The sequence below is a fragment of the Limobrevibacterium gyesilva genome, from assembly GCF_025989185.1.
Taxonomy (GTDB): domain Bacteria; phylum Pseudomonadota; class Alphaproteobacteria; order Acetobacterales; family Acetobacteraceae; genus Limobrevibacterium; species Limobrevibacterium gyesilva.
The window spans coordinates 1-57,671 of record NZ_JAPDNT010000009.1 but is presented as its reverse complement, the minus strand read 5'-3'; the positions used below and the strand labels follow the sequence as shown (position 1 = coordinate 57,671).

Annotated in this window: 44 protein-coding genes (1 of these 44 running past the window's edge); 16 read left to right on the top strand and 28 right to left on the bottom strand. The window is 68.1% G+C overall.

The features are described 5' to 3' along the window. The 3 genes in view from OL599_RS13090 to OL599_RS13080 are tightly spaced (at most 58 nt apart) and all read right to left on the bottom strand, a layout consistent with a single transcriptional unit that may run on beyond the window. Positions 1-112, bottom strand: partial view of a class I adenylate-forming enzyme family protein gene (locus OL599_RS13090; protein ID WP_264714228.1) — the 5' portion only. 1,505 nt of this gene lie to the left of the window's left edge; 112 of the gene's 1,617 nt are visible here — the first part of the coding sequence; the start codon lies at positions 110-112; its stop codon lies beyond the left edge, outside the window. Between the two features lie 58 nt (positions 113-170). Continuing rightward, a complete protein-coding gene (locus OL599_RS13085) occupies positions 171-1,748 on the bottom strand; it encodes an ABC transporter substrate-binding protein (protein WP_264714227.1) in 1,578 nt (525 codons plus the stop codon). A 23-nt stretch (positions 1,749-1,771) separates the two neighbouring features. Next, positions 1,772-2,914 (bottom strand): mandelate racemase/muconate lactonizing enzyme family protein, encoded by a 1,143-nt coding sequence (locus tag OL599_RS13080; RefSeq protein ID WP_264714226.1) that lies wholly within the window; start codon positions 2,912-2,914, stop codon positions 1,772-1,774. A 153-nt stretch (positions 2,915-3,067) separates the two neighbouring features. Here OL599_RS13080 and OL599_RS13075 point away from each other — a divergent pair, with 153 nt between their 5' ends. Continuing rightward, a complete protein-coding gene (locus OL599_RS13075; RefSeq protein WP_264714225.1) occupies positions 3,068-3,991 on the top strand; it encodes a LysR substrate-binding domain-containing protein in 924 nt (307 codons plus the stop codon). Between the two features lie 502 nt (positions 3,992-4,493). Here the strand turns inward: OL599_RS13075 and OL599_RS13070 are convergent. After that, positions 4,494-4,769, bottom strand: a complete 276-nt coding sequence (locus OL599_RS13070; RefSeq protein WP_264714224.1) for a hypothetical protein — start codon at positions 4,767-4,769, stop codon at positions 4,494-4,496. Between OL599_RS13070 and OL599_RS13065 the strand changes: the two genes are divergently transcribed. Then, positions 4,762-15,519 carry a beta strand repeat-containing protein gene (locus tag OL599_RS13065; protein WP_264714223.1) on the top strand — a complete coding sequence of 3,586 codons (10,758 nt, stop codon included), beginning with the start codon at positions 4,762-4,764 and terminating at the stop codon, positions 15,517-15,519. The genes OL599_RS13070 and OL599_RS13065 overlap by 8 nt on opposite strands. A 129-nt stretch (positions 15,520-15,648) precedes the next feature. Here the strand turns inward: OL599_RS13065 and OL599_RS13060 are convergent, their stop codons facing one another. From OL599_RS13060 to OL599_RS13035, 6 genes are all read right to left on the bottom strand, one after another. Next, on the bottom strand, positions 15,649-16,902 hold the full coding sequence (locus OL599_RS13060; RefSeq protein ID WP_264714222.1) for an NAD(P)/FAD-dependent oxidoreductase: 1,254 nt from the start codon (positions 16,900-16,902) through the stop codon (positions 15,649-15,651). Next, the gene (locus OL599_RS13055; RefSeq protein WP_264714221.1) at positions 16,899-17,537 is read right to left on the bottom strand and encodes an amino acid ABC transporter permease; all 639 of its coding nucleotides are present in this window, start codon (positions 17,535-17,537) and stop codon (positions 16,899-16,901) included. The genes OL599_RS13060 and OL599_RS13055 overlap by 4 nt, the downstream gene beginning before the upstream one ends. Before the next feature lie 23 nt (positions 17,538-17,560). Then, entirely contained in the window at positions 17,561-18,217 is a 657-nt protein-coding gene (locus tag OL599_RS13050) for an amino acid ABC transporter permease (RefSeq protein ID WP_264714220.1), read from the bottom strand. Beyond that, a complete protein-coding gene (locus tag OL599_RS13045) occupies positions 18,214-19,035 on the bottom strand; it encodes an amino acid ABC transporter ATP-binding protein (protein WP_283949697.1) in 822 nt (273 codons plus the stop codon). Before OL599_RS13045 ends, OL599_RS13050 begins: the two co-directional genes overlap by 4 nt. 3 nt (positions 19,036-19,038) lie before the next feature. Continuing rightward, on the bottom strand, positions 19,039-19,848 hold the full coding sequence (locus tag OL599_RS13040; protein WP_264714219.1) for a substrate-binding periplasmic protein: 810 nt from the start codon (positions 19,846-19,848) through the stop codon (positions 19,039-19,041). 359 nt (positions 19,849-20,207) lie between these two features. Beyond that, a complete protein-coding gene (locus OL599_RS13035; RefSeq protein ID WP_264714218.1) occupies positions 20,208-20,858 on the bottom strand; it encodes an AAA family ATPase in 651 nt (216 codons plus the stop codon). A gap of 242 nt (positions 20,859-21,100) precedes the next feature. On the opposite strand from OL599_RS13035, the gene OL599_RS13030 reads away from it, so the two are divergent. Then, a complete protein-coding gene (locus tag OL599_RS13030) occupies positions 21,101-21,808 on the top strand; it encodes a polyamine aminopropyltransferase (protein WP_264714217.1) in 708 nt (235 codons plus the stop codon). A 70-nt stretch (positions 21,809-21,878) separates the two neighbouring features. Here the strand turns inward: OL599_RS13030 and OL599_RS13025 are convergent, their stop codons facing one another. After that, positions 21,879-22,856, bottom strand: a complete 978-nt coding sequence (locus OL599_RS13025; RefSeq protein WP_264714216.1) for a catalase family peroxidase — start codon at positions 22,854-22,856, stop codon at positions 21,879-21,881. Between the two features lie 432 nt (positions 22,857-23,288). On the opposite strand from OL599_RS13025, the gene OL599_RS13020 reads away from it, so the two are divergent. Further along, the gene (locus tag OL599_RS13020) at positions 23,289-24,878 is read left to right on the top strand and encodes an ABC transporter substrate-binding protein (protein ID WP_264714215.1); all 1,590 of its coding nucleotides are present in this window, start codon (positions 23,289-23,291) and stop codon (positions 24,876-24,878) included. Between the two features lie 114 nt (positions 24,879-24,992). Here the strand turns inward: OL599_RS13020 and OL599_RS13015 are convergent, their stop codons facing one another. Next, complete coding sequence (locus OL599_RS13015) at positions 24,993-25,448, bottom strand: RrF2 family transcriptional regulator (RefSeq protein ID WP_264714214.1); 456 nt, start codon at positions 25,446-25,448, stop codon at positions 24,993-24,995. A 297-nt stretch (positions 25,449-25,745) separates the two neighbouring features. Between OL599_RS13015 and OL599_RS13010 the strand changes: the two genes are divergently transcribed. The 4 genes from OL599_RS13010 to OL599_RS12995 are packed head-to-tail and all read left to right on the top strand — an operon-like array spanning position 25,746 to position 29,704. Continuing rightward, the gene (locus tag OL599_RS13010; protein ID WP_264714213.1) at positions 25,746-26,783 is read left to right on the top strand and encodes a sulfate ABC transporter substrate-binding protein; all 1,038 of its coding nucleotides are present in this window, start codon (positions 25,746-25,748) and stop codon (positions 26,781-26,783) included. A 20-nt stretch (positions 26,784-26,803) separates the two neighbouring features. After that, entirely contained in the window at positions 26,804-27,652 is an 849-nt protein-coding gene (gene cysT, locus OL599_RS13005) for a sulfate ABC transporter permease subunit CysT (protein ID WP_264714212.1), read from the top strand. 43 nt (positions 27,653-27,695) lie between these two features. Further along, complete coding sequence (cysW, locus tag OL599_RS13000; RefSeq protein WP_264714305.1) at positions 27,696-28,544, top strand: sulfate ABC transporter permease subunit CysW; 849 nt, start codon at positions 27,696-27,698, stop codon at positions 28,542-28,544. A gap of 11 nt (positions 28,545-28,555) precedes the next feature. After that, positions 28,556-29,704 carry a sulfate/molybdate ABC transporter ATP-binding protein gene (locus tag OL599_RS12995; protein ID WP_264714211.1) on the top strand — a complete coding sequence of 383 codons (1,149 nt, stop codon included), beginning with the start codon at positions 28,556-28,558 and terminating at the stop codon, positions 29,702-29,704. Between the two features lie 122 nt (positions 29,705-29,826). Here the strand turns inward: OL599_RS12995 and OL599_RS12990 are convergent, their stop codons facing one another. The 7 genes from OL599_RS12990 to OL599_RS26055 all read right to left on the bottom strand — a co-directional run bounded on the left by OL599_RS12990 (position 29,827) and on the right by OL599_RS26055 (position 36,785). After that, on the bottom strand, positions 29,827-31,035 hold the full coding sequence (locus OL599_RS12990) for an ABC transporter substrate-binding protein (protein ID WP_264714210.1): 1,209 nt from the start codon (positions 31,033-31,035) through the stop codon (positions 29,827-29,829). A gap of 75 nt (positions 31,036-31,110) precedes the next feature. Further along, positions 31,111-32,100 (bottom strand): branched-chain amino acid ABC transporter permease, encoded by a 990-nt coding sequence (locus OL599_RS12985; protein ID WP_264714209.1) that lies wholly within the window; start codon positions 32,098-32,100, stop codon positions 31,111-31,113. A gap of 3 nt (positions 32,101-32,103) precedes the next feature. Next, entirely contained in the window at positions 32,104-32,976 is an 873-nt protein-coding gene (locus tag OL599_RS12980; RefSeq protein WP_264714208.1) for a branched-chain amino acid ABC transporter permease, read from the bottom strand. A 10-nt stretch (positions 32,977-32,986) separates the two neighbouring features. After that, positions 32,987-33,715 carry an ABC transporter ATP-binding protein gene (locus OL599_RS12975; protein ID WP_264714207.1) on the bottom strand — a complete coding sequence of 243 codons (729 nt, stop codon included), beginning with the start codon at positions 33,713-33,715 and terminating at the stop codon, positions 32,987-32,989. Then, a complete protein-coding gene (locus OL599_RS12970) occupies positions 33,702-34,448 on the bottom strand; it encodes an ABC transporter ATP-binding protein (RefSeq protein WP_264714206.1) in 747 nt (248 codons plus the stop codon). Before OL599_RS12970 ends, OL599_RS12975 begins: the two co-directional genes overlap by 14 nt. A gap of 274 nt (positions 34,449-34,722) precedes the next feature. After that, a complete protein-coding gene (locus OL599_RS12965) occupies positions 34,723-35,700 on the bottom strand; it encodes a 3-hydroxybutyryl-CoA dehydrogenase (protein ID WP_264714205.1) in 978 nt (325 codons plus the stop codon). Next, a complete protein-coding gene (locus OL599_RS26055; RefSeq protein WP_264714204.1) occupies positions 35,697-36,785 on the bottom strand; it encodes an NAD/NADP-dependent octopine/nopaline dehydrogenase family protein in 1,089 nt (362 codons plus the stop codon). The genes OL599_RS12965 and OL599_RS26055 overlap by 4 nt, the downstream gene beginning before the upstream one ends. 129 nt (positions 36,786-36,914) lie before the next feature. Here OL599_RS26055 and OL599_RS12955 point away from each other — a divergent pair, with 129 nt between their 5' ends. From OL599_RS12955 to OL599_RS12930, 6 genes are read left to right on the top strand one after another with little or no spacing between them, the layout of a single operon-like run. After that, complete coding sequence (locus OL599_RS12955; protein WP_264714203.1) at positions 36,915-37,901, top strand: ABC transporter substrate-binding protein; 987 nt, start codon at positions 36,915-36,917, stop codon at positions 37,899-37,901. Then, entirely contained in the window at positions 37,902-38,663 is a 762-nt protein-coding gene (locus OL599_RS12950) for an ABC transporter ATP-binding protein (protein WP_264714201.1), read from the top strand. Next, positions 38,660-39,424, top strand: coding sequence for an ABC transporter permease (locus OL599_RS12945; protein ID WP_264714200.1), 765 nt, complete (start codon positions 38,660-38,662; stop codon positions 39,422-39,424). Before OL599_RS12950 ends, OL599_RS12945 begins: the two co-directional genes overlap by 4 nt. Further along, positions 39,421-40,167 carry an ABC transporter permease gene (locus tag OL599_RS12940; protein WP_264714199.1) on the top strand — a complete coding sequence of 249 codons (747 nt, stop codon included), beginning with the start codon at positions 39,421-39,423 and terminating at the stop codon, positions 40,165-40,167. The genes OL599_RS12945 and OL599_RS12940 overlap by 4 nt, the downstream gene beginning before the upstream one ends. A 19-nt stretch (positions 40,168-40,186) precedes the next feature. Further along, positions 40,187-41,887 carry a dihydroxy-acid dehydratase gene (gene ilvD, locus OL599_RS12935; RefSeq protein ID WP_264714197.1) on the top strand — a complete coding sequence of 567 codons (1,701 nt, stop codon included), beginning with the start codon at positions 40,187-40,189 and terminating at the stop codon, positions 41,885-41,887. Further along, positions 41,887-43,407: an oligosaccharide flippase family protein gene (locus OL599_RS12930; protein ID WP_264714196.1), complete on the top strand. Its 1,521-nt coding sequence runs from the start codon at positions 41,887-41,889 to the stop codon at positions 43,405-43,407. The genes ilvD and OL599_RS12930 overlap by 1 nt, the downstream gene beginning before the upstream one ends. On the opposite strand, the gene OL599_RS12925 is transcribed toward OL599_RS12930, so the two are convergent. The 6 genes from OL599_RS12925 to wbaP form a co-directional block, all read right to left on the bottom strand. Beyond that, the gene (locus OL599_RS12925; RefSeq protein WP_264714195.1) at positions 43,383-44,234 is read right to left on the bottom strand and encodes a glycosyltransferase family 2 protein; all 852 of its coding nucleotides are present in this window, start codon (positions 44,232-44,234) and stop codon (positions 43,383-43,385) included. The genes OL599_RS12930 and OL599_RS12925 overlap by 25 nt on opposite strands. Then, on the bottom strand, positions 44,227-45,351 hold the full coding sequence (locus tag OL599_RS12920; RefSeq protein ID WP_264714194.1) for a glycosyltransferase: 1,125 nt from the start codon (positions 45,349-45,351) through the stop codon (positions 44,227-44,229). Before OL599_RS12920 ends, OL599_RS12925 begins: the two co-directional genes overlap by 8 nt. Next, entirely contained in the window at positions 45,348-46,421 is a 1,074-nt protein-coding gene (locus OL599_RS12915; protein ID WP_264714193.1) for a glycosyltransferase family 4 protein, read from the bottom strand. Before OL599_RS12915 ends, OL599_RS12920 begins: the two co-directional genes overlap by 4 nt. Next, a complete protein-coding gene (locus OL599_RS12910; RefSeq protein WP_264714192.1) occupies positions 46,418-47,845 on the bottom strand; it encodes a hypothetical protein in 1,428 nt (475 codons plus the stop codon). The genes OL599_RS12915 and OL599_RS12910 overlap by 4 nt, the downstream gene beginning before the upstream one ends. 124 nt (positions 47,846-47,969) lie before the next feature. Beyond that, the gene (locus OL599_RS12905) at positions 47,970-50,234 is read right to left on the bottom strand and encodes a Wzz/FepE/Etk N-terminal domain-containing protein (protein WP_264714191.1); all 2,265 of its coding nucleotides are present in this window, start codon (positions 50,232-50,234) and stop codon (positions 47,970-47,972) included. A 14-nt stretch (positions 50,235-50,248) separates the two neighbouring features. Then, entirely contained in the window at positions 50,249-51,757 is a 1,509-nt protein-coding gene (gene wbaP, locus OL599_RS12900) for an undecaprenyl-phosphate galactose phosphotransferase WbaP (protein WP_264714190.1), read from the bottom strand. A gap of 302 nt (positions 51,758-52,059) precedes the next feature. Here wbaP and OL599_RS12895 point away from each other — a divergent pair, with 302 nt between their 5' ends. Continuing rightward, entirely contained in the window at positions 52,060-53,445 is a 1,386-nt protein-coding gene (locus tag OL599_RS12895) for an outer membrane beta-barrel protein (protein ID WP_264714189.1), read from the top strand. 47 nt (positions 53,446-53,492) lie between these two features. Further along, the gene (locus OL599_RS12890; RefSeq protein WP_264714188.1) at positions 53,493-54,083 is read left to right on the top strand and encodes a polysaccharide biosynthesis/export family protein; all 591 of its coding nucleotides are present in this window, start codon (positions 53,493-53,495) and stop codon (positions 54,081-54,083) included. Here the strand turns inward: OL599_RS12890 and OL599_RS12885 are convergent. The 3 genes from OL599_RS12885 to OL599_RS12875 form a co-directional block, all read right to left on the bottom strand. Then, positions 54,058-55,896 (bottom strand): ABC transporter ATP-binding protein, encoded by a 1,839-nt coding sequence (locus OL599_RS12885; protein ID WP_408886938.1) that lies wholly within the window; start codon positions 55,894-55,896, stop codon positions 54,058-54,060. The two genes, OL599_RS12890 and OL599_RS12885, sit on opposite strands and share 26 nt — an antisense overlap. A gap of 363 nt (positions 55,897-56,259) precedes the next feature. Further along, positions 56,260-56,682: a DUF4399 domain-containing protein gene (locus OL599_RS12880; protein ID WP_264714187.1), complete on the bottom strand. Its 423-nt coding sequence runs from the start codon at positions 56,680-56,682 to the stop codon at positions 56,260-56,262. A 17-nt stretch (positions 56,683-56,699) separates the two neighbouring features. After that, positions 56,700-57,671: formylglycine-generating enzyme family protein (locus OL599_RS12875; RefSeq protein ID WP_264714186.1), on the bottom strand; the 972-nt coding region annotated here is incomplete at its 5' end.

The following is a 57,671-nucleotide window of genomic DNA, read 5'->3' as shown; positions in this document are numbered from 1 at the left end:
GCGCGGCGTCGGCCGCGGCATCGAGCAACGCGTCGATGTTCCGGGGCAAAGGCTCGCTCTCGATCTGATTCACGCGCGCGAAATAGGGCAGCAGGCAGGGTGCTGTGCTCATCAGGGGTTTCCAGTGCAGCGCCCCCTCCCCGCCGGGGAGGGGGTCGTCCCGGGAAGGCTCATCCGGCGAGGATGCGTGCCTTGGTCGAGAACATGTAGAAGGACATGTTGCCCGGCTGCGTCTGCAGATCGAGCAGCGGCGAGCGGGCGATGACGGCATTCTGGTTGAACAGCGGCAGGGCGACCGCGTCGCGGGCAATCCGCTGCTGGGCTTCCTCCCACAGCTTGAGCTGCACGGCGCTGTCTGTGCTGGCGCGCGCCTTCTCGATCAGGTCGTCGACGCCCGGCATGGCATCGCCGTAATTGCTGAAATTGGTGATCGTGGTCTTTTTCCCGACCGCGGCGTCCTTGGCGTAGAACTGCTCAAGATAGATTTGCGCGGTCTTCGGATAGCGCGTCGCCTGGTACATCACGATGGCGTTCAGGTCCTCGCGGATCAGCCGGTGATAGGTCGGATGATCGACCACGCGGAAGCTGAGGGCAACGCCGACCTTCTTCCACTGCGCCTGGATCACCTGCATGTAGGGCAGATAGGTCGGCGCGTTGCTCATCGCGATGTTGACCGCGAAGCCGTCGGGATGACCCGCCTCGGCCAACAGCGCCTTGGCCTTGGCGATGTCGAAGGGGTATTTTTCGATCTGATCGATGTGCCCGAGATAGCCGTCGGGGATTGCCGAGTATTCCGCGTCGGCGATGTCCTTGCCCAGGAACGACACGAGCTCGTCGCGATCGGTCGCATGGGCCAGCGCCCGGCGCACGCGGATGTCGTCGAACGGCTTTTTCCTGACATTGAAGAACAGCCAATAGGGCGTGCCGCTCTTGGGGATGTCGACCACGAGACGTTGCGCGCGCACCCGGTTGACGATGTCCTGGCGTGCCTGGAGGTCGATCGCATGCACCTCCCCGGTGCGAAGCGCCAACTCACGCGAGGCGTCGTCCGGCATGAAATACCAGGTGATCGAGGTCAGGGTCGGCTTGCCGCCCCAATAGGCGTCGTTGCGCTTCAGCACGAGTTTCTCGCGCGCCTTGTAGGAATCGAACTGGAACGGTCCTGTGCCGATGGGCTGGGTGCGGATGTCGACGCCGCTCTCGATCGCCTTTTTGCACACGATGAAGCCGGCCTGGAAATTGACCATCCGGAGAGCGAACAGTGGATCCACGTCGCGCAGCACGACGCGCAAGGTATAGGGGTCGTCGGCATGCACCGCCTCGACATTCTCAAGCGTCTGCCGGAAGGGCGAGGCGAAGGTCGTGCCGGCGACCCGCTCGATCGAAAATTTGGCGTCGGCCGACGTGAACTCCCCGAAGCCGGCATGCCACTGCACGCCGCGGCGGAGATGGAATATCCAGGTCTTCTTGTCGGCGGAGCTTTCCCAGTTCTCGGCGAGGGCGGGGATGACCTCGGAGGCGCCGAGAAAGCCGGGCGGATAGGCCAGCAATGCCTCGTAGACCGTGCGGACGATGGGGACGTTGATCGAGGTGACGGACGTATGCGGGTCGACGCTCGCCATGTCGTCGAAACCGAGAGCCACGCGCAGGTCTTGCGTGGCCCCCAGCGACTGCCCGAACGCCGAGGTGCTGCAGGAGAGCGCCGCCAAGGTGAGCGCCGAATTGGTGAATATGCGACGGGTGATCATGCCGGTTCCTCCTGATTGGCCAGTCAACGATGCGACGTGGCGACAGACGCGCGCCGGCGCAGCACCGTTTCATTCATCCTGACGCCGAGCCCTGGTGAGGTGGGCAGGGCGAAGCCGTCACCATCGATCGACAGCGTCACGTCCATGATCTCGCGGCGTATCGGCGGGGAGTCATCATCATAGGTTTCCATGATGACGAAATTCGGCAGGCTCGCCGAAACATGGACGGTCGCCGCCGTGCCGACCGGCCCGACCGGGTTATAAGGCGCCACGCCGATATTATAGATTTCGGCCATCGCCGCGATCTTGCGCATCTCGGTGATGCCGCCGGCGCGACAGACCCCGGGCTGCACCAACCCGACCGCCTGGGTTTCAATCAGGTCCTTGAAATCCCACCTGCTGTAGCGGCGCTCGCCCGCTGCAAGCCGCGCAGACACCTTGGCCGAAAGGGTCTTCAGCAGGGCCGGGTTCTCCGGCGGCGCCACCTCCTCGACAAACAGCAGGTCGCACCCGGCGATCGCCTCACAGAATTGCACGATCGTATGGGCGTCGGCCACGCCGCTGAGATCGACCATCAGTTCGACCTCGGGGCCAACCGCGGCCCGGACCGCCGCCACCTCGCCGACGGCGCCGTCGAACTCCGCCTTGCTGAAGCGATAGGCCTGGCGGGACAGCGGAACAAAACGGAACGGATACCATTTCAGACCGCGTATGCCCGTCGCGACCGCGGCCTGGGCCTTCTCGGTCAGGTCGGCGACGGACCGTGCACCGCGGAACCACTGGTTCAGATAGACCTTGACCCGATCGTGGCAGGCTCCACCAAGCAGCCGGTAGAGGGGAAGCCCCACGGCCTGGCCGGCGATATCCCACAAGGCCTGGTCGATTGCGGCCAGCGCGCTCATCTGGATGGCGCCGCCGCGCCAGTGGAACATGCGGTACAGCGTCGACCAATGCCGCTCGATCTCGCCTGGGTCCTTGCCGACGAGATACGCAGCCATATCGCCGATCGCCGAGGCCACCGGAGCGGCGCAATTGGTGATCGTTCCCTCGCCGACACCGATCGACCCGTCGTCGCACTCGACCAGGACGAAGACCAACTCCTTCCACTCGGCGGGAACGACATAGCAGCGGACGTCTACGACGCGCATCGAGGCGGCATTCTCCATCAATCCGGCCACGATAGGCGGAAGGCCGGGCCGCCGGACAATGCTTTCGGCGGCGCCGAGTATGTGTGAATGTTATGCTCATGCCAACGGCCGTGAACGACGGAAGAGCGTCTGCGACCATCGGCATCAACATCGAGCAGGGATCGCGCCACGATGACCACCAGGCCCAGCCTCCGCCAGATCGAGGCATTCCGCGCGGTCGTTCTGATCGGCTCCATATCGGGTGGCGCCGCCCATCTCGGCCTCACCCAGCCTGCGGTCAGCCGGCTCATCCGCGATCTCGAATACCGGATCGGGCTTACGCTGTTCGAGCGCCGCGGGAATGCCGTCCAGGCCAATGCCGAAGCGTTGCTGCTCTACAAGGAGGTCGAGCAGCAATTCCTTGGCCTCGACCGGATCGAGGTCGCCGTCCGACATATTCGCGAGGCGCAGCTCGGGTCGATCCGTATTGCAGCGTTCACGGGGGCGGCGATCCGTTTTCTGCCGCACGTGACCGCCCGCTACCTGGACACCCATCCCGGCGCGCGCGTCACTCTGCAGAGCACGACCTCGCCGGGCGTTCTGGATGGCGTGTCATTGCGTCGCTTCGAGCTCGGCATGGCCCATTCGCCGGCCGCCTATCTCGGCATCGAGGCCGAGGCGATGGAGGGATTGAGCGCGGTCTGCGCCGTGCCGGCGAACCATCCACTGGCGGCCCGGCCGGAGATCGGGCTCGACGACCTGCACGGCGTACCGTTGCTGTCGCTGGGTCAGTCGAGCCCGATCTGGTCGCGGCTGACCGCGCTGCTACAGAGCAGGTCGGTCGAGCCAATGGTGCTGGTCGAGGCGAACGCGTCGGAGTCCCTCTGCACGCTGGCGGCCATGGGCAAGGGGATCGCGATCATCGATCCGTTCACGGCGGCCCATCTCGACCGCCCGGAGGTTGCGTTGAAGCCGCTCGTGCCGGCCATAAATTATCCGGTGTCGCTGATCTTCAACAAGGGCCTGCCCCGCTCACGCATGGTGGAGGAGTTCGCCGGCCTCATCCGCACGGAAGCGGCGCTGCTCGCAGAGCGCTGGCGGCCGCAGAAGGGATAGCGGAGGTCATTTCTATCCAGTCACATACGCTGTCCCGCCGGAGCCGTTGCCAGGCATCATGGGCCGGACCGGTACCGGACAAACATTTGTGACGGAACCGCCACGTCTCAATCACGACCGGAGTCTCGCTTATCGGGCTTACTGAAGCCACGTCACGTTCGTTGCCCGGAGCAACGATCACGGCGTCCGTAGAAGAACGCCGTCGATACGATCGATGAGCCGTGCAACCGCACCGCGGCCGTCCCGGCTGATCCCGGGTTGGATGCTGCGCCCCGCAGCACGTCCATTGAGCATTAGGACTAGGCCGAAGGATGGTACTAGGCCGAAGGAGATGTTTTCGGCCATTGCGGTGTCAGGTAATGAAGGACACTCGGCCATCGTCTCGCTCTCGGCACTTGCGGGAGCATTCGATGATTGCGCTGACGGCCAGTGCTGCGAGTGGGGACGCCGAGATAGTAATAGGTGGGTAAGGCGACACCACCTTACGGCGCGCATCGATCGTCTACTCGGAAATTCCGAACATCGGGAAGAACGAGGTCCTGGTCATGGCACGGACGATCAGCAGCACCACGGTTGGGCCGGTCGTCCTTGGCGCGGCGGACAACCCGCTGACCATCACCAGTACGGGTATGGTCACATCGACCGGCACGGTTGACGGCGTCGATGGCGCGGCCGGCACCACCTGGAACATAACCAACAGCGGCACGATCAGCGCTGCCACCGGTTTCGGCATTTCTCTGGCGGGCGCGGGAATCATCAGCTCCAGCGGAGTGATCACCGGCAAGGACGGAGTGCTTGTCCGTGGTGGCGGCAGCGTTGCAAACACCGGGTCGATCGGAGCGGTGGGCGCCATCGGCTCCGGCCCGTCCGTTGGTGCCGGGGTGTACATAACGGGCGCGCCCGGGACCGTCACCAACGGCGGCACGATCAATGGTCAGGCTTATGGCGTGGCCCTGGGCGCCGGCGGCACGGTCACCAACACCAGCAGCATCATCGGCGGTCATAATGGGGTCCGGATCGTCGGCGCAATCGGGACGTTGATAAATTCGGGCAGCATCGTTGCCACCGCGGGGGATGTGATCGCGTTTCACAGCGGCGGCAGCGTGTCAAACGCAGCAGGGGCTTCGATCACCGGCCAGGGCACCCAGGGCGCCGGCATCTACATCTCCGGCGGAGCCAGCACCGTCACCAATTCCGGCACCATCTCGGGGATCGACTATGCAGTCGATCTCGCGGCCGGCGGCAATGTCGTGAACAATGCGGGCGCGACCATCACCAGCCATCGCGGGGTGAACATCCTCGGCGGCACCGGCACCGTCAACAACAGCGGCAGCATCGCCGGGACCACGTCGTTCGGGGTCCGGCTGCAGGCCGGTGGGCAGGTCACCAATGCGGCCGGCGGGTCGATTTCGGGGCCACTGGGGGTCGCGATCTACGCCGCCGCCGGGACGGTCACCAACAGCGGCACCATCACCGGTACCAGCCATGCCGTCACCTTTGCCGGCACCGGTTCCAACCGCCTGGTGGTGGGCGCCACCGGCGTGTTCATCGGCGACGTCGTCGGCAGCACCATAGCCGGCAGCAGCAACACATTGGAACTGGCCGGCGGCACGGGATCCCTGAGCGGGCTCTCGGCCGGTGCCGGCAGCGTCACGGAGAACGCCCACACCTGGGCGTTCAGGAATTTCGCCGCGCTCGCGGTGGATGCCGGCGGCGCCTGGACGCTGAACGGCACCAACACCATCGCCACGATCGCCGATAGCGGCAGCCTGACCATCGCCAGCGCCGGCCGCCTGACCGTCACCACCGCCGTCGATCCCGCGAGCACGGGCCTGTTCAGCCTGGCCGGCAACGCCGTGCTGGACTTCGCCGCCGATGTCGGGTCGGGCGTGCAGGTCGCGTTCCAGGGCCCGACCGGCGTGCTCGAACTCGCGGACATCGTCGGCGGGGTGGTGCGGCAGTTCGGTGGCACGATCGCCGGACTCAACGCCGGAGCCAGCATCACGATCCCGACCAACGCCATCAATATCCAGACCACGGTCACCGGCGCCGTGCTGTCGGGCAACACGATCACCGTCTCGAACAACGCAACGACGGTGGCAACTCTGGTGCTGAGCGCCGCCCCCGTGGCAGGCAGCACCGTCGTCACCCGGGCGGATGCCACGCTCGGCGGCTTCGACGTGTTCCTCACCAACACCGGCAACACGCTGCCGACGGTGACGTGGTCGCCGGGAACGGAGACCGGCGTCGAGGGAGGTGCCATCGCGCTCGGCACGATCGCTCCCACCGGCACCGGGTTGACCTCGGTGCTGGTCACGGGCATCCCGGCCGGCGCCACGCTGAGCGACCCGACGCATTCGTTCATCGCCTCGGCCGGCACCACCTCAGTCAACGTGCTCGGCTGGACCTACGCCGGACTGACGATCAAGCCGGTCAACGACGCCAACTTCTCCCTGTCGGTGCAGGCCACCGACGCGGCGGCCAATGTGAGTGCCGCGGCCAGCGAAGCCGTCACCGTCAATCCGCTGGCGCCGACCGTCGCGCCCGTGACGGTGTCGGGGATCGTCGGCCAGGCGATTGCGCTGAACCTGGGGCTCTCGGCCAACGGCCTGGCCGGCGACAGCAACAGTCTGGCATCGGTGACGCTCGGCGGCATCCCAGCCGGTGCGACGCTGAGCAATACCAACGGCAACGTGCTGACCGTTACCGGCGGCAGCATTGCGTTCACGGCGAGCCAGCTTGCCGCCGGCGTCATGAACGGCCTGGCGATCACCCCGGCAAGTTCGGGCAGCTTCTTGCTGAGCGTATCCGCCACCGAACAGGACGCCCAGGGCGACCCCAGCACCGCCACGAACGGCACCGAGGCGCTGAGCGTGGGCGGCCTGCCGACGGTGACGTGGTCGCCGGGTACGGAGACCGGGGTGGAGGCAAATGCCATCGCCCTCGGCACCATCGCGCCCACCGGCACCGGGTTGACCTCGGTGCTGGTCACGGGCATCCCGGTCGGCGCCACGCTGGGCGACGGGGCGCACAGCTTCGTCGCCACGGCCGGCACCACCTCGGTCAACGTGCTCGGCTGGAGCTATACCGGACTGACGATCAAGCCGGTCAACGACGCCAACTTTACCCTGTCGGTGCAGGCCACCGACGCGGCGGCCAATGTGAGTGCCGCGGCCGGCGAAGCCGTCACCGTCAATCCGCTGGCGCCGACCGTCGCGCCCGTGACGGTGTCGGGGATCGTCGGCCAGGCGATTGCACTGAACCTGGGGCTCGCGGCCAACGGCCTGGCCGGCGACAGCAACAGTCTGGCATCGGTGACGCTCGGCGGCATCCCAGCCGGTGCGACGCTGAGCAATACCAACGGCAACGTGCTGACCGTTACCGGCGGCAGCATTGCGTTCACGGCGAGCCAGCTTGCCGCCGGCGTCCTGAACGGCCTGGCGATCACCCCGGCAAGTTCGGGCAGCTTCTTGCTGAGCGTATCCGCCACCGAACAGGACGCCCAGGGTGATCCCAGCACCGCCACCACTGCCACCGAAACCCTGAGCGTGGGAGGCCTGCCGACGGTGACGTGGTCGCCGGGTACGGAGACCGGGGTGGAGGCAAATGCCATCGCCCTCGGCACCATCGCGCCCACCGGCACCGGGTTGACCTCGGTGCTGGTCACGGGCATCCCGGTCGGCGCCACGCTGGGCGACGGGACGCACAGCTTCGTCGCCACGGCCGGCACTACCTCGGTCAACGTGCTCGGCTGGAACTACGCCGGACTGACGATCACGCCGGTCAGCGACGCCAACTTCTCCCTGTCGGTGCAGGCCACCGATGCGGCGGCCAATGTGAGCGCCGCGGCCAGCGAAGCCGTCACCGTCAATCCGCTGCGGCCGACCGTTGCACCTCCGTCGTCGTCGGGGATCGTGGGTCAGGCGATCCCGCTGAGCCTCGGGATCACCGCCAACGGTCTGGCCGGCGACAGCAACAGGCTGGCGTCGGTGACGCTCGGCGGCATCCCCGCCGGTGCGACGCTGAGCAACGCCAACAACGACGTGCTGGCCATCACTGGCGGCAGCATTGCGTTCACGACGAGCCAACTTGCCGCCGGCGTCCTGAACGGCCTGGCGATCACGTCGACCAGCGCAGGGAGCTTCTCACTAAGCGTCACCGCCACCGAACAAGACGCCCAGGGCAACCTCAGCGGCACCGCGACCGGCACCGATTCGCTGACCGTCAGCACGTCGCCGAACCCCAGCGTTCCCGCCTATTCTCATATCGTCGTCGTGATGATGGAGAACCACAACTACGACCAGATCATCGGCAATGCCCAGGCACCGTATATCAACGCATTGGCGAACGGCGGCGCCCTGCTGACGAACTACGACGCGCTCGTCCATCCGAGCCAGCCCAATTACTTCGCGCTCTACGCCGGCGACACATTCGGCGTCGTCGACGATAATCCCCACACCGAAAGCGGCCCGACCATCGCGACCATTCTGCAAGGTGCGGGCAAGACATTCATCGGGTACGTGGAACACCCCAACACATCGTTCGACCACAACCCCTGGGAATCTTTCCCCGAGGGCTTCTCCGTGGAGAGCGATTTCAGCACGTTTCCGACCGGCAACTACGCGGCTTTGCCGACGGTGGCCTTCGTCAGTCCGAACACCAACGACGACATGCATAACGGGACGATCCAGCAGGGCGACACGTGGCTGCAGGCGAACATCAACGGCTACGCGCAATGGGCGAAAGCCAACAACTCGCTGCTGATCCTGACGTGGGATGAGAATGACGACGCGAGCGGCGGGGTGGGCGAACCATCCAACCAGGTGGCGACGATCTTCTATGGAGCCAACGTCGTCACCGGCACCAACAACACCGCTTACAACCACTACAACACGCTGAGCACGATCCTGGCATCGTCCGGCCTGGCCGCGCCGGCCAACGCCGCCGGCGCCGCGACGATCAATGTGTTCGCCAGCAACCCCACGGTGACCTGGTCGCCGGTGACACAGACCGGGCTGGAGGGGAATGCGATCCTTCTCGGCACCATCACGCCCAGCGGCACCGGCCTGACGTCGGTCCTGGTCAGCGGCATTCCCGTCGGTGCCACGCTCAGCGACGGGGCGCACTCCTTCACCGCCACTGCAGGCACCACTTCGGTGAACGTGCTGGGCTGGACCTACGCCGGGCTGTCGATCAAGCCGGTCGGTGATGCCAACTTCTCCCTGTCCGCGCAAGCGACCGACGGCGCGGCCAATGTGAGCGCCGCGGCGAGCGAAGCCGTCACCGTCACGCCGCTGGCGCCGACCGTCGCACCGCTGGCGGCGTCGGGCACGGTGGGCCAGGCGATTGTCCTGAACCTCGGGATCACCGCCAACAGTCTTGCCGGCGACAGCAACAGCCTGTCGTCGGTGACGCTCGGCGGCATCCCTGCCGGTGCGACCTTGAGCAACACCAACAACAACGTGCTGACCATCACCGGCGCCAGTATCACCTTCTCCGCAAGTCAGCTTGCCGCCGGCGTCCTGAACGGCCTGGCGATCACCCCGGCCAGTGGGGGGAGTTTCACCCTGAGCGTTGCCGCCACCGAGCAGGACGCCCAAGGCGACACCAGCACCACCACGAGCGGCACCGAAGCGCTGTCCGTCGGGGTTGGCGGCACCATCAGCACCAGCATCGCCGGACCCTTCGTGCTCAGTGCTGCGAGCAATCCGCTGACCATCACCAGCACGGGCAAGGTCACCTCGACCGGCACGGCGGACGGCATCGACGGCGCACCCCTCACCACCTGGACCATCACCAACAGCGGCACGATCAGTGCTGCGACCGGCTTCGGCATTTCGCTGGCCGGGGCGGGAATCGTCAGCTCCGGCGGAGTGATCACCGGCAAGGACGGCATCGTTGTCCTTGGCGGCGGCAGCGTGACGAATACCGGTTCGATCGGAGCGGTGGGCCCCATCGGCTCCGGCCCGTCCGTCGGCGCTGGCGTATTCATCACCGGGGCGCCCGGGACCATCACCAACAGCGGCACGATCAACGGCCAGGCTTACGGCGTGGCCCTGAACGCCGGCGGCACGGTCACCAACACCGGCAGCATCATCGGCGGCGAGGATGGGGTCCAGGCCGTCAGCGCGGCTGGGACGTTGATAAATTCGGGCAGCGTCATTGCTACCGCCGATGACGGGGTCGGGTTCCATGCCGGCGGCAGCGTGACGAACGCCGCTGGCGGCTCCATCTCCTGCCAAGGCACCCAGGGCGCCGGTGTCTATATCTCCGGCGGGGCCTGCACGGTCACCAATTCCGGCGCCATCTCGGGGATCGACTATGCGGTCGATCTCGCGGCCGGCGGCAACGCCGTGAACAATGCGGGCGCGACCATCACCAGCCAGCGCGGGGTGAACATCCTCGGCGGCATCGGCACCGTCAGCAACAGCGGCAGCATTGCCGGGACCACGACGTTCGGGGTCCGGCTGCAGGCCGGTGGACAGGTCACCAATGCGGTTGGCGGGTCGATCTCGGGGCCGCTGGGGGTCGCGGTCTACGCCGCCGCCGGGACGGTCACCAACAGCGGCACCATCACCGGCACCAGCCATGCCGTCACCTTTGCCGGCACCGGTTCCAACCGCCTGGTGGTGGGCGCCACCGGCGTGTTCATCGGCGACGTCGTCGGCAGCACCATAGCCGGCAGCAGCAACACTTTGGAACTGGCCGGCGGCACGGGATCGCTGAGCGGGCTCTCGGCCGGCGCCGGCAGCGTCACGGAGAACGCGCCTAGCTGGGCGTTCACGAATTTCACCGCGCTCGCGGTGGATGCCGGCGGCGCCTGGACGTTGAACGGCACCAACACCATTGCCACGATCGCCGATAGCGGCAGCCTGACCATCGCCAGCGCCGGCCGCCTGACCGTCACCACCGCCGTCGATCCCGCGAGCACGGGCCTGTTCAGCCTGGCCGGCAACGCCGTGCTGGACTTCGCCGCCGATGTCGGGTCGGGCGTGCAGGTCGCGTTCCAGGGCCCGACCGGCGTGCTCGAACTCGCGGACATCGTCGGCGGGGTGGTGCGGCAGTTCGGCGGCACGATCGCCGGTCTCAACGCCGGAGCCAGCATCACGATCCCGACCAACGCCATCAATGTCCAGACCACGGTCACCGGCGCCGTGCTGTCGGGCAACACGATCACCGTCTCGAACAACGCAACGACGGTGGCAACCCTGGTGCTGAGCGCCGCCCCGGTGACAGGCAGCACCGTCGTCACCCGGGCGGACGCCACGCTCGGCGGCTTCGACGTGTTCCTCACCAGCGCGACGGCGCCGACGGTGACGTGGTCGCCGGCGACGGAGACCGGCGTCGAGGGAGGTGCCATCGCGCTCGGCACGATCGCGCCCACCGGAAACGGGTTGACGTCGGTGCTGGTCAGCGGCGTTCCGGTCGGCGCCACGCTCGGCGATGGAACGCATAGTTTCGTCGCCTCGGCCGGCGCCACCTCGGTCAATGTCCTCGGCTGGAACTACGCCGGCCTGACGATCACGCCGGCCAACGATGCCAACTTCACCCTGTCGGTGCAGGCGACCGACGCGGCGGCCAATGTGAGCGCCGTGGCCAGCGAAGCGGTCACGGTCAATCCGCTGGCGCCGGCCGTCGCACCGCTGGCGGTGTCGGGGATCGTCGGCCAGGCGATTGCGCTGAACCTGGGGCTCGCGGCCAACGGCCTCGCCGGCGACAGCAACAGCCTGGCGTCGGTGACACTCGGAGCGATCCCCGCCGGTGCCATCTTGAGCAACACCAACAACAACGTGCTGATCATCACCGGCGGCAGCATCACCTTCTCGGCCAGCCAGCTACAGGCAGGGGTCCTGAATGGCTTGGCGATCACGTCGACCAGCGCCGGAAGTTTCTCGCTGAGCGTATCCGCCACCGAACAGGACGCCCAGGGCAATCTCAGCGCCGCCACGAACGGCACCGAGGCGCTGAGCGTGGGAGGCCTGCCGACGGTGGCGTGGTCGCCGGGGACGGAGACCGGCGTCGAGGGAGGTGCCATCGCGCTCGGCACGATCACGCCCACCGGCACCGGGTTGACCTCGGTGCTGGTCAGCGGCATCCCGGTCGGCGCCACGCTGGGCGACGGGACGCACAGCTTCGTCGCCTCGGCCGGCACCACCTCGGTGAATGTGCTCGGCTGGAACTATGCAGGACTGACGATCAGGCCGGTCAGCGACGCCAACTTCTCCCTGTCGGTGCAGGCCACCGACGCGGCGGCCAATGTGAGTGCCGCGGCCAGCGAAGCCGTCACCGTCAATCCGCTGGCGCCGACCGTCGCACCCGTGACGGTGTCGGGGATCGTCGGCCAGGCGATTGCGCTGAACCTGGGGATCACGGCAAACGGCCTGGCCGGCGACAGCAACAGTCTGGCATCGGTGACGCTCGGCGGCATCCCAACCGGTGCGACGCTGAGCAATACCAACGGCAACGTGCTGACCGTTACCGGCGGCAGCATTGCGTTCACGGCCAGCCAGCTTGCCGCCGGCGTCCTGAACGGCCTGGCGATCACCCCGGCAAGTTCGGGCAGCTTCTTGCTGAGCGTATCCGCCACCGAACAGGACGCCCAGGGTGATCCCAGCGCCGCCGCGAACGGCACCGAGGCGCTGAGCGTGGGAGGCCTGCCAACGGTGGCGTGGTCGCCGGGGACGGAGACCGGCGTCGAGGGAGGTGCCATCGCGCTCGGCACGATCACGCCCACCGGCACCGGGTTGACCTCGGTGCTGGTCAGCGGCATCCCGGTCGGCGCCACGCTGGGCGACGGGACGCACAGCTTCGTCGCCTCGGCCGGCACCACCTCGGTCAACGTGCTCGGCTGGACCTACGCCGGACTGACGATCAAGCCGGTCAACGACACCAACTTCTCCCTGTCGGTGCAGGCCACCGATGCCTCGGCCAATGTGAGTGCCACGGCCAACGAAGCAGTCACCGTCAACCCGCTGGCGCCGACCGTCGCACCCGCGCCGGTGTCGGGGATCGTCGGCCAGGCGATTGCGCTGAACCTGGGGCTCGCGGCCAACGGCCTGGCCGGCGACAGCAACAGCCTGGCATCGGTGACGCTCGGCGGCATCCCTGCCGGCGCCACGCTGAGCAACACCAACGGCAACGTGCTGACTATCACCGGCGGCGGCATCGCCTTCTCGGCCAGTCAGCTTGCGGCGGGTGTCCTGAACGGCCTGGCGATCACGCCTGCCAGCGCGGGAAACCTCTCGCTGAGCGTCGCCGCCACCGAACAGGACGCGCAGGGCGACCCAAGTACCACCACCACCGCCACCGAAGCGCTGAGCGTGGGGGGCTTGCCGACGGTGGCGTGGTCGCCGGGCACGGAGACCGGGGTGGAGGGGAGCACCCTCGCCCTCGGCACCATCACGCCCACCGGCACCGGGTTGACCTCGGTGCTGGTCGGCGGCATTCCGGTCGGCGCCACACTGAGCGACGCAACTCATTCCTTCGTCGCCACGGCCGGCACAACTTCGGTCAACGTGCTGGGCTGGAATTACGCCGGACTATCAATCAAGCCGGTCAACGACGCCAACTTCTCCCTGTCGGTGCAGGCTACCGACGCGGCGGCCGATGTGAGTGCCGCGGCCAGCGAAGCCGTCACCGTCAATCCGCTCGCACCGACCGTCGCACCGGTGGCGGTGTCGGGGACAATCAGCCATGCGATTGCGCTGAACCTCGGAATCACCACCAACAGCCTGGCGGGCGACAGCAACAGTCTCGCGTCGGTGACGATCGGCGGCATCCCTGCCGGCGCCACGTTGACCAACACCAACAACAACGTGCTGACCATCACCGGCGGCAGCATCACCTTCTCGGCGAGCCAGCTTGCGGCTGGCGTCCTGACCGGGTTGGCGATCACGCCTGCCAGTGCCGGGACTTTCACCCTGAGCGTCGCCGCCGCCGAACAGGACGCGCAGGCCAACCTAAGCACCACCACGAGCGGCAGCGAAACGCTGACCGTGAGCGGAACCGTCGGAGCCGGCGGCACCATCAGCACCAGCGTCACCGGCCCCGTCACCCTCACCGCCGCGACCAACCCGCTCACCATCACCAGCACCGGGAAGGTCACGACCACCGGCTCCGGCAACGGCATCAACGGCGCCTCCGGCACGAGCTGGACAGTGAACAACAGCGGCACCGTCAGCGCATCGACCGGCTCGGCCTCCGGCATCCGGCTGAGCGGACCGGGATTCGTCACCAACAGCGGCATGATCACCACTGGTGGCACGGGCTATGGCGTGGGCCTGGACGGCGGCGGCACGGTGACCAACACCAGCACCATCATCGGCGGCGAGGATGGGGTCAGGATCACCACCGGAATCGGCACCCTGATCAATTCCGGCAGCATCGCATCCAAGATAGATGACGGGATCGGGTTCTTCGCCGGCGGCAGCGTGATGAACGCGGTGGGCGGCTCGATTTCCAACCAAGGGACCAAGGGTGCCGGCATCTACATCACCGGCGGCGGCGGCACGGTGACCAATTCCGGCGCCATCGCGGGGATCGACTATGCCATCGACATCGCCAAGGGCGGCACCGTCACCAACAATGCGGGCGCGACCATCACCAGCCACCGCGGGGTGAACATTCTCGGCGGCACCGGCACCGTCAGCAACAGCGGCAGCATCGCCGGGACCACGTCGTTCGGGGTCCGGCTACAGGCCGGCGGACAGGTCGCCAACGCCGCCGGCGGGTCGATCTCGGGGCCGCTGGGGGTTGCGGTCTACAGCGCCGTCGGGACGGTCACCAACAGCGGCACCATCACCGGCACCAGCCACGCCGTCACCTTCGCCGGCAGCGGCTCCAACCGGCTGGTGGTGGGCGCCACCGGCGTGTTCATCGGCGACATCGTCGGCAGCACCGCGTCCGGCAGCACCAACACGCTGGAACTGGCAGGCGGCACGGGGACGCTGAGCGGGCTTACCACCGCCGGCGCCGGCAATGTCACGGAGAACGCCCACACCTGGGCGTTCCGGAACTTCACGACGGTCGCCGTGGATGCCGGCGGCACCTGGACGATGACCGGGACCGATTCCGTCGCGACGATGCTCAACAACGGCACGGTGAGCGTTGCCAGCGGCGGCCGCCTGAATGTCACCTCCGCCGTCGACCCCGCGAGTTCGGGCCTGTTCCTGTTGGCGGGAAGCAGCACGCTGGAAGTGGCGGCGGCCCTTGGCACCAACGGCCTGATGGATTTCGTTGGCAGCAGCCGGCTGGTGATCGACAAGTTCGCGTCGTTCGGCACCAATGTCGGCAGCACGTCCTATGCCGGGCCGCAACTGCTTGATTTCGGCGCCGGTGATACGATCGACCTGCTGGGGTTCAGCGCGACCAGCAACGTCCTGAACTACAGCCCCGCCACCGGCGTGCTACAGATTTCCAACGGCGCGGCGCAACTGGCGAGCCTGGATTTCCAGAACACCAGCCTCGGCACCGGGGCGTTCCACACCGTTTCGGACGGCACCACCGGGATATTCCTGACCCGCGTCTGAGTGGAGTGCGCCCCTGGGGGCGCACTCCAAATCTACACCGCAGTTTCCACCACGTTGACGGGCCCCCTCACAAAATCAGATCAACCTCTCGTCCGGGAAGCCCCCAGATCGGCCGACGGCGTCCAGCGCCTAATCGGCCGCCAGGCGTGGCATTGTTTCTGGCGACCAGTAGTGGTGCGCGTATTGCAGCCGGCACAGATCGCGCAGCTTGTTCTCCGCCAGGCCGGTCGCCAGGCGGTCCGGCGCCATGAAGGACACGTCTATCGACGGGCGGCCTTGCGTGATCCATTCCGCCAGCAGTTCGCCCAGCGCCGGCGCGGTCGAGAGGCCGCCGACGCAGCAGCCGCCGATGACATAGAGCCCGCTGACGCCGGGTGCCGGGCCCAATATGTGCTCGCCATCCGCCGTCATCGTCGGCAACCCTCCACGATGTTCCTGCACGGCCACGTCACGGAAGATCGGGAACTGCGGCGCCACGCTTTCCGCCAGCCGCCGAAGGACCGACAGATCGAGGGCCAGGTTCTCGATGCGGAAATCGGGCGGCAGATCACGCATGTCGTATTGCGCCGGATCGGGCTCGTAACCGCCCAGCATCAGCCCACCCTTTTCCGGCCGCACATAGACGTTGGCGTCAATGATGCGGGTGATCGGCTGGTTCGGCCGCACGTTCGGCAACGGCACCGTCACCATCAGCTGGTGCCGGGTCGGCACCAGCTTCACCGTCGCTCCGCCCTGTGCGGCCACGACGCGAAGCCAGGCGCCGGCCGCATCGACCACGATGCGGGTGCGGATCTCGCCGCTTGGCGTGCGCACGCCCGCGACCGCGCCGCCTTCGGTGACGATCTCCTCGACGGGCGTGTTCGCCAGCAGGGTGGCGCCCAATCGTGCGCTCGCCCGGGCATAGCCGGCAGGGATCTGAACCGGCTCCAGGTAGATGTCGGTGCGCATGTGCATGACCGCGCGCACGCCTTCGGTCACGAGATACGGCATCAGGCGCCGGGCTTCGTCGAGCGAGATGATCGCAACGTCCAGGCCGAGTTGCGTGCCCTGCGCCACCTCCTCATGGAGTTGCGCCTCATGTTCCGGGCGGCGAGCGATCTTGAGGCTGCCAGGCTGAAAGAAGACCATCGGCTCGCCGGTCTCGGCCTGGAAATTCACGATCTTCTGAACCGCCTTGACCGCGATGCGCGTCATTGCCGCGTCGGAGCGGAGCTGGCCGCTGAGGCCGGCGGCGCGCGGAGACGTCTGCGAGCCGAGCTCCGCCTTGTCGAGCAGCGCCACGGACAGCCCGGCTTTGGCGAGGTGAAACGCCGTCGCGGCGCCCAGCGCGCCGGCGCCGACAACGACCGCGTCGGCCCGTTCCGGAGTCCCCCGTTCGTTCATGTCTTGCCTCCCTGCAGACGGCCGCGCGCGAAGTGGCGTTCCAGTCGCCGCACGCCGTGCATCATTGGCCATGCCATGACCAGATACATCGCACCCGCCAGGAGATAATACTCCATCGGCAGGTAGTAGGTCCCTGCCAGATCGCGCGACCGGAGCATCAGCTCGGGTGCCGAGATCAGCGAGGCGATCGAGGTGTCCTTCAACAGCGCAACCAGATAATTGCCCATGGGCGGCAGCACGATGGGAAGGGCCTGCGGCAGGGTAATCTCGCGCATCACCTGGCCGCGGCGCAGCCCGAGCATCTGGGCCGCCTCGCGCTGGCCGGGATCGACCGCCTGGATGCCCGCGCGATAGACCTCCGCCAGGTAGGCCGCGCCGTTCAGGCCGAGCGCCACCACCGCGGCAGGGAACGCGTGCAGCACGATGCCGAGGGGCGCCAGACCGAAATAGATCAGGAACAGCAGGGTCAACGCCGGCATGCCGCGCGCGATCTCGATATAGAGGAAGGCGAGACGGCCGGCCAGGCCGCCGGCGAGGCGCAGAATGGCGAGGGCCAGGCCGAGCAAGGCGGCCAGCAAAAAGGCGAGCGCCGTCATGCGCAGCGTGCCCACCGCCGCTTCCAGCAGCTCAAGCATGCTGGCGGCAAGAATAGTCCAGGTCATTGCCGGCCGCGCGACAGGCGCGCCTCTGCCCGACGGGTCAGGTATCCCAGCGGCAGGCTCATTGCCAGATAGATCGCGGCGGCGGTGACGAAGATCTGCGTGGCCAGGAACGTCTTGTCGACCAGGGTCCGGGCCCGGAACATGAGCTCGGGCGCCGCGACGGCGGAGGCGAGCGCGGTGTCCTTCAGCAGTCCGATCGCGAAGTTCCCGAGCGGCGGCAGCACCACCCGCATGGCCTGCGGCAGGATGACGATGCGCAGCGCCGCCAGCCGCGTCATCCCCAGCATTTGCGCCGCCTCCATCTGCCCCTGGTGGACCGATTCGATCCCGGCGCGGAACACCTCGGTCAGGTAGGCGCCGCCGTTGATCCCGAAGCCAACGATGGCGGCCGGAATGGGGTCGAGCCGGATACCGATCTCGGTCAGGCCGAAATAGATGATGAAGAGTTGCGTGAGCACGGGAATGGCCCGGAAGACGTCGACATAGATCGCGATCGCCGACCGGAGCAGACGCCAGCGGAACCGCTGCAAGACCGCGCAGAGCAGGCCGATCAGCGTTGCCACGACGAATCCGCCCGCGGTGACCTGCACCGTGGTAACGGCGCCGAACAGCAGGGTGGGGAGCAGATCCCAAACGGTGAGCCAGGCGTTCAAGGCGCCGGCGTCTCGGTCATGGCCTGGCGGTCCACGACGGCGCGCAGGAAGGCCTGCGTGCGAGGATGGGACGGCGAGCGGAACAGCTCGTGCGGCGGGCCCTCGTCGACGATGCGGCCGTGATCCATGAAGACGACACGATCAGCGACATCCTCGGCGAATTGCATCTCGTGGGTGACGATCAGCATCGTCATCCCGTCGCGCGCCAGGTCGCGCATCACGTTCAGCACCTCGCCGATCAGCTCGGGATCCAGGGCCGAGGTCGCTTCGTCGAACAGCATCAGCCGCGGCTGCATGGCGAGCGAGCGGGCGATCGCAACGCGCTGCTGCTGTCCCCCGGACAGCCGCTCCGGATAGTCGGCGGCCTTGTGGGCGAGACCAACCTTGCGGAGCAGCTCCCTCGCCAGCGGTTCGGCCTCGGCGCGACTGCGTTTCAGCACGCGGGTCGGGCCGAGCATGACGTTTTGCAACGCTGTCAGATGCGGGAACAGGTTGAAGCGCTGGAACACCATCCCGATGCCGGTGCGGATACGGGCGATCTCCCGGTCCGACATCTCCCGCCAGCGGCCGTTGACAAGCTTCTCGCCGATGCGCTCGCCGCCGATGGTGACATACCCGGACGTCGGCCGTTCGAGATGCGCCACACAGCGCAAGAGCGTGGTCTTGCCGGAGCCGCTGGGTCCGATGATCGCGACTTTCTCGCCCATCCGCACGGAGAGATCGACGTCCTTGACGACGTCGATCTCTCCGAAGCGCTTGGTCAGGCCCACGACCTGGACCACGGGGGTCGACGCACCCTTGCCGGTCGTGCCGGACATCGATCAGGCGAACAGCGACGAGAAGTCCTTCGTCGTGTGCGCGCCGGGCCCGATGACGTTGCCCTCGGCGTCGCGGTCCACGCCGATGCGCGGGTTCTTCTCGGGCGGGACCAGGTAATCCGGATTGCTGATGCCGTATTTCCGCATCAGTTCGGCGTTCTGCTTCGTCTGCCACATCCACTTCACGCCGGCATTCACCGCATCGAACAGGTCATGGTTCTCCTGGTTCATGCCCATCACGGTGTGCTGCTTGCTGGTGAGCTGCGGGAACGCGGGGTCCGCCGCCAGCGGGATCTGCTTGAGGTTCCAGTTCGGGTTTTTGAGGATCATGTAGTCGACGAGCGGCCCGTCCAGCAGTGCGAAGTCGAGCCGCCCGGCCACCACGTCGCGCACGCAGCCATCGCTGTTGTCGTAGAGCTTCACCTCGCTCACGCCTGGCAGCCTCTTCATCTCCGGCACGATGGTGAAGCCGTTCACCGTGCCGATCGAGCGGCCCTTCATGTCGTTCACGGTGATACTCGTGGTGAACGGCTGGTCCTTCTTCATGCAGACGAAGGCGCCGGCGTAGTAGATCGCATCCGTGATCAGCAGCGCCTGGGCCCGCGCCGGCGTCCAGCCCATGTTGCCGGCCATGACGTCGGCGCGCCCGCTCTTCACGGACTGCACGGTGGCCGACCATTCCATCTGCGCGGACTTGACGCCGAGGCCCAGCTTCTGGGCGATCGTCGCTATGATCTCGGCGTCCGAGCCGATCAGCTTGCCGCCTTCCATCGCGATCATCGGCATCTCGTTGCTGTTCGCGATTGTCAGCACGCCGGGCTCAACGGTCTTGAACGAGGGTGCTGCGGTCGCGCGGTGACGAGATGCAATAAGCAGCGCCGCGCCCGTAGCCACCAAAAAGTCACGACGAGAGGATTGCGAGAAGGCCATGATCTGCCTCTTGCTGCTATGTCAACTCCCGAACGCGAATCTTAGCACCATACCGGTTCCGCGCAACCGGAAATCCCTGATCCTGTCGATTGTGCCGTCCGGAAATGATGCTGTGCAAACGGCCCAGTATCCGCACCGCGTCGACCTGCCCAGAGGCCATGACAGGTCGCCCGAGCGGCGCCAGCGCGCCCCGGGCCGCCGTGATATCCTGACCAGAAGACCCGGCCGAGAGACCCACCAGGTCAGCCTGTCCGGCTCCGCCGGCGCGGACGACCGCCTCGACGAGTCGACGCCGACCCGGCCGCTTCGGGCATCGACCGGCTACCACGCGGAACAAGCCCCGATCCGTTCATCCGCTTTTGGAGTTCTTCGAGGGCGCCTGGAATCGTGCAACCCGCCGTATCGAGAACAATCCGAGGGCAATCCCAGGGCTCATAGTCGCGCTTGATGACGTCCTCCCAGCTGGGCAAGTCCAGCCCGGCGACATCCACCGAGCGCGTTTCAACTCTGCGGCGATGTTCCGCCGCGTCCGAGCAGATGATCTCGATTTCGACAATTGCCGAGGACGTCCTTGCAGCCACCCGGCGCCACGCCTCCCGAGTCACCGCGAGAGGGTTGACCGAATCAGCAATGACCGTCCGGCCCAGGAGCAAGTTGCTCTCGGCCAGCGCATAGGCAATCAGGTAACCGGCGGGTCCGACGTCGCCCGCCAAGGTTCCAGAGCAGCGCAGCGTCTGCTCGATCGTGTCAATGCGCAGGTATGTCGCTGAATGCGTCTCAGCGACAGCCCGGGCGAGTGTTGTCTTACCTGTTCCGGGAAGCCCACCGAACACAATCAATGCGCCTTTGCTTTCGTGCACTCGCTCTTCCGGGTTTGGGCTTGTCGCTGTCATGGCGTCCTGATTCAATTTCTCTGGTGGCAGCGGAAGATCCCGCAATGATAGGTGAGCGGGCAGCGCCGCAGGAGGCACTGGAGCTGACCGGCCAATCGGCTACAGCGGCTCTTCGACCCGAAGCCGACACCGGCTCCTTGGTGCTGGCATCGTACCTTTGATGAGCGCATAGCCCGCGGTGGCGCTGCGTTCCCATTCATGAGACTGTGCCGCACCACCTTTTGCCGCCGAGATGAACAGGAATGTGGACCCATATCGCCTCCGCCTCGTCGGAGGATAGCCGGCTCGACCTCTACGAGCGGAACGGTTTGTACATGATACGCGCCAACGGCTGGGAGTTGATGAACGGCGAGTATCACGCGTCGGAGGACCAGCTCGGTCGTCTCGCGGGCCTGCTCCCGAGTGCGCCGCGTCCTGAGATCCTCGTGGGCGGCCTCGGCCTTGGATACACGCTGGCGAGCCTTCTGGAGACACTGAACAAAGGGATCCGGCCCACGCGGGCAAGGATCACCGTGGCGGAGCGGTCCGGCGCCGTGTTGCGCTGGTTCGGCACCCATATAAACCCCCGTCTCGCGGCGACGCTATCGTCTCGCGTGCGCCTGGTCGAGAGCGATGTCGCGGCTCATCTCGGCGCAGACCGGCGCTGGGACGTGATCGTGCTCGACGTCGACAATGGCCCCGCAGCGCTCTCGACCCCGGGCAACGCGGCGCTTTACGGGGAGCACGGCTTGGCTCGCTGTCGGGACAGTCTCGCGCCCTCGGGACACCTCCTGCTATGGACGAGCTTTGAAGACCTGAACTTTGTCGAGCGAGCCCGCACGGTGGGCCTCTCGGTCACGCGACAATCCCTTCCTCTTCCAAACAGGTCTGATCAAGCTCACGTGCTGTACGTGCTTTCGCGTCAACCCCTGTCGTCGGTCGACCGCGAGCGCCTTGGCTTGGACGGGTAAGCCATTGGCATCGCCCCATCCGGCCGAGGCTGGACTTGCCCGGGAAAAGTGGAGCGACTGTCTTGCCGGCTCAAGGATTGCGGCGTGAGAACGACACCGCATATGCGCCGTCACGCACGTCGATCAGCGGATCGTCGGAAGGCTCGATTCCGTCGGTGAGCTGCCCGGGCAGGAACAGCAACGCTTTCTGCGCCTCCGCGCTGTTCGCCACCGCCTTGTCGATCGTCAGCACGCCGAGCTCCACCACTTTGCGATCGGCGGGCCAGGGTTGCGTCGGATCCTTCGTCGAATCGCCAGAGCCAGCGAGTTGCGCCTTCAGGTGGAACGTCACCGGCCCGCGCTTCAGACGCTCCGGCAGCTCCTCCATCAGGAAGTCCGGTGCCTGCTTCGCCGCATCCGCCGCGTCCAGATGAACCGCGCGCTCGGGCAGCATCTGATAGCGCACCGCCTGTCTCTCGCCCGCCTCGTTGATGAACACGAATGCGTCGACACCGTAGTACTCTTCATCGGCGAGGCTGTCCGGCGTCGTCGCGGTGGCGAAGGCGGCTGGCACGGTGGGGTGGCTGGCCACGAACTGGTCGAATTTCGTCGGCTTGGCCGCATCCGGCGGGCTTGCGGCCAGGGCCAGCAACAGGTCGCGGAAATCGGCGCCGCTGGAAACCGGGAAGAACTTCAGGGCGTTGATCACCATATCGGTATCGCTGCCGTCGGGTAGATGAAACTTGATCGCCATGCCATGCGGATTGGCCGGCTCAGATCCGTCCGGCAGGTTCGGTATCCCCGTCGAATTGGAAAACCGCACGGTGACCGGGATCGTGCTGCCGTCGAACAGCGCCGCCCTGCTCAGCGCCGCTGCCTCAGGAGACGCTCTGAAGCTCCCCTCGGTCACTATGCCCTTGGCATGATTGGCGCGGTACCCCGGATGCATGCCGAACAGCTTGTTCATCGCATCCACGATCTGGGTTTCGACGGGCTCATCTTCCGACCGGACCGCGCCTGGGAACGCACATCCGAGCACCACCAGCGCGGCCAGGAGATTGCGTTTCATCATAAGGGTCCCCTCTCGCAATGGCATGGCCAACCGGCCGGACGCTTCCACCGACGATATAGGCGAGCCCGTTCAGTCGTTAACCGCCTTCGCCCCCGGCGCGGCGTTCGGCCCGGATCAAAAATTCCGGACCAGAAGGTCCGGTCCATGCCCAACGTCTGGTAACCATGCGTAGCAAGACTGGTCGCTCCGAGCATGACCGCCTGTCCGGGCAACCGAACGGCCCCCACCACCTCTCTCACGACCTTTGTCAGGGCGATGGGCGGGCCGCCTTCCCTTCCTCACGAGAAGGCCGTGAGCGGGCACTGCCAGCCCGAAGCAGATCGACCAGACGGAAAATCCCGAGTAAAGTGCCTCCCTTCCCTCGCCACGCCGCACGAAACACAAGATGCCGGTCCACGTGAGAAAGGGCATGCTATGCGAAACCAATGGATGATTGCCGGTGGTGCAGCGTTGGCCCTTGGGGTCGGCGTCGCCCGCGCGGACACACTGGTGGTGTGCTCGGAGGCCAGTCCGGACGCACTGAACTCGGCGCTGACCGATTCCAACACGAGCTTCGATGTCAGCGAGCAGATCGCCGACCGGCTGGTGGAAATGGAGATCGGGGGATCGAAGGTGATCCCTGCCCTGGCGGAATCGTGGACCATTTCGCCGGACGGACTGCGCTACACGTTCAAGCTGCGGCATGGCGTGAAATTCCAGTCCAGCGATAAGTTCAAGCCGACGCGGGAGATGAATGCCGATGACGTGGTATTCAGCTTTACGCGCATGTACGACAAGGCAAACAGCTATCATAGCGTCAGTGGCTCCACGTACCCGATGTTCGACGACTTCGTCGCGCCAGCGCTGAAGGCGGTCAGCCGCACCAGCGATGATACGGTCGTGTTCGACTTGAAGGTGCCGTCGGCCTCGTTGCTCAGCGCGCTCACAGTGCAATCCTTCTCGATCTGGCCGGCTGAATACGCGGCAGCGATGGAGAAGGCGGGGACGCCGGACCAGTTCGACCAGGCGCCGCTTGGGACGGGACCGTTCCAGCTGGTTCAGTACCAGAAGGACAGCCTGCTCCGCTTCCGGGCGTTCCAGGATTTCTGGGGCGAAAAGGGTGGCATGCCGCAGCGCGCCGCCAAGGTGGAGCAGATGGTGTTTTCTATCACGAAGGATCCGGCCGTGCGCTTCGCCAAGTTGCGGACCGGGGAGTGCCAGGTCGCGCGCTATCCGAACCCGGCCGATCTGCCGGCCATGCGCGCGACCGCGGGGATCGTCGTGCCGGAGGCGCCGGTTGCCGCAGAGAGCATGCTGGCATTCCGGGTGGACAAGAAGCCGTTCAGCGACCGCCGAGTGCGCGAGGCACTGGCCATCTCGATCGATTTCAATGCGTTGCTGGCAGCAGTGTTCCAGGGCAGTGGCGTTCCGACTGCATCGCTGGTGCCCTCGGCCCTGTGGGGACACAACGGCACGCTCAAGCCACGCCCGTACGATCCAGCGCGTGCCAAGGCGCTGCTGGCGGAAGCGGGTTACCCAAACGGTTTCTCGACTGACCTCTGGGCCATTCCGGTGACGCGCGCGTATATGCCGAACGGCCGGCTCACGGCGGAGTTGATCCAGGCGGATTGGGCGAAGATCGGGGTGACGGCGAAGATCGTGACGTACGAGTGGGGTGAATTCCTGCGCCGGCGCCGCGCCGGCGAGGCGGACGTGACGATGATGGGCGGCACCTGGGACTATCCGGATCCGAGCGAGCTATTGGTTTGGAACACCTGCGACGCCATCCCCGGGGGCAACAACGTGTCGCACTGGTGCAACAAGGAGTTCAGCGACCTGATCCAGCAGGCCGACGTCGTCACCGATCAGTCCGAGCGGGCGAGGCTGTACGAAAAGGCGCAAGAGGTGTTCCACAACGAGATCCCCGGGGTGATGTTTGCGGATGTGAAAGGGTTTGCCGCGGTGCGCGACAACGTGCAGGGCTTCAAGCTGCACTTCCTCGGCGGCCAGCCGTTCGGGGGCGTGAGCCTCAAGCCGTAAAGGGCTCGACGCCATCCACGAGTCTCGCCGGAGCGAGGCTCGGCACAGCGATATCGGTCATGGAGACTTCTTTGGCGCGGGCCGGCCGTGGGCGAAAACTGCTTGCCCGGGTGTTCAGGCCTGATTGCGCGCGGCTGCCGGCGGGCGCGTGCGGCGCTCCCGTTCCAGCGTCGCCAGCGAACAGCCGTCGAGCACGCCGGCCACGGCATCGCGGGCCTGCTGCAGCATCGGCCGCAGCGCGCAGATGGTCGGGTCCACGCAATCCACGCAGGCGCCGAACTGGGTGCGGCTGGCGCAGGGCGCGAGCGCCAACGGCCCGTCGATGACGCGGATCACATCGCCGGCGGCGATGCGCGCGGGCGGGCTTGCCAGCCGATACCCCCCATAGCGCCCGCGCCGGCTGGCGACGATGCCGCTGTCGCGCAGCTCTACCAGGATCGCTTCCAGGAACTTCCTGGGAATGTCCTCGGCATCGGCGATCTCGGACGCCAGCGTCCAGGTTTCGTTGCCCTGGCGTTCGGCCAGGAAGACGGCGGCACGGAGTGCGTATTTCGCCTTGCTGGACAACATCGAAACCGTGAACCCGAACCCGCATGCCGCGTCCGATCAGACATCGGAACGACCGGCATTTCGTGCGACCCTACACCCGCCGCATCCCCTGTCAATCGGCCCGCCGCGGCCGCACCCGGTGCAGCCGCTGACCGCATGGCGACTCATTTTTTCTTGACCCGCGGGGCGCAACCGTGCACCCAATTCCTAGCACTATAGTAGGGGTTAACGCGGACGCGGTACGATCCGCTCCCCTGCATGCAGCCGCAACCGTGCCTGCGCCCGTGCCTGCGGCGGCGCACCAACAGGAGTGCCGAGATGGCCCGAAACACCGCCCTCACCCGTCGCGCCACGCTCGCGCGTGGTGCCGCGGCCGTGCTGCCCGTCGTGCTTCGCCCGGCCACGGGCCATGCGCGTGGGCGCGTGGAGATCATGAACGTCTCCTATGACCCGACCCGCGAGTTGTACAAGGATATCAACGCTGCCTTCGCCCGTGCCTGGGCGGCGCAGGCGGATACGGATGTCACCGTGCGCATGTCGCATGGCGGATCAGGTGCGCAGGCGCGATCGGTGATCGACGGGCTCGATGCCGATGTGGTCACGCTGGCGTTGGCCTACGACATCGACGCCATCGCCCAGGCCGGCCGGCTCAGCCGCAATTGGCAGAGCCGCCTGCCCGACAACAGCGCGCCCTACACCAGCACGATCGTGTTCCTGGTGCGCAAGGGCAATCCCAAGGCCATCAGGGACTGGGGCGACCTCGTCCGGCCCGATGTGCAGGTGGTCACCCCGAATCCGAAGACCTCCGGCGGCGCGCGCTGGAACTTCCTGGCCGCCTACGCCTGGGCACTCGATCAGAACGGCGGCAGCGACGACAAGGCCATGGGCTACATGCGCCGGCTGCTGAAGAACGTTCCGGTGCTGGATATCGGCGCGCGCGGTGCGACCATCACCTTCACCCGCCGCGGCATCGGCGACGTGCTGCTGGCCTGGGAGAACGAGGCCTTCCTGGCCATCGCCGAAGCCGGCGGCAACAAGTTCGACATCGTCGTGCCCTCCTCCAGCATTCTGGCCGAGCCGCCCGTGGCCGTCGTCGACCAGGTGGTCGACCGCAAGGGCACGCGCAAGGTGGCCGAAGCCTATCTGCAATTCCTCTACACGCCCGAGGGACAGGAGCTCTGCGCCCGCCGTTTCTATCGGCCGCGGCTGGAGGCCGTGGCGCGGAAATACGAGGACCGCTTCCCCAAGCTGGAGCTGTTGACCATCGACGGGAAGTTCGGCGGCTGGACCAGGGCCCAGGCCCGTTTCTTCGACAACGGCGGCGTTTTCGATCAGGTGTACCGGCCCGGCGGCTGAGCATCGGGGAGTTGACCATCATGACCCAGGCAGGCTGGATCTCCGGCTGGCGCAAGCCCAGCGTGCTGCCCGGCTTCGGGCCGGCGCTGGGGACGACGCTGGCCTATCTGTCGCTGTTCGTGATCATTCCGCTCGGCGCCATGGTGCTGACCACCTTCGCCCATGGCTGGGCCGATTTCGTCGGCGCCGTGCTGCAGCCGCGCGTGCTGGCCGCTTTCCGCGTGACGTTGCTATGCGCATTCGGCGCTGCCGCGCTCTGCGCGTTGTTCGGCCTGCTGCTCGCCTGGGTGCTGGTGCGCTATCCGTTCCCGGGCCACCGGCTGGTCGACGCAGCGGTCGACCTTCCCTTCGCCCTGCCCACCGCGGTCGCGGGCATCGCGCTGACCTCGCTCTATGCGCCGAACGGCTGGATCGGCGCGTTGCTGGCGCCGCTGGGGATCCAGGTCGCCTTCACCCCGCTGGGCATCCTGGTGGCCCTCACCTTCGTCGGCCTGCCCTTCGTGGTGCGCACAGTGCAGCCGGTGCTGCAGGACCTGGAGCGCGAGCAGGAGGAAGCCTCCGCCATCCTTGGCGCCACGCGACTGCAGACATTCACGCGGGTGATCATGCCCGCCCTGGCCCCGGCGCTGCTGACCGGCTTCGCCATGGCGCTGGCACGGGGATTGGGCGAATACGGCTCGGTCATCTTCATCGCCGGCAACAAGCCGATGGTCTCCGAGATCGTGCCGTTGCTGATCGTCATCGAGCTGGAGCAGTTCAACTATGCCGGCGCGGCGGCGATCGGCACGCTGATGCTGGCGGTGGCGTTCGTGCTGCTGTTCGCTATCAACCGCCTGCAACGCTGGACCCGGTTGCAGCATGCGGATTGACGTGAACCAGCCCCGGCCCGCGCCGGCGGCGGCCGCTTCCGCCATGTCCCGCCGCGTGGTGCGGGTCACCGAAAGCGCCCCGGTGCGCTGGGCGCTGACCGCCGCCGCGCTGGGCTTCACCTTCCTGTTCCTGCTGCTGCCGCTCGCCAGCGTCGTGGTGCAGGCGTTCGCCGCCGGGCTGGACACATACCTGTCGGCGCTGGCCGATCCCGACACGCTTTCGGCGATCAGGTTGACGGTCATTGTCGCGCTGATCGCGGTGGCGCTGAACGTGGTCTTCGGGGTCGCCGCCGCCTGGTGCATCGCGCGCTTCACGTTTCGCGGCAGGAACCTGCTGGTCACGCTGATCGACGTGCCGTTCTCGGTCTCGCCGGTCATCGCCGGCATGGTGCAGGTGCTGTTGTTCGGCCTGCGCGGCTGGCTCGGCCCGCTGCTGCAGCAGCACGACCTGCGCGTGGTGTTCGCGCTGCCCGGGATCGTGCTGGCCACGGTGTTCGTCACCCTGCCCTTCGTCGCCCGCGAGCTGATCCCGCTGATGGAGGAGCAGGGCGCGGAGGAGGAGGAAGCCGCGATCTCGCTCGGCGCATCCGGCTGGCAGACGTTCCTGCGCGTGACCCTGCCGAACCTGCGCTGGGGCCTGCTGTACGGCGTGCTGTTGTGCAACGCCCGCGCCATGGGCGAATTCGGCGCCGTCTCGGTGGTTTCCGGCCATATCCGCGGGGCGACCAACACGATGCCGCTGCAGGTGGAAATCCTGTTCAACGACTACCAGATCGAAGCCGCGTTTGCCGTGGCCTCGCTGCTCGCGCTGCTCGCCCTCGTGACACTTGGCGCCAAGCTGTTGCTGGAATGGCGCCATGCCAGCGAGTTGGCGGCGACACGGCGGCGATAAGGAGGGCGATGATGACGGCCGAGATCAGCATCCGCGGCGTGACCAGGCGTTTCGGCGCGCAGGCCGCCCTGGACGGCGTGGACCTCGACGTGCGCCCGGGCGAGCTGCTGGCCCTGCTGGGGCCGTCGGGATCGGGCAAGACGACGCTGCTGCGCATCATCGCCGGCCTGGAGTGGCCCGATAGCGGCACCGTGATGTTCGGCGGCCAGGATGCGATGGAGCGGCATGTCCGCGAACGCGGTGTAGGCTTCGTGTTCCAGCATTACGCCCTGTTCCGCCACATGACCGTGTTCGAGAACGTGGCGTTCGGCCTGCGCGTGCGGCCGCGCGCGCAGCGGCTGCCGCGCGCGGAGATCGCCCGGCGCGTACACACGCTGCTGAACCTGGTGCAGCTCGACTGGCTCGCCGACCGCTACCCGAACCAGCTCTCCGGCGGGCAGCGGCAGCGCGTGGCGCTGGCCCGGGCGCTGGCGATCGAGCCGCGCGTGCTGCTGCTGGACGAGCCGTTCGGTGCCCTCGACGCCAAGGTGCGCAAGGAGCTGCGGCGCTGGCTGCGCAGCCTGCACGAGAACGTGAAAGTCACCAGCGTGTTCGTGACCCACGACCAGGAGGAGGCGCTGGAGCTGGCCGACCGCGTGGTGGTGATGGCCAACGGCCGCATCGAGCAGGTCGGCACGCCGGCCGAGGTGTATTGCACGCCGGCCAGCGCCTTCGTGCACGAGTTCCTGGGCGATACCAACCGGCTGGAATGCCGCGTCGAGGGCGGCCGCGCGCTGCTGGCCGACGGCACGCCCATCGGCCGCGCCGAGGACATCATGGGCAGCGCGATCGCCTATGTCCGCCCGCATGACGTCACGCTGGCGCCGGCGGCCGACGGGCCCGGCATCATCCGCCATGTTCACGCCGTGGGCCCGCTGGCGCAGCTTGTGGTGGAACTCGGCGGCGTCGAGATCGACGTCGCCATCCCGGCGGACAGCTGGGCCAGGCTGGGCGCCGGACGGGGCGACCGCGTCGCCGTCACGGTGCAGGCCGGCACGTTGTTCCCGCAACGGGCCACGCGCGGCATTCCCATGCAGCCGCTGCTTCCGGCGTCTCCGATACTGTCCCTGGTGCGCAACAACACCGTCTATAGCGGCCGGCCCATTCACCATCCCGAGTAGGCGCGAGCGCCCCCGCGCCGCCGACACGGCGCTGCACATGATCGCGGCGGCCCTGCGCACGGCGTGGCGCTGAACCGCCTGGCAATCTGCGGGCGCCGGCATGGCGCCCGCAGATCGCCGGATCAGGTTCCGGCGCCCTCGATCACGCTCCCGAACAGCTCCCACGTCTTGCCGTTCCACTTCGCCAGCTGCATCTGCCGGATCGGGTGATAGTTGGTCGGGCTGGTATTGACCTTGATGCCCGGCAGCAGAGTCGGGATTTCGAGGTCCTTCAGGTTCGTCGCCTGCTTCATGATATTCTCACGGGAGAAGTCATCGCCGCACTGCTTCAGCACCTGCAGCAGGGTGTTGCAGACGCCATAGGAGAAGACATAGCCGGAATCCGAAAGATCCGCGTCCGGCAGGTATTTCTTCATGAACCCCCGCCACTCGTTCATCCCGGGATCGTCCTTCCATGTCGGCTCCGTCGGGTCCTTGGCGTATTGCGAAGTAATGACGCCCACGGCCTTCTCCGGCCCCGCCGGCGTGATCACCGCACCCACCGAGGCGGACACGTTGGTCATGAAATGCAGCGGCTTCCAGCCAAGGTCGTAGACCTTGCGGATCGTCTGCGCGGCGAATTTCGGCGTCGCCGCCGTCACCAGCACATCGGCGCCCGAGGCCTGAAACGACACCGCCTGGCTGTCGATGGTGGCGTCCGTCACTTCGTAGGACGCTTCCTTGACCACCAGCTTGCCATAATCGGCGCCGAGCGCATCCTTCAGGCCGATCAGGTAGTCCTTGCCGAAATCGTCGTTCTGATACAGCACCGCGATCTTCGCGTTCGGATGGTTCAGCGTGATGTACTTGGCATAGATCTGCGCCTCGGTCCGGTAGCTCGGCTGCCAGCCGATCGTCCACGGGAATTCCTTGTAGTTTCCCCATTTGTCCGCGCCGGTGGCCAGGAACAGATGCGGCACCTTCTTCTGGTTCACGTATTTCTGGATCGCCGTGTTGTTCGGCGTGCCCAGCGTGTTGAACAGGAAAGCAACCTGGTCCTGCTCGACCAGGCGGCGCACCTGCTCCACCGTCTTCGGCGGCAGGTAGCCGTCGTCCAGCGAGATGAAATTGATCTTGCGCCCGGCGATCCCGCCGTTCTCGTTCAGCATCTTGAAGAAGGCGGTATGGCCCTGCCCGATCACGCCATAGGCCGAAGCCGGGCCGCTATAGGGAATGGTGTGGCCGATCTTGATCTCGGTCGCGGTCACGCCGACGGTTGTGGCCCACGCCTTCGGCAATGTTCCCGCCGCGACCGCGGCACCAATCGTCGAAAGCAGAGTACGGCGATGCATGGCAAACCTCCGTTCTGTTGTTTCGTTACGACTTCTTGCTCCTTCCTGTCCGGGATGCCGATCTTCAGGCGTTGGTCATCCCTCCGTCGATCGTGATGGCGTGGCCGGCCGTATGGAACGTACGGCCTTCCGCAGCAGGCCGCGCAGGAAGCCTGCGAGGCCGGACGGCATCAGGAACATGAAGGCGATCAGGATCACGCCGTACACCGCGCCCGGCGCGGCCTTGGAAACCTGGTCGGCGATGTTCGGCACGAACTCGATGAACAGCGCGCCGAAGACCGGCCCGGCGATCGAGGCGACGCCGCCCACGACCAGCCCGACGAACAGCGTAATCGACAGGAACACCGAGAAGCTGTCCGGGGCGACGAACTGGATCGCGATGGCACCGAGCGAGCCCGCGATGCCCGTGAACATCGCGCTGACGGCGAAAGTGCGCGTCTTGAGCAGGGCGATATCGATGCCCATCGCCTCGGCCGCCAGCGCATGGTCGCGGGTCGCCATCATGGCGCGCCCGATCCGCCCACGCACAAGGTTGGCGGCAAGCAGGAACAGCACCGTGGCCACGGTGAGCGAGAACAGATACAGCCACTGATCCGCGTTGAATGGCAGCCCGAAGGGTGCGTCGGGCTTGGTGATGACGATACCCTGCACACCGCCTGTCCAGTCCTCGACCAGCTTGTATTTCAGCAATTGCGGCGTCGCCACCGCCAAGGCAAACGTGGTGAGCGCCAGGTACAGCCCGCCCAGCCGCAACGCCGGCAGCCCGAGCAGGAAGCCGACGCCCGCGCAGATCGCCGCCGACACTGGCAGCGTCGCCCAATACGGCGCGTCCCACTTGTCCATCATGATCGCCGTCACATAGGCGCCCACGGCATAGAACGCGCCATGCCCCAGCGAGATCTGGCCGTTGAATCCGGTGACGAGGTTCAGCCCAAGGATCGCCACCGCATAGACGACGACCATGGTCAACTGGAACAACTGGTAGTCGCTGGCAAGCAGCAGCGGCAGCACCGCGGCGGCGATGAGGAACGCCCAGGGTGCTGCGCGGGAGACGCCGTTCCGCATCGCCTACACCCTGTTGACCACTGTCTTGCCGAACAGGCCCGCCGGCCTGACGACCAGCACCACGACGATGATCACCAGCGCCAGCGTCAGCTTCAGCTCCGTGCCCACGATGTACGCGCCGCCGATATTCTCGATCACGCCCACCATGAAGCCGCCGACCACCGCCCCCAGCGGGTTGGTGATCCCGCCCAGCAAGGCGCCCGCAAACGCATAGAGCAGCACGCCGGACATCATGTTGGGATCGAGGAACACCACCGGCGCGATCATCATGCCAGCGACGGCCCCGATGGCCGCCGCCAGGCCCCAGCCCAGCGCCAGCATGGACCCGACGGGGATGCCGACCAGCCGGCTGGAGACAGGATTGAACGCCGCCGCCCGCATCGCCAGGCCCAGCCTGGTGAAGCGGAAGAACGCCCACACCGTCAGCAGCACGATCAGCGTGACAATGGTCGAGCCGAGCTCGTGGCGGGAGACGAAGCCGCCGAACAGCGGCGGTCCTTCGCCGAACGGGCTGGGGAACGGCTTCAGCGTGTAGGTGAACAGCCAGCCCGCGACGCTGTTGAACATCAGCAACAAGCCGATGAAGATGCCGACGGAGGCCAGCACCGGCGCATTCGCCATCGGGTTCATCAGCACGCGCTGGATCGCCGCCCCGATCACGAACGACACCGCCACCGTGATCACGAACGCGCCCCAATACGGCACGCCCGCCTCGATCAGCGTCAGCGCGATATAGGTCGAGAACATCGCCATCTCACCCTGGGCGAAGTTCACGTGGTGCGTTGCCTGGTAGATCATCACCAGCGCAAGCGCCACGCTGGCATAGATCCCGCCAGAGGCGATGCCGGAGACCAACTGGTGCAGCAGGCCGTTCATGCCGCGCCCCTCAGTAACCGAGATAGGACCGGCGCACGGCCTCATCCCTGCGGATGTCCGCGGCCGGGCCGGCCATGACGATGCGCCCTGTTTCCAGCAGATAGGCTCGATCGGCAATCGCCAGCGCCAGGCTGGCATTCTGCTCGACAACCAGGACGCCGACGCCTTCCTCCTGCACGATGCGCTGCATGATGGTGAAGATGTCGCGCACGATCCGCGGCGCCAGCCCGAAGGATGGCTCGTCCAGCAGCAGCAGCTTCGGGTGCAGCAACAGCGCGCGCGCGATCGCCAGCATCTGCTGTTCGCCGCCCGACAGCGTGCCCGCCTGCTGGCGCAGCCGTTCGCGAAGCGTCGGGAAATAGCCGAACATGCGTGCAAAATCCGCCGCCACGCCGGCCTTGTCGCGCCTCGCGTAGGCGCCGAGGCGAAGGTTTTCCGCCACCGTCAGTTCCATGAATGTGCCGCGCCCGTCCGGCACATGCGCGATGCCCAGCCGGGCGATCGCGTCCGTTGCCCGCCCGTCGATCCGCGCGCCGTTGAAGCGGATCTCGCCGGCGGTGCGGATCATCCCGCAGATCGCCCGCAGCGTCGTGGTCTTGCCGGCGCCGTTGGCACCCAGCAGCGCGGTGACTCCGCCCTGGTCCACCACGAAATCCAGCCCGTGCAGCACTTTCGATTCGCCATAGGCGCCGTGCAGGCCGACGGCTTCCAGAAGGGCCGGCGCGTCAGGCGTGGGCATTGTCGGTCTCGCCGAGATAGGCGCGGATCACCTCCGGCTCGTTGCGCACCTGGCCGGGCGTGCCGTCGGCGATCTTCATGCCGAATTCCAGCGCCACCACCTGGTCCGACACGCGCATCACCAGGTTCATGTGATGCTCGACCAGCAGGATGCTGAGGTCGAAATGTGCGCGGATCAGCCGCAGCAGCCGCTCCAGTTCCTCCACCTCGCCGTGGTTCAGCCCGCCGGCGGGCTCATCCAGCAGCAGCAGCTTCGGTGCGCCGATCAGCGCGCGCGCCAGTTCCACCCGCTTGCGCGTGCCGAACGGCATCCCGCCCACTGCCATGTCGGCGACCGCGCGCAGGTCCAGCAGGTCCAGCAACTCCGGGAGCTTGCCGCGCGCCTGCGCCTCTTCCCGCCGCGGCCCGGGCAGGCGCAGCGCGTTCGCCGCAAAGCCGGAGCGGCCCAGGTGGTGCGCGCCGACCAGCATGTTGTCACGCACGGTCATGCTGTCGAACAGCGCCACGTTCTGGAAGGTGCGGCCGATCCCCAATGCGGCCATGCGATGGCGCGGCAGGCCGGACAGCGACTGCCCCTCGAACAGGATATCGCCGCGGGAGTGGCGGTAGATGCCGCTGATGCAGTTGAACAGGGTGGTCTTCCCGGACCCGTTCGGCCCGATCAGGCCGCAGATCTGCCCCCGCCCGACAGCGAAGGACACGCCGCCCAAAGCGATGATGCCACCGAAGCGCATCACCACATCGTTAACGCTGAGCAACGCCGCCGAGTCACGGCCCGGCCCCGCCATCAGCCGCGTGCGGCCGGAATCGCGGCGATAGCATGAAGGCGGGATCGGCCGCACAGGCGTCCCACGTGCATCCCCCCGACGGACGGCGCCCTTGCCGGCGCGACCTTGTTCTACATGCGGCCTTTCCGGCCGCTTCTGACACACAGCGTAACGCCGCCGAATCCGTGATTCAAGCGATTAGCGGCGGCAGCGCGCCGTGCCATGGCCTTCGGCCGGACCCTCAGCTTGGCGTCGGCAGCAGCTTCAGGTGGCCCAGCAGGTCGAACAACTTGGCGAACAACTCGCGCTGGTAGTCGGTCAGGTCGCGCGAGGCCCAGTCGTAGAATCCCGCACCCGCGCGCGCGCCGGTGCGGCCCTGCTGCATGTTGTCCACGATGACTTCGGGCGGGGCGAAGCGTTCCTCGCCCAGCGAGTCCTTCAGGTAGTTGCTGGCGTAATACAGGATATCGCCGCCGCCATAGTCGATGAACTCCAGCAGGCCCAGGATCGCGAAGCGCGTGCCGAACGCCACCCGCGTCGCCGTATCGACAGCCTCGGCCGTCGCCACGCCTTCGGAGACGATCCGCGCCGCCTCGTTCATCGCCAGCGCCTGGATGCGCGGCACGATGAAGCCGGGTGCGGCCTTGCATTCCACCGGCACTTTTCCCGCCGATCGCAGCAATTGCAGCATCCCCGCCGTCACCGCGGGATCGGTGGCCGCCCCCGGGCTCACCTCCACCAGCGGGATCAGGAAGGCCGGGTTCAGCCAATGCGTGTTCAGGAACCGCTCCGGCCGTGTCACGAAGGCCGCGAGCGCATCGACATTGAAGGTCGATGTCGTGGACGACACCGGCACATCCGGCCGCGCCGCCGCCGACACGCGGGCGAAGGCCGCCTGCTTCAACGCCATCACCTCGGGCACCGCCTCGAACACGATGTCGGCCTCGGCCAGCGCCGCATCGGCGGCGTCGCCCGCCAGCGTCACGATCCGCGCGGCCATCGCCGCGGCCTGCGCCGGCGTGATCGCGCCCAGCCCGGCCATGACGTCCAGGCTGCGCACCACCTCGCCGCGCGCCTGCACCAGCGCCTGTTGCGCGGCTTCCGCCGGGCGCGGCTTCACATCGATCAGGCGCACCTGGTGGCCGGTATAGGCGAACGCATGCGCCATGCCGCGCCCCATGCGGCCGGGCCCGACCACGGCGATGACGGGCTTGCTCACGCCACGTCCCCCTCCGCCAGCAGGCGCGCCATGGCCGCGCGATCCAGGCCCGCGAGCCCCAGCGCCTCCAGCGTGCGCCCGCTGCGCCGGAAATCCTCGCCAACGGCCGCCGACGCCACCGCCAGCAACCCTGTTGCCACCGGCGCCTTCACCCCCGCCCACTCCGCCAGCGACACCAGCAGGGCCAGGCCACAGGCCACGTCCTCGCGCATATACCGGTGCGTCATCAGATCGATCTTCTCGCGCCAATCTGCGCTGTCCACCAGCCGCTCATGCCCTTTGCGGCCATACATCCATTCCTCGCCGTCGCTGCGGTAATGGTCGGCCAGCGGATAATGCGGCGCGCCATATCCCAGCGCCGCGCGCACCGCCACGCGCTCGGCGTCCAGCGCATCCGTGACCCGGCGGATGGTCGGCTGCGTGCCTTCGTTATGGATGTCCCAGCGGTCGAAATGCGCCAGCGGGCCTGCATTCATCACGATCAGCGGCGGATGGATGATCGGCCCGGCATTCACCAGCGCACCGTCCAGCCCGTCGCGCAACCGCTCCACGGCGGGATAGGCGCGGCCCAGCACGGCGAAGGCGTGATCGGACAGCCGCGCCGGATGCACGCCTGTCGGCAGCCGCGTCGCGCGCACGCGGATCGCCACGCGCCGCGGCCCGTGCTTGCGGGTGAGATACGGCAGCGTGCCGGCCTCGGCGAACGCCACCTCGGCGGTACTGCCCGCGGCGCGGCGGGCACGATCCATCACCAGCGTGCCGAAGCTTCCCGGCGGCAGGAACACCACCTGCCCATCGGCGAGGTGCGGCGCCAGCGCGCGCGCCAGCGCGTCCTGCCCGAACGCCGGCAGCGGCGCCACGATCAGGGCGGCCCCGCGCACGACGGCGCCGAGATCGGTGCTTGCCAACGCCAGCTTCACGGTGCGCTCGCCGCGCGCGTCCAGCAGGTCGATGGACTGCGTCTCCACCACCGGCGCGAACGCCGCCGCATCGCGCCGCCAGAAGCGCACGCCGTGGCCGGCATCCGCCAGATCCGCCGCTGCGGCATAGCCGCCGTTGCTGCCGCCGACGACCGCTATCTCCACCGCCATCCTCCGTTCTTCGTGCGAATGCAGGCTAGCCACAGGCGGGGCGCGCCAACAGGTGCAATTTCCCTCTTGTTCGCATGCCGCCCTGCGGCGACGATGCCGCAACCCTGCGCCGGAGAAACCGCAATGAAGCTGCTCCGTTCCGCCTTGTTCCTCGCCACGCTTGCCTTGTCGCCGCTGGCGCCGCGCGCTTTCGCCGCGGACCTGCCAACCCTGCGCGTCGGCTGGACCGTGCCGGCCGAGGAAGCGAAATGGCTGCTGATGAAGCGGCCGGAGCTGTTCCAGGGCATCAACAAGACCTACCGCGTGGAATGGTTCCAGTTCCAGGGCACGCCGCCGATTGCCCAGGCGCTGGTCGCCAACGCCATCGACTGCGGCACGCAATCGCCGATCAGCTTCGCCCAGGCCGTGGGCGAAGGCGACTTCAAGGGCTACATCCTCGGCTCGCTGGCGCAGGAGAAGGCCGGGTATTTCTCGGTCTACTGGGGCACGCTCGACGGCAGCCCGATCCGTTCGGCGCAGGACCTGAAGGGCAAGACGGTGGCCAGCACCGTGTTCAACGGCGGCATCTATTTCTACCTGCTGGAATGGCTGAAGAAGGGCGGCGTGGATCCGGCCAAGGACCTCAAGCTGGTGGAAATCCCCTTCCCGCAGGTCGAGGACCAGTTGCGCGCCGGCCGCATCGCCGCCGGCCCCTTCGCCCAGCCCTTCGCCAGCCGCGCCGAAGCCCGCGGCGGCATCCGCAAGATATTCGAGATGAGCGAGCTGCTGAGTCCGCTGACCGACACGTTCGAGTCCTGCCGCAAGGACATCGCCGACGGCAAGCCAGACCTGATCCGCGCCTACATGGCCGACTTCAAGGCCGCCACCAAGCACGCCATCGCCCATCCGGAGGATGCGAAGAAGGTGACGTCCGAAGTCACCAAGATCGACTACGCAACGTTGGACAAGTACCTCATGAGCGAGCGCGACTTCTATCGCGATCCCGTCGGGCGGCCGGATTTCCAGTCGATCCAGCAGACCTGGGACCTGTTCACCCGCACGGGCTACATCAAGCAGAAGATGAACGCCGCGGACTACCAGAAGCCCGAGCTGACACCGGCAAACGATTGAATGATCCGGCTTGATCGGGTCTCCAAGACCTACACCCGTGCGGGCGGCGGCGAGCCCGTTCGCGCGCTGTCGGAGATTTCCGCCGACATCGCCGATGGCGCGTTCGTCACCATCGTAGGGCCCAGCGGCTGCGGGAAAAGCACGCTGCTGTATATCGTCGGCGGCTTCGTGCCGGCGAGCGGCGGCGCGGTGCTGGTGGAAGGCAAGCCGATCGCCGGCCCGGGCCCCGACCGCGGCCCGGTGTTCCAGGAATTCGCGCTGTTTCCCTGGAAGACCGTGCGCCAGAACATCCGCTTCGGCCTCGCCGAACAGAACGTGCCGCGCGCCGAAGCCGACCGCCGCGTGGACGAGCTGCTCGACCTCGTGCATCTGCGCCAATATGCGGCACTCTATCCGAAGGAACTGTCCGGCGGCATGAAGCAGCGCGTCGCCATCGCGCGCACGCTGGCCTATCGCCCGCGCACCCTGTTGATGGACGAGCCGTTCGGCGCGCTCGACGCCCATACCCGCGCCAAGCTGCAGGACGAGCTGCTGCAGATCTGGGAACGCGAGCGCAAGACCGTGCTGTTCATCACCCACGGCGTGGACGAGGCCGTCTATCTCTCCGACCGCATCCTGGTGATGAGCGCCGCCCCCGGCGCCATCAAGGCCGACATCGCCGTGGACCTGCCGCGCCCGCGCCGGCGCGAGGAATTGCTGCGCCATCCCCGCTACCAGGAGCTGGTGATCGAGATCGGCCGGATGATGGACACCACGGCGTGATTCGCTTCGGCCCGCTGATCGTGCTGGCGGCGCTGCTGGCGCTGTGGCAGGCGGCCGGCATGGCCATGCGCGTGGAGACGCTGCCGACGCCGCTGGCGGTGCTGCCGGAGCTGTGGGCGCTGTTCGCCAGCGGCGAGATCTGGGGCGACCTGCGCGCCTCGCTGTACCGGCTGGCCGCGGGCTTCGTGCTGGCGCTGGCCACCGGTGTGCCGCTCGGCATCCTGTGCGGGCGCAGCGCCGCCGTGCGCGGCTTCGTCTCGCCGCTGCTGGCACTGTTCTATCCCGTGCCCAAGGCGGCGCTGATCCCGATCCTGATGCTGTGGCTCGGCGCCGGCGACCTGTCGAAGATCACCATCATCTATCTCAGCGTCACCCTGCCGATCGTATATCACGGCCAGCAGGGCGCCGCCGCAGTGGAAGAAAAACTGGTCTGGTCGGCCCGCGCCATGGGCACCGGGCGCGCCGGCGTGCTGCTGCGCATCATCCTGCCCGCGTCCCTGCCGGAACTGCTGCTGGGCGTGCGGGTCGCCATCGTCATCGGCCTGATCGTCATGATCAGCTCGGAGATGATCGTCCGCCAGAACGGCCTCGGCTACGACATCTTCAATGCCATGGACATGGCCCAGTACCGGCTGACCTATGCCGTCATCGTCGTCGTCGCCGTGCTTGGCTTCGTTCTCGACGCCACTTTCGAACGCCTGCGCCGGCGCCTGACCTTCTGGGCGCCGGAACGGCAGGACCAGCTGCCGACCGGCGCATGATCCTGCGCGCGCTCCGCTCCTGCTACTCCGTTCTCCTGCTGCTCGCGGCATGGGAGCTGTTCGCGCGTTCCGGCATGGTGCCGCGCACGCTGCTGCCGCCGGTGAGCCTGGTGCTGCAGCGCACCGCCATCGCGCTGGCCACCGACACCTTCGTGGCCGACCTCGCCACCACCCTGTTCCGCCTGCTCGCCGGCCTCGCGCTCGCGGTCGGGCTTGGCATCGCCCTCGGCGTCATCTCCGCGCAGACCCGCGCCGGCCGCGCGATCTTCGAACCGCTGGTCCGCGTGCTTGGCCCGTTGCCGAAGATCGCGCTGTTCCCGGTGCTGCTGCTGACACTCGGCTTCGACAACACGCCGCGCATCGTGCTGGTGCTGATCGACGCCATCTTCCCGGTGATGCTGGCCGCCCATTACGCCGCCCGCGCGGTGGACGAGAAGCTGATCTGGTCCGCCCGCGCCGCCGGCACCTCGCCCACTGGCTGCGTGCTGCGGGTCATCCTGCCCGCCGCCATGCCGCAGATCCTCACCGGCATCCGCGTCGCCGCCGTGATTGCCTGCGTGGTAGTGTTCCTGTCAGAGATGGTGCAGCCCGGCGACGGCCTGGGTGACCAGATGATCCGCGCCGCCCGCGCCTTCCGCAGCGTGGACATGTTCGTGCCCATCGTGGTCATCTCCGGCCTCGGCTTCATCCTCGACACGCTGCTGGCACTGGTGCGCCGGCGCGCCTTGGGATGGGCCGGCTGAACGACTGGGGGAATGCCGCATGACCGACGACACCACGCTCCGCTCGCGCATCACCGTCGACGGGCTGGACCGTGCGCCGCATCGCGCCTTCCTGCGCGGCATGGGCCTGTCGGACGCGCAGATCGCCCAGCCCTTCATCGGCGTCGCCACCACCCAGGCAGACGTGACCCCCTGCACCATGGGCCTTGCCGCCCAGGCGCAGCACGCCAAGCGCGGCATTGCCAATGCCGGCGGCACCCCGTTCGAGTTCACCACCATCGCCGTGTCCGACGGCCTGAGCATGAACCATCCGGGCATGCGCTTCAGCCTGGTCAGCCGCGAGATCATTGCCGATTCCATCGAGGCCGTCGCCTCCGGCCATTGCTATGACGGGCTGATCGGCTTCGGCGGCTGCGACAAGACGCTGCCGGGCGTGATGATGGCGCTGGTGCGCTGCAACCTGCCCTCGGTGTTCCTGTATGGCGGCAGCGCGCTCACCGGCCGCTTCAAGGGCCGCGACGTCAGCATGCTCGACACCTACGAGGCCGTCGGCGGCGTGCTCGCGGGCACCTGGACGGAAAGCGACCTCGCGCGCATGGAGCGCGTGTGCCTGCCCACGATCGGCGCCTGTGCCGGCCAGTTCACCGCCAACACCATGGCGATGGTGTCCGAGGCGCTGGGCCTGGCGCCCGCCGGCTCCGGCATGGTCCCGGCCGTGGACTCCAGCCGCGCGCCTCTCGCCGAACGTGCGGGTGCGATGGTGCTGGAGATCCTGCGCCGCGGCTTCCCCCGCCCGCGCGACCTCGTCACCCGCGCGAGCCTTGAGAACGCCGCCGCCATGGTCGCGGCCACCGGCGGGTCCACCAATGCCGGCCTGCATCTTCCCGCGATCGCGCACGAGGCCGGCATCGCCTTCACACTCGACGACGTGGCCGCCGTGTTCCGCCGCACCCCGGTCATCGCCGATCTGCGCCCGGGCGGCCGCTTCCACGCCAAGGACGTGCACGAGATCGGCGGCTGCCCGGTGATCATCAAGGAACTCATTCGCGGCGGCTTCATCGACGGAAGCTGTCCCACCGTCACCGGCCAGACCCTGGCCGAAGCAGTTGCGGACGCCCCCGCGCCGGACGGCCAGGTTGTCGTATCCTGCGACACGCCGCTGAGCCCCACCGGCGGCCTTGTCGTGCTGCGCGGCAATCTGTGCCCGGACGGCGCGCTGCTGAAAGTCGCCGGCCTCAAGAGCCTGGTGTTCGAAGGCCGCGCCCGCGTGTTCGACGGCGAGGAAGCCTGCATGGATGTCGTCCGCCGCCGCGCCTACGCCGAGGGCGAGGTGTTGATCATCCGCAACGAAGGCCCGCGCGGCGGCCCCGGCATGCGCGAAATGCTCGGCGTCACCGCGCTGATCTACGGCCAGGGCATGGGCGAGAAGGTGGCGCTGCTCACCGATGGCCGCTTCTCCGGCGCCACGCGCGGCATGTGCATCGGCTATGCGGGGCCCGAGGCCGCGGCGGGCGGGCCGCTCGCGCTGGTACAGGACGGCGACCGCATCCGCATCGACGCCACCACGGAGAGCATCGAGCTGCACGTTCCCGCCGACGAGTTGGAACGCCGCCGCGCCGCATGGCGTCCACGTCCGGCGCACGCGCTGGCCGGCGTGCTGCAGAAATACGCGGCCACCGTCGGCCCGGCGCATCTCGGCGCCGTCACCCATGCCGGCCCGGCGGCGCCGCCCATGCCCTGATGCCAGGCGACGAAGGCCGGCTGCAGCGCCTGACCGCACCGCGCACCGTCGCCATCGGCGCGACCTGGAACGTGCTGGGGCGTGCCTTGCCGCTGCTGGTTGCCGTCGCCGCCACGCCCTTCCTGATCGACGGGCTCGGCGTCACGCGCTGGGGCATCTTCACCCTGGCGCTCAGCCTCGTGGGCCTGTTCGGCATCTTCGATTTCGGCTTCGGCCGCGCCATCACCCGCCTGATCGCGGACCGGCTGGCCACCGGCGACGAAGCGCAGGCCGCCTGTTCGGTCGTCACCGGCATCGCCGTGCTCACATTGCTGGGGCTGCTGGGCGGCGGCGTCATGGCCGCACTCGCGCATCTCTACGTGACCGACCTGCTGGACCTGTCGCCCGCGTTGCGGCAGGAGGTGCTGATCGCCCTCTACGTGCTCTGCGCCTCGGCGCCGCTGGTGATCCTCAACGCCGCGCTGTGGGGCGTGCTGTCGGCATTCCAGCGCTTCGGCGCCGCGAATCTCGTGATCACGCCGATCACCGCGCTGTACTATCTCGGCCCGCTCGCAATCCTGCCGTTCTTCGACAGCCTCATCGCGGTCATGGCCGTGCTGGTCGTCTGCCGCGCCGTCATGACCGTCCTGTGCTGGCGCCTCTGCCTGCAGGCGATGCCGTCGCTGCGCCAGGGCCGCATCGCCTTCGCCGCCATCCGGCCGCTGCTGCGCTTCGGCGGCTGGATCACCGTGTCCAACATCGCCTTCCCCGCGGCGCTCTACATGGACCGGTTCGTCATCGCTTCCAGCCTGTCCGCCGCCGCCGCCGCCTATTACGCGACACCCTTCGACCTCATCCTGCGCTTTTCGGTGATCCCCGTCGCCGTCATGCAGACGGCGTTCCCCGCGATGACCACGTCCTATCGCCAGGCGCCGGAGGCTGCGGCACGGCTGTTGCGCATCAGCACCGTCGCGATCGCGGCATGCGTGTTCCCCGCCGCCCTGCTGCTCACCGCCTTCGCCGAGCCGGTGCTGCGGCTGTGGCTGGGGGCCGGCTTCGCCCTGCAGGCGGCCCCGGTGTTGCGGATCCTCGGCCTGGGCGTGCTGTTCATGTGCGCCGACATGGTGCCGCAAGGGCTGCTCGACGGCATCGGGCGGCCGGACCTGAATGCGAAACTGACAGTTGCCGCCACGGCCCTCTACATCCCGGCGCTGCTCGGGCTGATCGCTCTGCTGGGCATCGAGGGAGCGGCCCTGGCCTGGACCCTGCGGGTCATCGCCACCTACGCCTCCCGGCTGGCGCTCTGCGCACGGTCCCTGCCGCCGGTTGCCGGCGAGGTCCGCAGGCTGTTTCCGCCCCTCGCCGTGGCCCTGTCGCCGGTCGCGGTACAGGGATCACCCGCCTCCCCGTTCCTGATCGCCGCCGTGACCGCCGCCTGCGGCACCCTGTTTGCTGCCTGCCTCTGGACCCGGTCGCTCACCGCCGCGGAACGCGCCACGCTGCGCACCCGCCTCGCTCACGGCCTGCGGAAGGAACGGTAGCCGAACCACCGGCCGCGCAACGTATGCCAGTAATAGGCGCAGTGCCGCAGCCGGAGCTTCGCCAGGCTGACGACCATGCCCCCTACCGGGCGCAGGAGGTATCCGCCGAGCACGCCCACCCCGAAGCCATGCTTGCGCAGCACGTAGCCGAACCCGGCGCCATACCGGAACGCCCGCAGCGTCGCCGCCGGCGTCAGCCGCTTGTCCGGGTGCACCACGCGCAGCGCCGGGTCGTACACGGCCTTCGCACCGCTGCCGATGGCGCGGAGCACCAGGTCGTTCTCCTCGCAGGCGCCATAGGCGGCGCCCACGCCGAGCGCCTCGTCGAAGCCGCCGAGCCGGTCCAGCAACGCGCGGCGCAGAAACAGGTTGAAGCAGATCACCGTCGTGAACGCGTTCCGCCGGTCGATCGGCGCCCGCATCGGCCACCAGCGGCCGGAACCCAGCCGGCCTTCCGGCGACTCGGCCGCCCCGGTCAGCAGCATCAGCGCCGGATCGGCGGCGAACTCCCGGTCCACCACCGCCAGCACGCCGTCCGGATAGATGCAGTCGTCATCGGGAAACCCGACGATGTCGCCCGTGCACAAACCGATCCCGACATTACGGGCACAGGACGAGTTCCGCGCCTCGACCCGCACGTGCCGGATCGGCAAACGGCCCGCGAACGCCGCCACCACGGACAGCAGCCGGCCGTCCGGGTTCTGGTCCACCAGGATCACCTCGAAGGATATCCCGGTCTGGATCAGCAGGGAGTCGAACAGCGCCCGCACTCCATCGACGCGGCCGAGGCTCGCGACCACCAGGGAGAACCGCAGCACCTCAGCCATAAGCGGCCGCCGCCTCCCTGGCCACCAGCTCGGTGATGCGGGTGCGGAACGTCTCCACGGTGAAGCGCAGCGCATTCCGCCGGCAGGCTTGCGGCGAAATCCGGCCAGCATCGGCCTCGAAGCGCCGCACGGCAGCGGCGATGGCGGACGCGGTCTGCTCTTGAAAGAACAGCCCGGTCGCCGGATCGTCCTCGCGCACGATGTCGCGCGCGCCCCCGCGTCCGAGCGCGATCACAGGGGTGCCGCAGGCCTGGGCCTCCACCAGCGCGATGCCGAAATCCTCTTCCGCCGCGAACACGAAGGCCCGCGCCTCCTGCATCAGCCGGACCAGCTCGTCCTGCGCCACGGCGCCGCGGAACGCGATGTTCGCCGCCCCGCGCGCGGCCTTGACCACCCGCGCCCACTCCGGCCCGTCCCCCGCCACCACCAGGCGCCGGTCGGGCATGGCCGCAAACGCCTCCACCACCAGATCCACCCGCTTGTACGCAACCAGCCGCGACGCAACGAGGTAGAAGTCCGACCTGGCGCCACCGATCCGGAACGTCCCGACATCCACAGGCGGCGGAATCACCAGCGCCTCGCGGCGGTAGCACTTGCGAATGCGCCGGGCGACATGGCTGGAATTGGCGACGAACACGTCCACCCCATCGGCGGTGCGTGCATCCCACATCCGCAGGCGCGACAGCAGCCAGCGCACCACGGCGCCGCGCACGCCGCGCGCCAGCCCAAGCTGGCGCAGATACTGGTGCTGCAGGTCCCAGGCATAGCGCATCGGCGAATGCACGTAGCTGACATGCAGCGTGTCCGGCCCGGTCAGCACGCCCTTGGCCACCGCATGATGGCTGGAGATCACCACGTCGTAGCCGGACAGGTCGTATTGCTCCACCGCCAGCGGCATCAGCCCGAGATAGGCGCGGAACCGCGTGCGCGCGAACGGCAGGCGCTGGATGAAGCTGGTGCGCACCGGCCGCCCCTGCAGGAAGCCGCGCTGCCCTTCCGGCACCACGTCCACCGTCGCGAAGATATCGGCCTCCGGGAAGCAGGCGATCAGCTGCTCCAGCACCCGCTCGGCGCCGGCATAGGATTGCAGCCATTCATGCACGATTGCGACCCTCACTGCGCGGCTTCCAGCCGCCGGATCGCGGCCAGCAGCTCCGTCGCCGCCCGGTCCCACGTCATCGCCGCCGCACGCGCCGCACCTCGGGCGCGCAGGGCATCGGCAAGGCCCGGATCATCCAGCAGCGCGGCGACAACCCGCGCGATGTCATGCGGCGAAGCAGGATCGCAATACAAGGCGGCATCGCCGCAGACCTCCGGCAACGCCGCCGCCCGCGCGGCGACCACGGGGCAGCCGCAGGCCATCGCCTCCACCGCCGGCAACCCGAAACCCTCGTAACGGGACGGGAAGACGAAGCAGGCCGCCTGTGCGTACAGCGCCCGCAATGCTCCGTCGCTCACCCGGCCCACATAGCGCGCGGGCTGCGGCAGCCGCGTCCGGACGGCGGCGAACACGGCGGGCTCGAAGCCGCCGGCCACCACCAGATCCAGCCCCCTTTCCGCCAGCATCCGCGCCGTCGCCTGCAAGGCATCGAGATTCTTGTGCGCCGCGAGGCTGCCGACGACGAGCACATAGCGGCGCGGCCACAGCCCGTATCGCGCCAGCACATCGGGCTCCGGCGCCACGCGCAGCATATGGTCGGCGCCCTCCGCCAGCAGCTCGACCGACGCCGCATCAATCCCCAGCGCGTGCCCGATCTCGCCCCGCGCGAAGGCGGACACCGTGGCGACCCGCGCCTGCCCCCGTGCCAGTTTTCGCTGCAGCAAGGCATACCAGGTACGAAAATACCATGAATACGCCTCGGGCGTTGCGAACACGCCGGCATCATGGATCACCACGATCTGCCGCTCCGCAAGCAACGGTGCGGTGTTGCCGAGATTGACGAGAATGCCGCCGGTCGCGTGCCGCGGCAGCACCGCCTGCTCCCACAACTGCCCGCCGAACGGACCGGCATGGCGAATCCCCGGCCAGTCCGCGCCGCCGGCCGCACGCGGCACCAGCAGCACGGGCGGCGGCCGGTCCGTCGGCCATACCCGCCGCAGGCCACGCGTGATCTCGGTGGCGAAACGCTGCACACCGGTCAGTGTCTGCCCAGCGAAGCGACCATTCACGTAGACCGCCCTGCTCATGCGGCGCGTGCGGGCAACGCCGCCGCCACCGCGATCCGCCGCGTGGTCCCTGCGGCCTCGTATTCCACGCGCGCCACGCAGCCCACCAGCACCGCCAGCACCAGATAGAAATCGACCGTGGTAATCGCCGGCGACGACAGCACCGACGCCGTCAGCGAGCCCACGAGGCTCGCGCTCATGGCGTCGATCACCATCAGCCGATCCGGCGCCACCGGCAACCGGCGTACCCGCGCGACGTGCCGCCGCAGCCGCACAGCGAACCAGGCCAGCGGCACCACCCCGGCCACGCCGAGATTGGCCAGCAGGCCGGGGATGAGGCTTGACGATCGCGCGCTCCCCCAGCCGGCGCCAAGGCCATAGCTCGCCGGCAACACGCCCAGCGCCTCGATGTCCAACAGGCTGCGTTCGGCATAGGACGTACCCCAGCCCTTTTGCAGCGTCTGCGTCACCACCGCCTGCACCGACGCAGCGAAGCGCGGATCGAGATCCGCCAGCACCACCACTCCCAGCAGCGCCAGCACCACCATGGGGATGCCGAACGCGAGGATGCGCGTGGCGACGCGCGGGGCCGCGCCCACCGCCGCGTACAGCAGCAGGAACGCCGCGCCGGCGCCCAGCACGGCATACGCCGTGGTTGATGTCGACAGCAGCATCGCCACCACCGCCGGCGGCAGCAGCAGGGCCGCGAACCGGCTGCGGTAGCCGCGAACCAGCACCCAGGCAGCCGAGAACACGGTGCCCGACAGGTACAACGTCAATGACGCGGGCTCGCTGAACGGCCCGTTGATGCGCGGCACCCCGCCCAGGTCCTGCGACGGGAACAGCGCCCAGCCGGGATTCGAGTAGAGGAACGCTGCCGGGTAGGGCACGCCGGCCAGCCGGTTCAGCACCTGCCAGAAGCAGACCAGCAGCACGACAGCGCCGCCAGCGTAGTACGCATGCAGCAGGCGCCGGAAATCGACGTCCGACCGTGTCAGGAACATCCCGCCGAGGATCGCCACCAGCGCGTTCGACACCAGGTACAGCGCCTGCGTCACGTTCGCCAGGCTGGGCGCCAAAGGGACCGGAAGCGCAAAAGCCGCATCCACCTTCTGCGGCCACACCTCGAACCGGCCCGCGAACAGGCGTGGCAGCAGCACCGCGGTCGCCAGTGCATACGCCACGGCGATGGCGAAGGGCTCCAGCAGCCGCCAGGACCGGCACGCGCCGGGGAAGCGGGCGCCCAGCGCGTATTGCAGCGCGACGAAGCCGATGAACAGCGCCGCAGGCGGCAGGCCGGGCGGCAGCCCCAGGCCGCCCACCACCGCCACGGCGGCGGCGCCGAACGCGGACGCGAGGAACACCAGCTCCAACAACCGGAACGGCGCCACGCAGGCCGCCGCGCACAGCGGCAACAGCACCATGCCGAACCGGGTCAGCTCCATGCGCCCTCCCCAGAGCGACATCAGGCAGAGCATCTTCGTCTGCCTGATAAAGTTGCTCGTCAAAACAAAGAGCCGGAGTGTTTTCAGCGTGCACAGTCACGCTGAACACGCTCCGGCCCGCGGCTCAGCGAAAATACGAACCGTATTTGCGCAGCACGTAGGCATGGCTGCCCTCGTACGCCCCCAGCGCATTGAGATCCACCTGTGTCAGCACGGTGCCGGAAATCCGCGCGCCATATGTCCGCAGCGCCTTCAGCGCGCTCTGCACCATCGCCCGCGGCGTCTTGCGCCAGCGCACCACCATCACCGTCGCATCGGCGACCTGCGACAGCACGCGGGCATCGACGAACCCCAGCACCGGGGGCGCATCGATCACCACCAGATCGTAGCGGTCCCGCGCCTCGTTCACCAGCGCGCGCAATTGCGCCGACGCAACCAGCACCGGTGCGTCCATCGGCGCGTCGCCGGCGGTGATGATGTCGAGCTCGCTCGCCGCATCCCGCTTCACCAGCCGGTCCACCAGCCCGTTGGTGGCGACGATCCCCACACCCGGCGCCGCACCCAGGCTTCCGGCGCCAAGCCCCGGCTCGGCATCGATCCCCAGCACGGCGGCAACCGAGGGCCGGCGCAAGTCGCAGTCGATCAGCAGGCTGCGCCCGCCCGCCAGGGCCACGCTGCGCGCCAGCGAGATCGCGAGAAACGTCTTGCCCTCGCGCGGCAGCGCCGAGGTCACCAGGATCACCCGCGGGCGCCCGGCCACCTCGGCGCATTGCAGCACGCTGCGCACGCTGCCGATGGCATCGACATACGCGGGTGCGCGCGCATCGAGGTTCAACGCCCGCTTGCGCCGCCGTGTCCGCGGCACGAAGCCCAGCGTGACCAGCCCGGTCTCCGCCTCAAGCTGCTCCGCCGTGCGCACGCCCGGCTCCGTCCGGTCGCGCACCAGGGCGGCGACCACGCCCAGCAACCCGGCGGCCAGCAGCGCCAGGAACAGGTATTGCCGCTTCGTCGGTGCCGCCGGGGTTGTCGGCACGTTGGCGACCGAGATCAGCTCGGCATCGGGCTGCTGGATATCGCGCTCGTTGCTGGTGCGCTCGGCGCGGTTCAGATAGTCCGTGTAGACAATGCGCGCCGCTTCGGCCTCGCTCTCCAGCTCGCGCAGCCGGATCGCGGCCGTGCCTTGCGCGGCCACCTGCCCCTGCAACTCCTGCAGGCTGGCCCGCAACGCCGCCTCGCGCCCGCGCGCGGCATTCGCCTCGCTCTCGATGCTGCCGATGATCTTCAGCGCCTCGCTCTGGATGCGCGCGCGGATGTCCCGCTTCTCGGCGCGCAGGCTCATCAGTTGCGGGCTTTCGTCGCGCTGCTGCAGCGACGCACTGGCCTCGCGCGCGCTCAGCTCGGCTTCCTGGCCGCGCAGGCGCTGGATCAACGGCGAGGCGACGACCTGCGGCACGGCGAACGGATCCCCCCTGCCATCCATTGCCCGCCGGATCTCGTCGATCTCGGCGTCCTTCTGCAGCCGATCGTTGGTGGCGGCGACAAGCTGGGTGTTGACCTGCGTCATCTGCTGCCCGGCCACGGTGCCGCGCCGCTCGCCGCCCGGGCCGGTGCCGTGGTCCTCGACCAGCCCGTTCTCCGCGCGGAAGGCGGCCACCGCGCGTTCGGCGTTGCGCAGCTTCTGCTGCAGCGGCGCCAGGCGCCCGTCGAGCCACGCATTGGCCCGCATGACCGCGCGGTCCTTCAGCTCGCGGTTGAAATCCAGATAGACGCGCGCGTAGGCGTTGGCGATCCGCGCGCTCAGCGCCGCGTTCGCGGTGCGCGCCACGACGCCGATCACATAGGACCGCCCGTCGTTCATCACCGACACCTTGTCGGTCACCAGCGCGGTCGTGACGATGCGGATCTTCTCGTCCTCGCTCCGCGGCGGCGCCGGCGGCGGCGCGGCCTCCAGCCGGGCCAGCACCTCGCCCAGCAGCACCCGCCACATGGCCGGCGGCTCGTTCAGCACCGCCGCGAACTCCGGCTCACGCACCAGGTTCAGCCGCGTCACCACCTGCTCCGCCAGCGCCGGCGAACGAAGGATGTCCACCTGCGTGCGCACCTCGATCGCCTCGGACTGCGCGCCGCCGACAATCGCCTGCAGGTCGCTCAGCTTGTTCTTGCGGGTGTCGACGAGCACCAGCGCGGTGGCCTCGTAGCGCGACGCCAGCGCGAGGATACGCGGCACCGCGACCGCCAGCACGCAGGCGGCCACCACCAGCACGGTCATGCGGCGACGGCGCAGCACGGCAAACAGCCGCAGCGGCGACACCGCCTCCGGCGGCGGCGCTCCGGCGTGCGGCGCGGCCCCGACGATATCGACCTGCAGCGTGTCGCCCGGCCGGGACATGGACACGCCCGCGCTCAAAACGCCCCCTTGCGGAACAGCACCACCGGAACCGTCTTCATCAGGATCACCAGGTCCTGCCACAGGGTCCAGTTGCGCACGTACCAGCAATCAAGCTGCACCTTGCGGCCATAGGAGGTGTCGTTGCGCCCGCTCACCTGCCACAGCCCGGTCAGCCCGGGCCGGACGCTGCAGTAATAGGCAAGCTCGTCGCCGTAGCGGGGCAGCTCGTGCTCCACGATCGGCCGCGGCCCGACCAGGCTCATCTCCAGCCGCAGCACGTTGAACAGCTGCGGCAGCTCGTCCAGGCTGGTCTGGCGCAACAGCCTGCCGATCGGCGTCACCCGTGGATCTCGGCGCAACTTCTGGTTGTTGGCCCACTCCACCGCCGCCCGCGGATCGCCTGCCAGCGCATCGCGCAGCACCTGGTCGGCGTTCACCACCATGGTGCGGAACTTCAGGCAGTTGAACCGCCGCCCGCCATGGCCCACCCGGGTCTGCGCGAACAGCACCGGGCCGCCATCGCGCCTGATCAGCGCCGCGATCGCCAGCAGCACCGGCGCCAGCAGCAACAGCAGCGTCACCGCCGCCGCCAGATCGAACGCGACCTTCGCCCCTCGTGCGAACGGCAGGTCGGCATTGTTGCGGTAGGTCAACAGCAGCACGTCGTGGCGCAGGAAAGGCTGCGGGTCATAGCCGGCCTCGGGCAGCCCATCCATCGACGGGATGATGGCGAAATCCACGTGCTCGTGCACCAGCTGCGCCACCACCGGGCGGCGCAGCTGGAACGGATCGTCGCCGGGTGCCAGCAGCAGCAGGCTGGCGCCGTAGTGTCGCAGCAGGGCCGCGAACGACGCGCCGGGCACCCCCGCCGTGACCGCTTCCAGCCGCACCCGGCCGGCGATCTCGTAGCCCATCGTCGCATCGGACAGCAGCGCCGCCTGCGCCACCCGCGCGGCCTCGGTGCCGCCGGCGATCAGCACCCGCCGCTGCCACAGCCCCGCCAGGTCCAGCGCGTTGCGGGTGACCACGCGCATGCCGACAACGGCGACCGGGGCCAACAGCCACAGGCACAGGAACCAGGACCGCGACATCGCCTGCTGCAGCGCGAACTGCACGAACCCGTCGATCAGCATGCCGAACAGGCTGACCTTCGTCACGTCCTGCACGGCGGTCCAGAAGGCGATGCGGCGGATGTAATGGCCCTTGCGGTGCAGGTACCCGATCATCACCAGCGCCAGCACGCCAAACATCCGGATGTGGCGGGCGATGTCCTCGGCGCCGACCTGCCACCGTCGGTCCAGCACCACCGCGTTGACGACGCCGGCAAGCACGAAAGCCAGGACGAACGCCACGCACAGTGCCACCAGATCGGAAGCAAGGACGAAATAGCTCCACGCCGTCGGCTGCACGAACCGGCTCGGCCGCAGCCGCCGCAGCCGCGGCCCGAAATCGGCGACGCTCTCCCCCACCCCCTGGCCGGTCACCGCCTCCGCCCCGCCCAGTCGATGGAATTCGTTCGGCATCAATATCTTTCCGGTGACAGGATCGACGCCAGCATCCGGCACGGCGGCCATTCGTAGAAACGAATCGTCAAAACGAATCGCCGTGGAGAACGAAACGTTGGCATCTTCTCACGAATCGGTAAAGCACCGTGAATTCGGGCCGAACCGGGTATTCCGGCTCGCCAGATCGAAGCGAAACGGCCAGTCCTCACCCGCATTCCGGCAGACCGTTTCTTCCCCGGCTTACCGGATGCCCGGGCCGGACTGGCCCCGCGCCGCCGGGAGGGCGAAATTTTGCCGCGCACCACGCCGCAGAGTCTGTTATGGAACGTAAGAACCGGTCCATCGCCGTCGGAGATCAGCCCCGTCCCGTGTGCCAGGCGCGCCGCACTTCGCCCCCACACCCCGCCCGTCCCCGACCCGCCGGCCCGGGACGCGGCCAGCGCTGGCCCGCACGCGCCGCGCTGCTCGCCGCCTCCTTCGCCCTGGCTGCCCCTGCCAGCGCCCAGCTCGTCGACACCTATTTTCCGGCCGGCCTGATCGGCTACGGCACCAGCCTCGGCGTCACCGTCGCCTCGCGTGAGCGGCCCGAATACGACCCTCCGGGCGTGCATGCCGGCAGCTTCGTCATCCGCCCGCAGTTCGCCACCAGCGTCGGCTACGACAGCAATGCCATCTTCCGCACCCCGGGCCGCAGCAGCATGGCGGTGCGCAACAGCGGCTCGGTGCTGGCAACGACGAACTGGTCCAGCGACAACGCCAACGCCTTCGTCAGCTTCGACAACGTGGTTTATCCCGACGTGTCCGGGCAGAACTACACCGCCTGGAGCGGAACGCTGGGCAAGGTGTTCGATTTCGGGCGCGACCGGCTGACCCTCGCCGCCTCGCACCTCACCCTCTACCAGACCTCGCGCGACATCAACACGCCGCAAGCGCTCAACGAGCCCGGCCAGTACCAGATCAACAATATCCGCGCGAGCTTCGAGGCCACGCGCGGCCTGTTCTACCTGGTACCCGCGTTGCAATACACCACGTACCGCTACAGCAACGTCATCGCCGGCGGCCAGCCGCTGAACCAGACCAACCGCAACCGCGACATGCTGGAAGGCCAGCTCACCACCAAGATCGGCGACGCCCTGCTGCGCGACTTCGCCGTGGTGCTGCGCGGCGCCAGCATCCACTACACCAGCCCGCAGGTCGGCCAGCCCAACCGCGACGCCGACGCCATCTCCGTCCTCGCCGGCATCGACCACGTCGCCAGCGCCGTCTGGCGCTTCCGGGCCCTGGCCGGCTACCAGGTCCGCTGGTTCCACAGTTCCGCCTTCAACACCGTCTCGGCTCCGATCCTCGAAGCCAACGTGATCTATTCGCCCAGCGGGCTCACCACCGTCACCGCCACGCTCACCCGCGCGATCCAGGACGCGGCGAACGAGTTTGCCGCCACCTACATCTCCACCGCAGCGCGCCTGACCATCGACCATGAGTTGTGGCGCAACGTGCTGCTCAACGGCCATGTCAGCCTGGAGCAGGCGCAGTACCAGCAGGGCGGCGGCAACGAGGCCTTTATCAACGGGGGCACCGGCGTCACCTGGCTGGTGAACCGCAACGTCCGCATCGCCGCCACCTACGACCACATCACCAAGCACCCGACCAGCGGCAGCAACATCAACGAGGATGTGGTGCTGATCCGCCTGCTGCTGGGCCTGTGACCATGCCTGCCCGCCGCCGTTCGACGCCGACCGTTCAGGAGGTTGTCATGCCGCCCATTCGCCCATCCCGCCGCCGCCTCCTCCGCGCCGTGGCCGCGCTGCCCCTGCTGGGCACGCTTGCGCTGGCCGCCTGCGCCCCGGGCCGCGACCTTGCCCCGTTGCCGGAGGCGCCGTCCACCGCCTACCGGCTCGGCCCGAACGACCAGGTCCGCGTCATCACCTTCGGCGAGGAATCGCTGAGCGAGATTTTCCGCGTCAACGACGCCGGCAACATCGCCCTGCCGCTGGTCGGCCTGGTGAAAGCCCAGGGGCTGACCACCGAGGAACTCGGCACCCGCATCGCCGACCTGTTGCGCAGCAAGAACCTGCTGCGCTCGCCCAGCGTCTCCGTCGAGGTCACCGAGTACCGCCCGGTCTTCGTCCTCGGCGAGGTCACCCGCCCCGGCCAGGTCACCTACCAGCCCGGCATGTCCGTGCTCAGCGCCATCGCCGTCTCCGGCGGCTACACCTACCGCGCGGTCGAGAACTACGCCGCCATCGTCCGCCGCATCGACGACCAGCCCGTCCGCGGCAAGGTCATGCCGGAAACCCTGGTGCGCCCCGGCGACATCATCACGGTGTTCGAGCGGTATTTCTGAGCGCCGGCAGCGCCAGCTCCGCCGCGTCCGCCATGCCCATCGCCTGCCGGTCGAACAGCCGGCGATAGGCGCCGCCCTGGCGCTGCAGCAGCCGGGCATGGCTGCCCTCTTCGATGACGCGCCCGCGGTCGAACACCAGGATGCGGTCGAGCGCCCGCACCGTAGACAGCCGGTGCGCGATCACGATCGAGGTGCGCCCGGCCATCAGCCGCTGCATCGCCTCCTGGATCAGCTCTTCCGACTCCGAATCGAGGCTGGAGGTCGCTTCGTCCAGGATCAGGATCGGCGCATCGGCCAGGAACGCCCGCGCGATCGCCACCCTCTGGCGCTCGCCGCCCGACAGCTTCACCCCGCGCTCGCCCACCAGCGTCGCATAGCCGTCCGGCAGCCGCCCGATGAACCCGTGCGCATTGGCCAGCCGCGCCGCCTGCGCGATCTGCGCGGCACTCGCGCCCGGCCGTGCATAGGCGATGTTCTCCGCAAGGCTGCGATGGAACAGCACCGGCTCCTGCTGGACGATGGCGAGCTGTGCGCGCAGCGAGGTCTGGGTGGCGTGCGCGATGTCCTGGCCGTCGATCAGGATGCGCCCGCCGCTCACGTCGTACAGCCGCTGCACCAGCTTCACGAAGGTGGTCTTGCCGGACCCGGAATGGCCCACCAACCCCACGCGCTCGCCGGGCGCAATGGCCAGCGACAGCTCCTCGTACAGCGGCCGCGCATGCCCGCCATAGCGGAACGTCACCTGCTCGAACGCCACCGCCCCGCCGCGCACCTGCAACGGCCGCGCATCCGGCCGATCGGCGACCGCCAGCGGCTCGGCGTCGATCGCCACCAGCTCCTCCATCTCGTTCACCGACCGCTGCAGGTTGGAGATGTGGTGGCCGATGTCGCGCAGATAGCCGTGGATGACGAAATACATCGTCAGCACATAGGCCACGTCGCCGGGCGTCGCCTGGCCCACCCACCACAGCCACAGCGCCGCCGCGATCACGACGGTGCGCAACGCCAGCAGCACCAAAAGCTGCGCCGTGCCGTTGTTGGTGCCGCGCCGCCAGGTGCGCCGCGTGCGCCGGCGCCACTGCCCCAGCACCTGCGCCAGAGCCCGGTCCTCGCGCGCCTCGGCGGCGAACGCCTTCACCACGGCGTTGGCGCCGATGACGTCCGCCAGCACACCGCCGATCCGCGTGTCCCAGCGGTTCGACAGCCGCGCCGCCGGCGCCACGTACAGCAGCGTGCCCAGCGCCGCCAGCGCCAGATACACGATGGCGCTGCCGGCAACGATTGCGCCCATCACCGGCCAGCGGAAGCCCAGCAGCACCGTCGACCCCAGCAGCACGACGACCGAAGGCAGCAACGCCAGCAGGATCGTGTCGTTCAGCAGGTCGACCGCCCACATCCCGCGCGTGATCTTGCGCACGACCGAGCCGGCGAAGCTGTTCGCGTGCCAGTCGGTGGACAGCCGCTGCACGCGCCAAAAGCTCTCGCGCGCGATCGCCCCCATGGTCTCGAGCGTCAGGCTGATGATGGCGAGCAAGGCCAGATGCCGGCACACGGCCGCACCGAGCCCGAGCGCCAGCATGCCGCCCAGCGCCCACAGCGCCGCGACACCCGCATCGCCCCGGGCGGCATCGAGCACACCCACGGCATCGATCAGCCGCCCCGCGAGCAGCGGCAGCAGCACGTCGGCCATGGTGGCGCCGGCCATGGCAGCAACGACCGCGCCGGCCATTCCGGCATTGGCGCGCCAGTGGCGGAATGCGTAACGGAACACGTCGCGAAAGACGCGGGCCCCGTGATGAGGATCGGACAGCATCGGTCGATTTCGGCCACCGTGCGAAGCGGCGGCTGAATCCCTGCAACGAGGACAATCGTTCCGGTGGCGTCAACCGCCGGTCAGAAAATCCGGGTGATCGGAAAAGCGGGTCCAGGGGTCCGCGGAGCGAAGCCGCGGACGCGCTGATCTAGCGCGATAGCTGACCGGGGCGGTCACACATATACGAAATTCGCATGCACGCCTCCTGACCCACAGGGTTGAACCGGATAACACCGTAGGCAAGCAAAGCGGAATTTGCAACCATTTCTTCGCCCACTGCGCGGCGTGTCAAACATCCAAGTGCCGGTCTGCAACATTCCGATCCGCCGGACCGACGGTTCCGGCATTTTCCGACGGAGTACGTCAGGTAACCACAATCCGGATCTTGCGTGACACCACGGGCGGATCGAACGGGATGTGCTTGGCGTCGCCAAGCACGAGCTGCAGCGTGTGCGGGCCGGGCGGCAAATCGAGGCGCACTTCGGTCTGCCCCGCGCCGAAATGCAGATGCTTCTTGTCGGAGGGGATGGGCTCGTTCAGATCCAGCGGCTCATCCACGTCGATCAGCAGATGGTGATGCCCCGTGTTGGGCGTCTCGTCGCCGGCATGCGTCACCCCCATGTTGCGCAGCCCGAAGCGGCACCAGAATGCCCCCCGTATGCGTTCGCCGTCGCCCGGCCAGATGATGTAGAGATATGCATCCTTGGGTGCGGGCGTCTTGCCCGCGAAGGCCGCTGTCGGCGCGAATGGCAGGAGCGATGACAGCACCAGGCGACGTGTCAGCATGTCGGCTCCTTTCGCGATCATGGCGAGCGTGCCAGGCGGACCCCATGGGCCGGGTAGCGCACGGAGGCATCGTAGTAGTCCCGGCTTGCCGGGCGAACATAACTCGGGTCATTGCGCCAGGACCCGCCCCGCAGCACATGCGCCCGGCAATCCGGTGCGTGCCAGGCCGAACCGTCGGCCGGCGCGTTGTGGTAGTCCTTGTGCCAGCAATCCTCGACCCACTCCGCGAGGCCGCCGCCGATGTCGTTGAGGCCGAACGGATTGGCCGGCAGGGCGCCGACCTTTGCCGGCTGGATCCCGTCATGCGGGCCGTTGCATCCTTTGCAGTTGGCAAGCCCCGGCTTCATCGTGTCGCCCCACCAGTAGCGCGTGCTGGTGCCACCGCGGGCCGCGTACTCCCACTCGGCTTCGCTGGGCAGGCGATAGGGCCGGTGCGTGGCCTGCGAGAGCCAGGCGGCGAACTGCTGCGCGTCGTCCCAGCTCACGTTGCCGACCGGCGCGTCGTCGTTGCCGTCCGGCGCGTAGCTGCACGCCTTCGCCGCCACGCACGCGCGCCACTGCCGGACGGTGACAGGATATTTGGCGATCAGAAACGATCCGACCTTCACGCTGTGGATCGGCTGCTCCGACAGGTCCTCGTTGCTGCCCATCCGCAACGTGCCGCCGGCGACAGGGATCATCTCGGGCTCGGCGATGGCAGGCGTGGACTCGGCCTGCGCGGGCTGCAGCCGCGGCGGAACGACCACGGCCTGCATTTCAGCGGCAGGCGGCGGCGTCCGAGCCGTCGCGGGCGGAGCCGGACTGGCGGGCCCCGGGCCGGGCGCGGCGTCCGCCTGCCCAGGCTGCGGCTGCCGCGGGACGGCCGCAACCTGCATGTCGGTGGCCGGCGCCGGCGTCCGAGCGGCCGGGGGTGAAACCGGATTGGCGGGCGCCGGGCCGGGCGCGGCGTCCGCCTGCCCAGGCTGCGGCTGCATGTCGGCGGCCGGTGC

Coding starts and splice junctions, on each gene's coding strand:
- OL599_RS12950 (WP_264714201.1), top strand. CDS start 37,902: ATGATCCGGCTTGATCGGGTCTCCAAGACCTACACCCGTGCGGGCGGC.
- OL599_RS13030 (WP_264714217.1), top strand. CDS start 21,101: ATGTGGACCCATATCGCCTCCGCCTCGTCGGAGGATAGCCGGCTCGAC.
- OL599_RS13035 (WP_264714218.1), bottom strand. CDS start 20,858: ATGACAGCGACAAGCCCAAACCCGGAAGAGCGAGTGCACGAAAGCAAA.
- OL599_RS12880 (WP_264714187.1), bottom strand. CDS start 56,682: ATGCTGACACGTCGCCTGGTGCTGTCATCGCTCCTGCCATTCGCGCCG.
- OL599_RS12975 (WP_264714207.1), bottom strand. CDS start 33,715: ATGCCCACGCCTGACGCGCCGGCCCTTCTGGAAGCCGTCGGCCTGCAC.
- OL599_RS13045 (WP_283949697.1), bottom strand. CDS start 19,035: ATGTCCGGCACGACCGGCAAGGGTGCGTCGACCCCCGTGGTCCAGGTC.
- OL599_RS12995 (WP_264714211.1), top strand. CDS start 28,556: ATGACGGCCGAGATCAGCATCCGCGGCGTGACCAGGCGTTTCGGCGCG.
- OL599_RS12955 (WP_264714203.1), top strand. CDS start 36,915: ATGAAGCTGCTCCGTTCCGCCTTGTTCCTCGCCACGCTTGCCTTGTCG.
- OL599_RS12910 (WP_264714192.1), bottom strand. CDS start 47,845: ATGGAGCTGACCCGGTTCGGCATGGTGCTGTTGCCGCTGTGCGCGGCG.
- OL599_RS12905 (WP_264714191.1), bottom strand. CDS start 50,234: ATGTCCCGGCCGGGCGACACGCTGCAGGTCGATATCGTCGGGGCCGCG.
- OL599_RS12885 (WP_408886938.1), bottom strand. CDS start 55,896: ATGCTGTCCGATCCTCATCACGGGGCCCGCGTCTTTCGCGACGTGTTC.
- OL599_RS12890 (WP_264714188.1), top strand. CDS start 53,493: ATGCCGCCCATTCGCCCATCCCGCCGCCGCCTCCTCCGCGCCGTGGCC.
- OL599_RS12970 (WP_264714206.1), bottom strand. CDS start 34,448: ATGCGCTTCGGTGGCATCATCGCTTTGGGCGGCGTGTCCTTCGCTGTC.
- OL599_RS12895 (WP_264714189.1), top strand. CDS start 52,060: ATGGAACGTAAGAACCGGTCCATCGCCGTCGGAGATCAGCCCCGTCCC.
- OL599_RS13010 (WP_264714213.1), top strand. CDS start 25,746: ATGGCCCGAAACACCGCCCTCACCCGTCGCGCCACGCTCGCGCGTGGT.
- OL599_RS12925 (WP_264714195.1), bottom strand. CDS start 44,234: ATGGCTGAGGTGCTGCGGTTCTCCCTGGTGGTCGCGAGCCTCGGCCGC.
- OL599_RS12990 (WP_264714210.1), bottom strand. CDS start 31,035: ATGCATCGCCGTACTCTGCTTTCGACGATTGGTGCCGCGGTCGCGGCG.
- OL599_RS13075 (WP_264714225.1), top strand. CDS start 3,068: ATGACCACCAGGCCCAGCCTCCGCCAGATCGAGGCATTCCGCGCGGTC.
- cysW (WP_264714305.1), top strand. CDS start 27,696: ATGTCCCGCCGCGTGGTGCGGGTCACCGAAAGCGCCCCGGTGCGCTGG.
- OL599_RS13020 (WP_264714215.1), top strand. CDS start 23,289: ATGATTGCCGGTGGTGCAGCGTTGGCCCTTGGGGTCGGCGTCGCCCGC.
- OL599_RS13085 (WP_264714227.1), bottom strand. CDS start 1,748: ATGATCACCCGTCGCATATTCACCAATTCGGCGCTCACCTTGGCGGCG.
- ilvD (WP_264714197.1), top strand. CDS start 40,187: ATGACCGACGACACCACGCTCCGCTCGCGCATCACCGTCGACGGGCTG.
- OL599_RS12930 (WP_264714196.1), top strand. CDS start 41,887: ATGCCAGGCGACGAAGGCCGGCTGCAGCGCCTGACCGCACCGCGCACC.
- OL599_RS12980 (WP_264714208.1), bottom strand. CDS start 32,976: ATGAACGGCCTGCTGCACCAGTTGGTCTCCGGCATCGCCTCTGGCGGG.
- OL599_RS12915 (WP_264714193.1), bottom strand. CDS start 46,421: ATGAGCAGGGCGGTCTACGTGAATGGTCGCTTCGCTGGGCAGACACTG.
- OL599_RS13025 (WP_264714216.1), bottom strand. CDS start 22,856: ATGAAACGCAATCTCCTGGCCGCGCTGGTGGTGCTCGGATGTGCGTTC.
- OL599_RS12985 (WP_264714209.1), bottom strand. CDS start 32,100: ATGCGGAACGGCGTCTCCCGCGCAGCACCCTGGGCGTTCCTCATCGCC.
- cysT (WP_264714212.1), top strand. CDS start 26,804: ATGACCCAGGCAGGCTGGATCTCCGGCTGGCGCAAGCCCAGCGTGCTG.
- OL599_RS13015 (WP_264714214.1), bottom strand. CDS start 25,448: ATGTTGTCCAGCAAGGCGAAATACGCACTCCGTGCCGCCGTCTTCCTG.
- OL599_RS12940 (WP_264714199.1), top strand. CDS start 39,421: ATGATCCTGCGCGCGCTCCGCTCCTGCTACTCCGTTCTCCTGCTGCTC.
- OL599_RS13060 (WP_264714222.1), bottom strand. CDS start 16,902: ATGAACGAACGGGGGACTCCGGAACGGGCCGACGCGGTCGTTGTCGGC.
- OL599_RS13080 (WP_264714226.1), bottom strand. CDS start 2,914: ATGGAGAATGCCGCCTCGATGCGCGTCGTAGACGTCCGCTGCTATGTC.
- OL599_RS13055 (WP_264714221.1), bottom strand. CDS start 17,537: ATGCTTGAGCTGCTGGAAGCGGCGGTGGGCACGCTGCGCATGACGGCG.
- wbaP (WP_264714190.1), bottom strand. CDS start 51,757: ATGCCGAACGAATTCCATCGACTGGGCGGGGCGGAGGCGGTGACCGGC.